The organism is Streptomyces antioxidans (assembly GCF_000968685.2).
Taxonomy (GTDB): domain Bacteria; phylum Actinomycetota; class Actinomycetes; order Streptomycetales; family Streptomycetaceae; genus Streptomyces; species Streptomyces antioxidans.
In genome coordinates this window covers 1-49,603 of sequence record NZ_LAKD02000051.1, presented here as the reverse complement: position 1 = coordinate 49,603, position 49,603 = coordinate 1, and the positions used below count along the sequence as shown (strand labels likewise).

Genomic DNA, 49,603 nt, shown 5'->3' with positions numbered 1-49,603 from the left:
TGACCTCCTTCGTGCCACCCGCCGGGCCCGGGGTGCGGCTGGACGCGGGCGTGGAGTCCGGCAGCGTCATCGGCCCCGCATGGGACTCACTGCTGGCCAAACTGATCGTCACCGGCGCCACCCGCACCCAGGCCCTCCAGCGGGCGGCGCGTGTGCTGGCCGAGTTCCAGGTCGAGGGCATGGCCACCGCGATCCCGTTCCACCAGGCGGTGGTGAAGGACCCGGCCTTCACCAGCGAACCGTTCACCATCCACACCCGCTGGATCGAAACCGAATTCCACAACACCATCCCCCCCTTCACCCCCGCCGGAGCCGACGACACCGAAGAGTCCACCGCCCGCGAGACCGTCGTCGTCGAGGTCGGCGGCAAACGACTCGAGATCTCCCTCCCGGCGGTGCTCGGCCTGGCGGTGTCGCCCGGGGAGGCCGCGGGCGCTGGGGGCGGCTCGAAGAAGCCGAAGCGCAAGGCGGTCAAGAAGTCCGGCTCCGGCGCCTCCGGCGACACCCTGGCCTCCCCGATGCAGGGCACGATCGTCAAGGTCGCCGTGGACGAGGGCGACACGGTGGCCGAGGGCGACCTCGTCGTGGTCCTGGAGGCCATGAAGATGGAACAGCCCATCAACGCCCACCGCGCGGGCACCGTCAAGAACCTGAACGCGAACGTCGGAGCCTCGGTCAGCGCGGGCGCGGTCATCTGCGAAATCAAGGACTGACCGGGCGCCATGGCGTCCTTACGGTGGGCATGGCTTGCCGGGGCCTGGGTGGGCTTGGCCGGGCCTGGCTGGTCTTGGCCCGGCCCACCGTAGGGGTCAGTCCTTGAGCGTGCGCTCCAGGAAGCCCAGGACGGTCTCCGCGTAGGTCTCCGGCTGGGTCTTGATGCCCTGCAGATGCTCGGTGTCCGGCAGGGTGTGCACCTCGGCCAGCGGATAGCGCTCGGCCAGCGCCCGTACCCCCGAGGCGGGGATCATGGTGTCGCGCTCACCGGCCAGGAAGAGCATCGGGGTGCGCTCGTACGCGCCCCCGAGCGGCGGCGGCCACTGCACCCGCAGCATCGCCACGGCCGCCGACGAGGCGACCGACTCCACGACCGGGCGGGAGGGTCCGGCGCCCAGCGGGCCGGGGATCGGCACCCCTCCGGCCGCGACGAAGTTCCGGAACAGCGGGGCCAGCTCGAGCGCCGGGCCGCTGTCGAAGACCACCGCGTCGACCGGGCAGTCCTCCCTCTTGAGCATGTAGAAGGAGGGGAAGGTCGAGATCGAGAAGCCGTAGATCGCGATGCGCGCCGTGGCGTACTCGTCCATCGACCGCATGTGCCGCACCACGGCGACCACATCGTCGGTGTGCCGTTCGCTCATGCCCCAGCCGGCCCGGTCCGCGACGCTCTTACCGTGGTTGCGGTGGTCGAACATGGCGACCGTATAGCCCGCCTCGCTGAGCAGCCGCGCGTGCGCCAGGCTCGCGGACTTGCTGAGCCCCAGGCCGTGTCCGAGCACCACGACCCGCTCGGCGTCGCCGGGGATGAGCCAGACATGCAGCCCGCGGCCCCGCTGCCCGTCCAGCGGAACGGTGACGTCGGTGCTGGTCAGCCCCAGGTCGGCGGGGGTCTTGTGATGCGGCCTGCGGGGCGGGTGGAAGATCATGTACGAGAGGAAGGCGCCGTACAGCGGTGCCACCGGGAGGGTCACCGCTGAGGCCGCCTTGGCCAGGAATCCCGTCGCCATGGTCGTCAAACCCCCATCACCGATCGTGCCCGGACGTGCGCGATCGTAGTGCGGACGGGCAGGTGACCGCGTCGGCGGGTACCTGAACGTGGCCTAAGTCACCGGGTGTCCGCGATCGGCAACGCCGCCTTGTGGCACGGGCATTGGGCGTGTGCGCAGCGGTCGTGGCGGCGCGTTCCGACGGCGGGGCGGCCACGGCGCGCCGCGCGCGCCGCTGTACCGTCAGTACGTCCACAGTGAGCGCATCATCAGCCGATATCGCCGTCAGCACGGGGGAAGCCGAACAGTGTCCTTCACCAGCCCGGTCCAGCCCGCACCCGAGCCCCGGCGGTGGGCCCCGGTCCGTGCCCTGCCCGGCCCCGGGGACCGGCCAGGGCACGGCGAGGTGGCCGTATGGCTGCTGCGGATCCCGCCGTACGCCGCCGCTGCCGCCGCCGTCGCGGACGGCATGCTGGACGAGCGGGAGCGCGAGCGGGCGGCGCGGCTGCGGTCGGACGTGGCGCGCGAGCGCTATGTGACCTCCCATGTGGGGCTGCGGACGCTGCTCGGCGGCTATCTCGGCGTCGGTCCGGCCGAGGTCGAGTTCACCCGGGAGACCTGCGGCATGCCGGACTGCGACAAGCCGCACGGCCGCCCGGCCCTGGCGGGTGGGGACGTGCCGCACTTCTCCCTCTCCCACTCCGGGGACGCGGCCCTGTGCGCCGTCGCCGGGGCGCCCGTCGGCGCCGACGTCGAGGAGCGGGACCCCCGGCGCGTCGGGGACCGGCTGACGGGGCTGGTGGGGCAGCTGCACCCCGGGGAGCGGGCGGCGATCGACGCGCTTCCGGAGGAGCTGCGGGAGGAGGCGTTCCTGGGCTGCTGGGTCCGTAAGGAGGCGTACCTCAAGGGCATCGGCACCGGGCTGCCGGGCGGGATCGGCGCCCATCACGTCGGGCTCGCCGAGGGCCTGGCCCCGGCCGGTGCCCCGCCCGGCCCGCGCGGCTGGGCCTTCGCCGACCTCGACGCCCCGCCCGGCTACTACGCGGCGGTCGCCGTAAGGGAAGCCGTAGGGGAAGTGGCTGCACGGGGCGACGCCGCGTCCGGTGGCGTGACGCGTCCGGTGGTGACGCTGGCCGGTCTGCCTCTGGGGTGATCACCCCTGGTACAGGCCGCCGACCTCCGCCGTGTCGTCCCCACCCCTTGTTTCGGGGAGGGGTCGGGGAGGGGAGGGGAGCAGCCCGCCGCAGGCGTCCCCGACAGCCTGTCGTACCCCCGGCGTACCGTCGTCAGTATGTGCAGATCCATCAAGACGCTCCGCCCCCCGTACGCCGACTCCGTCACCGAGACCGATATGCGCGCCGCGGCCCTCCAGTACGTCCGCAAGATCTCCGGCTTCCGCCAACCGGCCCCCCACAACGCGGAGGCGTTCGACAAGGCCGTCGAGGCCATCGCCGCCGCCACGGAGGAGCTGCTGGGCTCCCTCGAGGTGCGCGGCGGGGCAGGAAAAGGGGCGGGGGCAGGGGCAGCACGCTAAATGGCCCGGGGCTGTCAAGAGCACCCGGGCCATTCGCCTGATCAGTTGTGCGCCGCCAGGGACTCGAACCCCGGACCCGCTGATTAAGAGTCAGCTGCTCTAACCAACTGAGCTAGCGGCGCCTGCTGACAACGTAAATACTACCTGGTCCCAAGGGGTGGTTCTGACCACGCCCAGAGGGCTCAGATGGAGAGGGAGAGCAGCATCGGTGCCGCCTCGCGGTTGAGCGTGTCGGCGGCCTGGCGAAGGCGGTGGGCATGGGCCAGGGGGAGGGAGAGGGCCAGACAGCCCACCGAGCGCCCGGCACTGATCGGCACCGCCGCGCAGACCGTGCCGACCGCGTACTCCTGCAGGTCGAGGACGGGGACGGTGGCGGGCTGGCTGTCCAGCTTGCGGAACAGCACCTTCTCGTTGGTGGTGGTCCGGGAGGTGAGCCGCACCGTCTTGTGACGGGCCACATGATCGCGGCGGCTGTCGTGGTCGAGCTGGGTGAGCAGGCATTTGCCGAGCGCCATGGCGTGGGCGGCGGAGCGGAAGTCCACCCACTCGTTGACCTTGGGGGTGCGCGGCCCGTCCGCATACTGCGTGATCTTGATTTCGCCGTCCACATAGCGGCTGAGATAGACCGCCGCGCCCACCGAGTCACGCAGGGCGATGAGCGACCGCTGGAGCTTGTCCCGGACGGCGCGGTCGCGCTCGGGGGCGGCGGAGCCCAGCAGGGTCAGGGCGCTGCCACCGACGTAGGCGCCGTCGGCGATCTGCTCCACATAGCCCTCGCGGCGCAGCATCCGCAGCAGTTCGGTGAGCTGGTGGGCCGGTAGCCGGGTCTCCCTGGCGAGCATGATGTCGCTGACGCCGGACGAGTGTTTGGCGACGACCTCCAGGATGCGGAGGGCGTGCTGCACCGAGTGGAACGGCGCGGTCGGCTCGGGCCTGAGCGCCACGATTTCCCCCCTCGCAGGTTGGCGTGGCTTTGTATCACGATAACCGCCAAGGGGCTTATCCGGATCGGCTGTTGAGGATATTGCCGGGGCACATCGGCCCCGGTCAGCTGGGGCGTATGTCCTGGGCATATGACAATGGCGTGCCCCCGCGGGAGGGTCGCGGGGGCAGCGCCGGACCGGGCCCGCCAGTGGTCGGGCGGCCCGGCCGGAGGGTCAGAGAACCGCGCTCAGGAACTCCCTCGTCCGCTCGTGCTCCGGCTCGGTGAAGATCTTCTCCGGCGGGCCGGACTCGATCACCCGGCCCGAGTCGAACATCAGCACATCGTCGGAGATGTCCCGCGCGAAGTTCATCTCATGGGTGACACAGAGCATGGTGATGTCCGTGGTGTGAGCGATGTCACGCAGCACATCCAGCACCCCGGCCACCAGCTCCGGGTCCAGCGCGGATGTCACCTCGTCCAGCAGCATCACCTGCGGCCGCATCGCCAGGGCCCGTGCGATCGCCACCCGCTGCTGCTGCCCGCCGGACAGCTGCGTCGGATACGCGTCGCACTTGTCGCCGAGCCCGACCAGGTCGAGCAGCTCCCTGGCGCGGGTCTCGGCCTCGTCCTTGTCGAGGCCCAGCACGTTCACCGGGGCCTCGGTGATGTTCCGCAGCACCCGCATATTGGGGAAGAGGTTGAACTGCTGGAAGACCATTCCGATCTTCTTGCGCACCTCTCTGGTGTGCTTCTCGCCCGCCGGGACCAGCTTGCCGCCCCGGTCCTCATGGGTCAGGTAGTCGCCGTCGACCTTGATCGTGCCCTCGTCCGGCTTGATCAGCGTCATCAGCAGCCGCAGGATCGTGGTCTTGCCCGAGCCCGAGGGGCCGATCAGGGTGACATGCTTGCCGGAGGAGACCGAGAAGTCGAGGTTGTCCAGGACCGTATTGCTGCCGAAGCGCTTGGTCACCTGGTCGAAGCGGATCAGTTCACTGCCGTCCACGGCAGGATTCGTGTGGTCGGTTTCAGTGGCCAAGACGACGCTCCAGGGCTCGCATGAGAAGAGATGCCGGATAGGCGATGAGGATGAAGGCGATGCCGACCATCGTGAAGGGCTCGATGTAGTTGAAGGTGGTCGAGCCCACCGAGCGCGCGTTCTGCAACATGTCGACGACGCCGATCAGCGCGAGCATCGGGGAGTCCTTCAGCATCGCGATGACGTAGTTTCCCAGTGCCGGTACCACCCGGCGGATCGCCTGCGGCAGGATCACCGCTATCCAGGTACGGCCGCGCGGGAGGCTGAGCGCGGTGGCGGCCTCCCACTGGCCCTTGGGCACACCGTCGATACCGGCCCGGTAGACCTCGGCGGTGTACGTGGAGTAGTGCAGTCCGAGCGCGATCACACCGGTGGTGAGCGCGGAGAACTTGATGTCCCAGGTCGGCAGCACGTAGAAGAAGAAGAACAGCTGCACCAGCAGCGGGGTGTTGCGGATGAACTCCACGACCGCCGCCACCGGCCAGCGCACGAAGCGGGTCGGCGAGCGGAAGGCCATCGCCCACACCAGTCCGAGCGCGAACGCCAGGACCGAGCCCAGGGCGGTCGCCTCCAGCGTGATGACCAGCCCGTCGAGCAGATCCGGCAGGAAGTCCTTTGCTACGTCCCAGTTCCAGTTCACTGGGCACCTCCCGCCGTGATGATGTTGGACGACTGCTCGCTCTCCTCGCGGGCGGACAGCTTCCGTGTGATCAGCGGGCCCTTGCCGCGCTTGTCCGGAGCCTGGCCGATGCCCGCCTTGGCGCGCCGCTCCAGCAGCCGCATCAGCCGGGTGAGGATGAAGGCCAGGATGAAGTAGAGGACGAGGATGATCGAGTAGATCTGCGCGCTCTCACCGGTCGCCAGCCGCGAGAGCTGGGCGGCGAAGGTGATGTCGGCGACGTTCACCGCGGAGACCAGCGCGGTGGCCTTCAGCAGCTCGATCAGCAGGTTGTTGAACGGCGGGATCATCTCGGGGATCGCCTGCGGCAGGATCACCCGGCGCATTCGCTGCGCCGGGGTGAAGCTGAGCGCGATGGCCGCCTCACGCTGCGCCGGGGCCACGGACGCGATCGCGCCGCGCACGATCTCGGAGCCGTACGCACCGTAGGTGAGTCCGAGGGCCAGCACCGCCGCCCACATCGGGAACAGCTGCCACCCGAAGGCCAGCGGCATCACGAAGGCCAGCCAGAACATCAGCACCAGCGCCGAGGTCCCGCGGAAGATCTCGACGTAGACGCCCGTCAGGAAGCGGACGATCCACCGCGGCGAGGTGCGCGCTGTCCCGATGCCGAACGCGACGAGGGCGGCGAAGGCCGCGCTGTACAGGGTCAGCTGGATGGTGATCCAGACGCCCGGAAGAAGCCAGTTTTCCCACAGCCCGGCTGTCATTTGCACAGCTCCTCGGCGGTCAGATCGGTCATCTCTTCCTTGGTGAAGCCGAAGGGGCGCACGATGCGCAGCAGCTCGCCGCTCTTCTTCATCTTGTGCAGCTCCACATTGAAGGCGTCCCGGAGCTTGGTCTCCTCCGGCCGGAAGGCGAAGCCGCCGGCGCCGATGTCCGGTTTGCCGTCGACATACGCCTGGAACGGCTCGGTGGCCTCGGCCCGCTGGCTGTTCCGCTGCTTCACCACGTTGTGGACGGTCACGGTCGTGCCCGCGAAGACATCGGCCCGGCCCTGTTCCACGGCCAGCAGCCCGGCCAGCTGGTCGGGGAGGATCAGCATGTCGCTCTGCTTGATCCCGGCGTCCTCGGCGTAGCCGATCTCGGCGTAGGCGGTGCCGGTGGCCATTTTGGCCTTCTGCTTAAAGATATCTTCGTAATTATGCAGGTTTTTGGGGTTGCCCTTGCGCACGATGAACGCGTCACGCATGCGGTAGTCGGGGTCGGAGAAGATCACCTGGGCGCAGCGCTCGGCGTTGATGTACATCCCCGCCGAGACCACGTCGAACTGCTGCGAGCGAAGGCCCGGGATGAGCGAGCCGAACTCGGTCGGCACCGGCTGGACCTTGGGCACCCCCAGCCGCTTGAAGATGACTTTCGCGATCTCCGGCGCCTCGCCGGTGAAATCGCCGTTCTTGTCGATATAGCCGAATGGGATCTCCCCCGCGATTCCCAGCCGGACCGTACCTTGCGACCGCAGCCGCTCCAGCAGATTGCCCCCGTCCTTGGCGCCGGAGCCGGACACCCGGCTGCAGCCGGCGGCGCCCAGCAGACCCAGGGCCGCACCGCCAGCGAGGAGAGTGCGGCGACTTGGTCCTATTTTTGCCATTTCTCTGCTTTCGGAGTCTTTCCCACGTGGTGGAGCCATGGGCGCGCGGCTACCCGACTCCGCCAAATGTATGCAGGTCGTTTCCGGCCCTTGATACAGCCGATGTCTGGGTAGTCCCCTGGGACAGGACTGGTTCCGAAGTGACCTGGAGGAAAGTAGATGGTTGACCGAGCCGACCGGTTCATCGAGGTCTCGCTCGACAAGCGCGGGGTGAGCTGCACGGCCAAGCTCCTTGACGATCTCGCGCCGATCACCTGCGACGCGGTGTGGAACGCACTGCCCCTCGGGGGTGATGTGTATCACGCGAAGTACGCACGCAATGAGATCTACGCCCTGCTGCCCCCCTTCGCGCCCGAGGAGCCGCCCCTGGAGAACCCGACGATCACCCCGATCCCCGGGGACCTGTGTTACTTCACCTTCACCGACACCCAGCTCGGAACCAAGTCGTACGGCTACGAGACCGAGGCCAAGCACCAGGGGCGGCGGCAGGTGATCGACCTGGCGCTCTTCTACGAGCGGAACAACCTGCTGATCAACGGTGACGCGGGCTGGGTGCCCGGGATCGTCTGGGGCACGGTCGTGGACGGCCTCGACCGCATGGCCGACGCCTGCCAGGACCTGTGGCGCGCGGGGGCGCTCGGGGAGACCCTGAACTTCCGCCGGGTGTAGGCGTCGGCCGCGCCGGGCGCGGGGCCCCGGCTTGTGCGCGCGCCGCAGCGCATGGGCCGGGCCGGGCGCAGCGCATGGGCCGGGCCGGGGCCCGTTGCCCGGAGCCGTCACCGGCCCCGGGCGGTGGCCTCAGTTCCGGGCCCCGGGCGGCGTGCCTTACGTCGCCGGGGGCTACGCCCGTCGGGGCTACGCCGCCGGGAGCTGCGTCGTCTGGGGCTAGGCCGCCGGGGGCTACGTCGCCGGGGGGCGCACCCCGTCCGCCAGCCCCGCCTCGAACAGCGCGTGCGCCGCGCGCAGCACAAGCGCGTCCGCGTGGCGCGCGCCCACCAGCTGCACCCCGATCGGCAGACCGGCGCCGCTGAGTCCGCACGGCACCGAGGCCGCGGGCTGCTGGGTCAGGTTGAACGGGTAGGTGAACGGCGTCCAGCCGGTCCACCGGGTGTGCTCCGACCCCTTGGGCACCTCGACCCCCGCCTCGAACGCGGTGATCGGCAGCGTCGGGGTGACCAGCAGGTCGTACGCGGAGTGGAACCGTCCCATGGCGTGGCCGAGGGCCATCCGCACATCCACGGCCGCCAGATAGTCCAGCGCGCTGTACGACGCCCCCTGGGCGCAGATCTCGCGCAGCCCCGGGTCAAGCAGCTCCCAGTCCTCCTGCCCCAGCGGCTGCACCACCCGGGCCGCGCCGCTGAACCACAGCGTGTGGAACGCCTCCACCGGGTCCTCGAACCCCGGGTCGATCTCCTCGACCACCGCGCCCAGCTCCGCCAGCAGGTCCACCGACCGCCGCACCGCCGCGGCCACCTCCGGGTCGACCTCGGCCGGGCCGCCGAGCGCGGGGCTGTAGGCGATCCGCAGACCGTCCACCCCGCCCCCGCCGCCGGGGGTGAGCACCTCGCGGAAGCTGCTCCCGGCGGGGCCCAGCTGGGACCAGTCGCGCCAGTCCGGACCGGAGATCACATCCATCAGCAGCGCCGCGTCCGCCGCGTCCCGGGTCATCGGCCCCACATGGGCCAGGGTGCCGAACGCGCTCGCCGGATAGAGCGGAACCCTCCCATAGGTGGGTTTCATCGCGAAGATGCCGCAGAAGGCCGCCGGGATGCGGACCGAGCCCCCGCCGTCCGTCCCCAGGCTCAGCGGACCCGCGCCCAGCGCGACTGCGGCAGCGCTGCCGCCACTGGAGCCGCCCGCGGTCCGCCGTGGGTCGTACGGATTGCCGGTGACCCCGTGGAGCGGGCTGTCGGTGACGCCCTTCCAGCCGAACTCCGGGGTCGTGGTCTTCCCCACGAACACCGCTCCGTGCTCACGCAGCCGCGCCACCGAGGGCGCGTCCTCGTCCCACGCCGTGCCCTCGGGCCGTACGGTCCGCGAACCGCGCAGGGTGGGGGCGCCGCGCTGCAACAGGATGTCCTTCACCGACACCGGGACGCCGTCCACCAGGCCCACCGGGGCCCCGCGCCGCCACCGCTCGGCGGACTCCTCCGCCTGCCGCAGCGCGCCCTCGGCGTCCACCCGGGTGAAGGCGTTCACCTCCGGCTGAATCTGATCGATCCGATGGAGGACGGCACGGGTCGCCTCGACGGGGGAGAGCTCGCCGGAGGCATAGCGCTCGACGAGTTGAACCGCGGTCAGGTCGTGAATGTCGGTCATCCGGCTCTCCGTTCAGGTCCTGCGGTCAGTCCACCGGTACGTACCCGAGGCGTTTGTCGACGATGTTGAGCAGTGGCTCGCCCGAGCACCAGCGCTCGTAGTTGTCCTGGAACTGGTCGGCCAGGTGGTCGCGCCACCCGACCGTGTCGCCGCTCATATGGGGCGAGACAAACAGCCCGGGCACGTCCCACAGGGGATCGTCCGCGGCCAGCGGCTCGTGTTCGAAGACGTCAAGGGCCGCTCCGGCGATCCGCCGGGCGACCAGGGCCGCCGTAAGGTCCTTCTCGACGACCAGGGGGCCGCGGCCGACGTTGATGAAGCGGGCGGAGGACTTCATCCGGTCGAAGACGGTGCGGTCGAACATGCCGCGGTTGGCGTCGGTGAGCGGCGCCGCGCTCACCACCCAGTCGGCGGAAGGAAGCAGCCCGGGCAGTTCGTCGCCGCCGCGCACGCCCGGCCTGGCGGTGCGGCCCACCAGGTCGACCACCACGCCGAGGGCGGCCAGGGTGGAGCCGACCGCCCGGCCGATGGGGCCCGCGCCCACGACCACGGCGCGCGTTCCGGCCAGCCGCATCGTCTCGCGGTGCTGCCAGCGCCGCTGCCGCTGCAGCTCCCAGCTTCCGTGGAAGTCCTTGGCCATGGCGACCACCAGACCGGCCACGTACTCCGCGATCGGCTGCTCGAAGACTCCTCGGGCATTGGTCAATACCGTGTCGGACGCGATGAGTTCGGGACAGAGCAGCCGGTCGACGCCCGCGCTCGCGGTATGGACCCAGGCCGGCCGGGGGCCCTCGCCTGGCCAGGCGTCGCGGACCGCGTCGGAGGTGAAGTCCCAGACCAGGAGCACATCCGCGGCGGGAAGCGCCTGGGGCAGCGAATTCTCGTCACATACGAGTACCTTGGCCCGGTCGGCGACCCGGTCCAGGTGGACCGGCGGCTGATCGCCGAAGACCACAACTGTGCTTTCGGACATAGGCGGGAAACCGTTTCGAAACGTGGATGGGTTTGCCTGGAAAAGGAGCGGGCAGGCGCCTCTGTTTGAGGATTGACCACGCTAGGCAGCGGAAACTACCGTCGTCAACAACGGCATCTGTCCCGGCGTCCCCGGCCACAGGCCGGCTCTCTCCATCCCAATCTCTGGCCAATGGTCCAGTCCCTCCGTTCCGTATTGGGGCTCGCTTTGGACGTCTCTTTTCTGGGTGGCCCACTGCCGCAGCGCGGCGTGGGTGTGGTGGCACCGTTCGACTTCGCACTCGACCGTGAGCTGTGGCGCTGGGTGCCGGACGAGGTATCCCTCCATCTCACCCGTACCCCCTTCGTGCCCGTCGAGGTGAGCCTCGACCTGGCACGGCTAGTGAGTGAGCACGAGACCCTGCACGACGCGGTGCAGGCGCTGGCGGCCGTCGCACCGGAAGTGGTGGCGTACGCATGCACATCGGGCAGTTTCGTCGGCGGTGTGGCCGGAGAGCGCGCGATGTGCGCGGCCATGTCCCAGGCGGGTGAGATCCCCTCGCTGACCACCTCGGGCGCTCTGCTGGAGGCGCTGCGGGAGATCGGCGCGCGGCGGATCGCGGTCGTGACGCCGTACACCCGGTCGGTCACCGACTCGCTGGAGGAGTACCTGGCCGAGGGCGGGATGAACGTCACCGGACGGGCCTACCTCGGGCTGACCCGGCACATCTGGAAGGTGCCGTACCGCGATGTGGTCGACATGGCACGGCAAGCGGTGGTCGGTGCCACCGACGCGCTCTTCATCAGCTGCACCAATCTGCCAACCTACGACGTGATCCCGCAGCTGGAGGCGGAGCTGCGGATGCCCGTGCTGTCCGCGAACCAGGTCACCATGTGGGCGGCGCTGCGGGCGATCGGCGCCCAGGCCGTCGGGCCGTACCAGGCGCTGCTGGACCCGGCGGCCAGGTCCGGTCCGGCGGGGATGTCGGTGTCGCCGAGTCGGCTGACGGTGACGGACCCGGTCGTCGAGTCGGTGCTCGAGGCCGTGGAGGCGGTCGAGTCCGTCGTGGACGAGCCGGAGGCGGCGCTGGCCGGGGCGGCCTCGCCGAGTTCGGACGGTGACCCGGGCGACGGACTCGACCCGGGTTTCGGCGCCGGTTTCGGCGAGGGCCCTTACCTGGACGATTCCGGGGGCCCGGCCATGGGATGAGACGGCGGCCCGGCGCGATGTGACATGACGGCGTGCAGGGCGGCCCGCACCGGTGTGAGGGTGCGGGCGCCCTGGCGTGGCCGGGCCCGCCCCGGCGCTCGGAGTGGACGCATCGGGGCCCGGGCTTGGTGCCCCGGCGTTTGGGGCGGGTGCCTTGGCGTTCGGGGACGGGCGCCGCGGCGTGGACGGGAAGCCCGCCCGGACGGGACGGGCGGGTCCGTCGCTTACGCGAGGGGGCCGTCCGGCGGGCGGGAAGCCGCCGGGCTTCCGCGGTGGCGGGTGGGAACCCGCCGGGCTTCCGTGGTGGCGGGTGGGAACCCGCCGGGCTTCCGTGGTGGCGGGTGGGAACCCGCCGGGCTTCCGCGGTGTAGGAGAAGTAGCAGCAGTGCAGGGGCGGCGCTCGCGGGGGCCGCCAGTCTAAGGAGGCAGTCATGGTGGACTCGACGCACCCGGCCCCGGACACGGTCGGCTTTCTCTACCCCGGATATTCCGCCGAGGACGAATACCCGCGCCTGCAAGGCATGCTCGGCGGCGACAGCGGCGACATCCGGCTTCCGCTGGTCCACACCGACATCGGTGAGGACGCCCATCGGGTGGACGCCCTGCTGGAGATGGGGTCGGCGGCCCGCCTCGCGGCCGGGGTCGCCGAGCTCGCCGAGCGCGGCGCCCGGGCCGTTGTCTGGGCCTGCACCAGCGCCAGCTTCGTCTTCGGCTGGGAGGGTGCCAAGGAGCAGGTGCGCGAGCTGGGCGAGACGGCCGGGATGCCCGCATCCAGTACCTCCTTCGCCTTCGCCCACGCGGTGCAGGCGCTCGGCGCCGACCGGGTGGCCATCGCCGCCACCTATCCGGAGGATGTCGCCGACCTCTTCCGGGCGTTCTTGAAGGCGGCCGGTGCCGAGGTGGTCGCGATGCGCGGCAGCGGGATCATCACGGCGGCGGAGGTGGGCACCTGGGGCCGGGAGGAGGTGCTGGAGCTGGGCCGCGCCGGGGACCACCCCGAGGCCCAGGCGGTGCTTCTGCCGGACACCGCCCTGCACACCGCCGCCTGGATTCCGGACCTGGAGGCGGAGCTGGGCAAGCCGGTGCTCACGGCCAACCAGGTCACGGTCTGGGAGGGGCTGCGGCTGCTGGGCCGCGATCCGGTCCATGACCGGCTGGGCACGCTCTTCGCCCGGAGCGGCGGATAGCGGCGGCCCGCGGTGGCGGCGGTGGGCGGCGGGGGCGTGTGGCCGCGGACCGCGGTGGGTCGCGATGGGCGGCGTGGCCGCGACGGGTGCCGTGGCCACGGTCGGGCACGCCGAAGGGCCCGAGGCGCCGGTGACGGGGGGCTGAATCCCGGCAGAATTCCCCGGCGCTTTCGCCATCGGGGCATGCCGCTTATCTGACTGCCCCTAGCATGCAGCCGTGCGTCGCCAACATCTCTCCCCGGTCCCGCCGGCACGTCATCTGCTGGTCGCCGGTGCGGTGACGGTGGCCACGGCCGTCGGAATCGCCGCGCTGGCGGTCGTCGGAGGCTCCTCGGACGGTCCTCGTGCGCACCCCTCCGCGAGCGGAGGCGCGCTCACGAAGGCGTCGGACGGGCTCCGGCACACCTCCGTCGAGGTGTCCGAGGGCGGCTGCGGCCGTGGCTGGACCCACGCCACCCGTGGCAAGCAGGTCTTCGATCTGCGGAACACCTCCAGCAGACCGGCCGAGGTCCAGCTCACCGATCCGGCGAACGGCGCCGTCTACGGAGAGGTGGAGGACCTGGGCCCCGGCACCAGCAGACCGCTGGGCGTCACGCTCGGCGGGGGCTCCTACGCCTTCGTCTGCCTGCCCGAGGACACGGCCGCGGTCACCGGGCCCACCGTCCGCGTGCCCGGACCGGCGCGGGGCGGTGGCCCGGCCGCTGTCCCGGTCAGCCAGCAGGATCTGATCCCGCCGACCATCGCCTACCAGAAGTGGGTGGCGGGCCGGATGGACGAGCTGGTGCGCCGTACGGACGCGCTGCGCTCGGCCATCCACTGCGGTGACCTGGCCACGGCCCGTACGGTCTGGCTGCCCGCCCATCTGGTGTACGAGCGGATGGGCGCCGCCTATGGCACCTTCGGCGACGCCGACGGAGCGATCAACGGCACCACGGCGGGGCTGTCCGACGGGGTCCATGACCCGGACTTCACCGGATTCCACCGCCTCGAGTACGGCCTGTGGCACGGCGAGTCCGCGAGCTCACTGCGCCCGGTCGCCGACCGGCTCGTCGGGGCCGTCCGAGAGCTGCGGGACGATTGGCCGCAGGAGCGGATGGACCCGGCCGACCTGGGCCTGCGGGCGCACGAGATCATGGAGAACACCGTGCAGTTCGAGTTGACCGGCCGCACCGACTACGGCAGCGGCACCAATCTGGCCACCGCGCGGGCCAACCTGGACGGCACCCGTGCCGTGCTGAGCCGACTGCGGCCGCTGCTGAAGCCCCGTGCCTCCTGGCTGCCGGAGCTGGAGAGCGACCTGGACCGCACTCAGCGGACCCTGGAGCGCTCGCACCACGGCGACCGCTGGACCCCGCTGGACCGGCTGGGCCGCACCGGGCGCCAGCGGCTCAACGCGGACACGGGCGCGCTGGTGGAGCGGCTGGCCCGGGTGGCGGCGCTGATGGATGTGCGGAGGACCCGGTGAGCGAGGTGCTGCGCAGGGGCTTTCTGCTGGGCGCCGCCGCGGGCACGGTCGGCGCGGTGGCGGGCGCGGCCCAGGGCACGGCCGCCGCCAAGGAGGACGGGCCGGAGAAGAAGCCCACCCGCGTCCCGTTCCACGGCACCCATCAGGCGGGCGTCCTCACCCCGCCCCAGCGGGCCGGAGCGTTCATCGCCTTCGACACCACGGCCGACGGCCGCGAGGAGCTGGCCGACGCCTTCCGTACGCTCACCGAGCGGTGCCGCTTCCTCACCACCGGAGGCACCCCCGACCCGGTGGGCATCACCGCGCCGCCCGCCGACTCCGGCACCCTCGGCCCCCAGGTGACGGCCGACCGGCTGACCGCCACCGTCGGCGTGGGCGCCTCGCTCTTCGACGAGCGCTACGGGCTGCGGGACCGCAAGCCCCGGCGGCTGCGCCCGATGCGCTCCTTCCCCGACGACGACCTCGACCCCGGCTGGTGCCATGGCGATCTGAGTCTCCAACTGTGCGCCGACAGCACGGACACGGTGCTGCACGCGCTGCGCGACATCGCCCGGCACACCCGGGGGGCGCTGCAGATCCGCTGGCGCGTCGACGGTTTCGTCAGCCCGCCGCGCCCCTCCGGCACCCCGCGCAACCACATGGGGTTCAAGGACGGCACCGTCAACCCGGACACCGGGGACGCCCGGGCGATGGACCGTCTGGTGTGGGCGGGCGCCCACTCCGGGGAGCCCGCCTGGGCGACCGGCGGAAGCTATCAGGTGATCCGGCTGATCCGGATGCTGGTGGAGTTCTGGGACCGGGTGTCGATCAGCGAGCAGGAGCGCATGTTCGGCCGCAGCCGGGACTCCGGCGCCCCGCTGGACGGTCAGCACGAGTTCGACGCCCCGCGCTTCGCACAGGACCCCAAGGGCGATGTCATCCCGCTGGACAGCCATATACGGATGGCCAATCCGCGCACCGCCAGCACCGAGGACCAGCGCATACTCCGCCGCACCTACAACTACGACCGGGGTCTGGACGGCAATGGCAACTTGGACATGGGGCTGCTGTTCTGCTGCTACCAGCAGGACCTCGAGCGCCAGTTCGAGACCGTACAGAAGCGGCTGGCGGGGGAGCCGCTGGTGGACTACATCACCCCCTTCGGCGGCGGCTACTTCTTCGCGCTCCCCGGGGTTCGGGACCGCTCCGACTGGCTGGGACGCGCCCTTCTGTCCTGATCGTCGCCCCACCATCCGGTCAAGAACACCTCAAGAGTTCCTTGGATTCTTCTGACCCTCTGTTCACTCGGCCGCCTCCATGGATTCCATCGGAGAGTCCTGCCCGCGGCACAGCATCAGGCGCAGGCGTGAAACGCGAATCGTGTGGAGGCATGGCATGGGCGGCACGGCAGGATCCGAAGGCGGCCGACGTGGCCGGGTCGCGCGCTGGGGCGCCCTGGCCGGGGCCGCGGCCCTGGCGACCGTGGGCGGGATGGCCCCCGCATCGGCCGCGCCCGCGAAGGGCGGCCACACCGCGACCCCGGTGAAGCATGTGGTGGTGATCTTCGACGAGAACAACTCGTTCGACCACTACTTCGGCACCTACCCCAAGGCGGCGAACACGGACGGCACCAGGTTCACGCCGGCCAAGGACACCCCCAAGGACATCGACACCCTGGCGCACGCCGGGCTGCTGGAGAAGAACCCCAATCTCTACAAGCCCAAGCGGCTGCGCAGCGACCAGGCCATGACCTGCGACCAGAACCACTCCTACGGCCCCGAGCAGTACGCCGCCCATGGCGGCAAGGCCGATAAGTTCGTGGAGAACACCGAGGTCAGCAAGTGCACCGGGCTGTTCGGCGAGCCCGGTCTGGTGATGGACTACTACGACGGAAACACCGTCACCGGCCTGTGGAACTACGCCCAGCACTACGCGATGAGCGACCGCTCCTTCAGCTCGGCCTACGGTCCCTCCACCCCCGGAGCGCTGGAGCTGGTCTCGGGCCAGACCCACGGCGTGATCTCCACCGACCCCAAGTCCTCCACCGAGGACCCGGTCCAGACCGACAAGCCGGACGCGTACACGGTGGCCTCACCGGACGCCAAGGGCGTCGGCACGATGATCAACGACCCGGACCCGGCCTTCGACGACTGCTCCAACAAGGACCACACCAGCGGCAACGCCCTGGCCCGGATGAAGGGCCGGAACGTCGGCGATCTGCTCAGCGCCAAGCGGGTGAGCTGGGGCTGGTTCCAGGGCGGCTTCCGCCCCAGCACCGCCTGGGACGGTGAGCAGGACCACTACGCCAAGTGCTCCGGCACCACCCACAAGAACGTCGGCGGCGCCGCCTCGGTGGACTACAGCCCGCACCATGCGCCGTTCCAGTACTACAAGTCCACGGCCAACCCGCACCACCTGCCGCCGAAGAACGTCCAGGAGATCGGCCACAGCGGCCGGGCCAACCACAACTACGACCTCACCGACTTCGACGCGGCGCTCAAGACGGGCCATCTGCCGTCCGTGAGCTTTCTGAAGGCCGCCCAGTACCAGGACGGCCACGCCGGCTACTCCGACCCGGTCGACGAGCAGCACTTCCTGGTCAAGCAGATCAACGCGATCCAGAAGTCGCCGCAGTGGAAGGACACCGCGATCGTCGTCGCGTACGACGACAGCGACGGCTGGTACGACCACGCGTACACCAAGCCGCAGAACGGGTCGTCCGACAAGACCCCGGGCTCGGACGGCAAGGCCACCGACAGCCCCGCCTGCCAGTCCGCTCCGCGCCCCGCGGGCGGCTACCAGGACCGCTGTGGCCCCGGCCCCCGCCAGCCGCTGCTGGTGATCTCGCCCTTCAGCAAGTCCAACGAGGTCGACCACACCCAGACCGAGCAGACCTCGGTCACCCGCTTCATCGAGGACAACTGGCACACCGGCCGGATCGGTGACGCCTCCTTCGACCGCCGGGCGAACACCCTCTCCGGGCTCTTCGACTTCCGTCACCCCAACAACACCCAGGTGCTGCTGAAGTCCGACGGCTCGGTCGCCGCGGTCCACAAGGCCGGTCACTACACGACCTCCGCCCTGGCCACCCACGCCCCGATCGTGAACGCCGGGGCCCCCGGCGCCCCGGCCACCCGGCGTCTCGCCGACGACGAGGGCATCTCCGCCGCCCTGCCCATCGGCCTCACGGCGGGTGTGCTGGTGCTCGGCGGCGCCGGTGCGGCACTGGTCCTCCACCGCCGCCGCACCGCGCGGACCGCGGGCTAGGCCCGTTCCGCGCGAGCGCGCGGCACACCGCCGTCGGGTCCGCCGCCACACCTCCTCCCCAGGTGGCGGCGGATCCGGCCGTTCTTCGGAAACCAGGGCCGGGGCCGGAAAACAAGGGCCGGGGGACGGGAATAAAGCGGAGCCTTTCTCCGGTTGAAAATCGCCGGTAGACGTAGGGGCGTGGGCGGCGCAGCGCCGCATACGCACACGACATCCGCGCACCGCAGCGCGACCAGGGAGGCGGGCCACCGTGGCCGATGAGCAGGACCGGCGAGACGACCAGCGCGACCCCATCCGGGCCCGGCCCCTCGGCAGCGCACCGGTGCCCCTGTCGGTGCTGGACCTCGCGACCGTCGGCAGCGGGGTGACGGCCGCCGATGCGCTGCGGACCACCACCGAGCTCGCCCGGCTCGCCGAGCGCCGGGGCTTCCAGCGCCTCTGGGTCGCCGAGCACCACTCCATGCCCGGGGTCGCCAGCTCCTCCCCGGCGGTGATCCTCGCCCATCTCGCCGCGCACACCGAGCGGATCCGGCTGGGCTCCGGCGGGGTGATGCTCCCCAACCACGCCCCGTTGGTCATCGCCGAGCAGTTCGGCACCCTGCAGGCGCTCGCCCCCGGCCGGGTCGACCTCGGCCTCGGCCGCGCGCCCGGCACCGACGGGGCCACGGCCGCCGCGCTGCGCCGCACCGAGCGGCTGCGCGAGGGCGCCGACGACTTTCCCCAGCAGCTCGCCGAGCTGACCCGCTTCCTCGACGACGACTTCCCCGACGGCCACCGCTACGCCCGTATCCACGCGGTGCCGGGGCCGGTGCAGGGCACCGTGCCCGGCGGGGTCCAGTCCGCCGACCGGCCGTCGATCTGGCTGCTGGGCTCGAGCGGGTTCAGCGCCCGGCTCGCCGGGATGCTCGGCCTGCCGTTCTCCTTCGCCCACCACTTCTCCGCGGCCAACACCGTCCCCGCGCTCGACCTCTACCGCGAGACCTTCCGGCCGTCCGCCGTGCTGGACGAGCCGTACGCCTCGATCGGCGTCTCGGCCTTCGCCGCCGAGGACGAGAAGGAGGCCCACCGCCAGGTGCTCCCCGGCGCCCTGGCCATGATCCGGCTGCGCACCGGACGCCCCGGCCTGGTGCCGACGCCCGAGGAGGCCGAGCGGCACGAGTTCAACGAGATCGAGCGCGACTTCATCAACAGCTGGCTGGCCAATGTCGAGTACGGCAGCCCGGACCAGGTCCGCGAGGGGCTCGACGGGCTGATCAAGCGCACCGGGGCGGACGAAGTCAAGATCACGGCCAATGTCCACGGCGGTGACGCCCGTCTGCGCTCGTACGAGCTGATCGCCGACGCCTACGGTCTGCCGACGGCGCGGACGGAGGCGTAGGGCCCTGCTGACGGAGATCTGCCAGCAGGACCCTACGCGCTAGCCCGGCGCCGGGCGGGTGACCATCGCCTGGATGCGGTCCGGCGGCACCGGACGGGAGTAGAACCACCCCTGTCCGGTATCGCAGCCGATCCGCCGCAGCCGCTCCGCCTGCTCGGCGCTCTCCACGCATTCGGCCGTCACCGTGATGCCCAGCCGGTGCGCGAGCTGCACCAGCGCCTCGACGATGGTCTCGTCGGCCGGATTCGGATGCTCTTCCGCCCGGAACCCCTGGACGAACGAGCCGTCCAGCTTGAGCGTGGAGACCGGCAGCCGGCTGAGATAGGCGAGATTGGAGTAGCCCGTCCCGAAGTCGTCGATCGCGATGGCCACCCCCATGTCGCTGAGCGCCTGCAGCGCCTGGAGCGGCCGCCCCGTGGACCCCATCACCGCCGACTCGGTCAGCTCCAGCTGGAGCAGTTGGGGCGGCAGCCCGGTCTCCGCCAGGATCGCGCCGACATCGGCCACCAGATCGGAGTCCCACACCTGGCGGACCGCCACGTTCACGCTGACCACCAGCGGATGCGGCGGTTCGGCCAGCTGCCAGGCACGGGCCTGGCGGCAGGCGGTGCGCAGCACCCACCGGCCCAGCGGCACGATCGCGCCGTTCTCCTCGGCCAGCGGGATGAACCGGTTCGGCGACAGCCGCCCGAACTGCGGATGGTCCCAGCGCACCAGCGCCTCCACCCCCCGGACCACCCCGTCGCCCAGCCCCACCAGCGGCTGGTAGTCGAGCACGAACTCATCCCGCTCGACCGCCGGGCGCAGGGTGCTGGACAGCGCCTGGCGGGTCATCCGATGGGCGTTGCGCTCCGGGTCGAAGAGGGTCCAGCGTGCCTTGCCGTCCTCCTTCGCCCAGTACAGCGTGGTGTCCGCGGCCTGCATCAGCCAGGTGGTGTGGGTGCCGGCCGCTGGCCGCTCCACCACGCCGATGCTCGCCGACACCGACAGCCGCTGTCCGCCCACGTCGAACGGCTCCTGCAGGGCGGCCAGCACCGTCCTGGCGAGGTCGCACAGCTGCTCGGTGCCGGTGGAGTTGCGGACCAACAGGGCGAACTCGTCCCCCCCGAGCCGCGCCACCAGATGGCCGCCCGGCGCCGCGCAGTCGGTGAGCCGCTGGGCCACCGCGCCGAGCAGCCGGTCGCCGACCCGGTGGCCGAGGGTGTCATTGACCGCCTTGAAGCCGTCCAGGTCGAGATAGCAGAGCCCGATCCGGCCGGTGCCCCCGTGGTCGTAGGTGGCCGCCTCCAGCGCCCGGGTCATCCGCTCGAAGAAGAGGCTGCGGTTGGGCAGCCGGGTCACCGGGTCGTGCATCTGCAGATGGCGCAGCCGCCCCTGGAGGTCCCGCTGGTCGCTGATGTCGGCCATGGACAGCAGCAGACTGCAGCTGTCCGGCGCGGGCTCGATGGTGATCTCGGCCCACAGGGCATGGCCGTCGGCGCGCCGCAGCCGCCGGGTGTGGCGCAGCCGCGCGGCACGGCCGCTGAGGACGTCCCGGAACTCCCGCCAGGTGCGCGGATCCTCGCGCAGATCGGCCAGGTCCGCCGCGCTGCGGGTGACCAGCAGGGCCGGATCGGTGCCGAGCAGGGCGCCGAGCGAGGTGTTGGCGTCCAGCACCCTGCCCTCGCGGTCGACGACGGCCATGGCGAGGCGCGCCACGTTGAAGGCGGCGCGGTAGTCGCCGGGCGCGGGGCCGGTGGTCTGCCCGGTCGGGGGCCCGGCGGTCTGCCCGGTCGTGGGCCCGGCGCTCTGCCCCGTTGGCTGCCCCGCCCCCGGGGGCGTACCGGGGGCCGGGGGCGCGTCCAGGACCGACGGCGCGCCGGGGGCCGGACGGGGTGCGCCGGGGTCCTCCGCGACCGGAAGGACGCTCGGCATGGCCTCACGCTCTGTGATCGTCGGCAGTGTCGCGCCCGGGGCGCGTCCCTGCCCGTCGGGGGTTCCGCTCACCGCTCGCTCCCGCGTGGCGTTTGTTGTAACCAGATTGTTCGTACACATCTTGTGCATGTCTCATACCGGCTGCCCGGCCGACCGTAAGTGCCTGTCTGACGGGGGATTCCCCGCTGGAAATGTGCCGATCATAGGGGCTCGTACTCCGGGCGTTCCATCGATGTCATCGCGCTCACCGCCGCCTTGACAATGTGTTTGGTCGTATCTGTTCGACTCTGCGCGGGCCAACAGCCGCTCTGACCGAATGTGACCGTCTGTTACGTACCCGGATCGCGGCCTCTTCACTCGACCAGCCCAGCCCAACAGGGCGTACCCCGTCAATTCACCTCAGGGTGGAGTGGGTGTTCCGACTACGCCCGGGAGGTCGACATGGTGCGTCCTCAGGTACCCGAGGGGGTGCATCAGGTACCCGACGGGGGGCACCGGCAGCCTCGGCTGCGTCGGACCGGAGCCCTGCTCACCTCGCTGAGCGCGCTCATCGCGACCACCGTGGTGGCGGGCCCCGCCATCGCGGCCGGCCCTGGTGGACCCTGCGACCTGGAACGCACCGGCGCCCACCACTCGGAGGGCGTGGACACCTGGAACTCCGGCTATCCGCGCCCGGTGCACCGCCTGGACGCGGCGATGGTCTTCCTGTCCTTCCCGGACGCCCGGCCCCGGGTGACCCCCGGTCAGCTGGCCGCCGACCACATCCCCACGACCCCCAATTTCTTCAGACGGGCCTCTTACGGGAAGTTCGGCTTACGTGTCCATCCACTGCGGCGCTGGATCACCATGCCCCAGCGCTCCACCGCGTACGCCATACAGCGCGACTGGAACGCCCAGCGCCGCTCCGCCTATCTGCGCGACGCCATCGCGGCCGCCGATCCGCACCTCGACTTCGCCCGCTATGACCTCGTCTATCTGGTCGCCGACCCGGACGCCCCCGGTGTCGACGCCGACGCGACGAAAGTGGTCAACTTCGAAAAGCCACTGCGCGCGGACGGTGTCGATCTACGTCGCCTGGTTACCGTTTTCGAGCACCATCCGCCGGATCGCAATGTGCTGGCCCATGAGACCGGGCATGTCTTCGACCTGCCCGACCTCTACCACCGGCCGAAGGACACCGACGGCAATGCCGAGTGGGACACCTATGTCGGCGACTGGGACCTGATGGGAAGCCAGTTCGGCATGGCACCCGAACCGTTCGGCTGGCACAAGTGGAAGCTCGGCTGGCTCGGCGCGCGCCAGGTGGTCTGCGACCGCGCCACCGGACCGCGCCGGTACACCCTCCAGCCGCTCGCCGCCCCCATGGCGCGCGGCCGGTCCGGCACCGACACCCGCACCCGGCTGGTCGTGATCCGCACCGGGCCCACCACCGCGCTGGCCATCGAGGCGCGCGGCGGCCAGGGCAACGACGCGGGCACCTGCACCGAGGGCGTGCTGGTCTACCGCGTCCACAACGACAAGGCGTCGGGCGACGGCCCCGTCCAGGTGCTGGACGGCCACCCCGCCACCTCCGCCTGCTGGAACGAGTCGGTCTACCCCGAACTCGCCGACGCCCCGCTCGGCGTCGGGGACAGCATGTCGGTCAAGGAGGACTCCGTACGGATCACGGTGGCGGGCCGCACCAGGGACGGGGGCTGGACCGTCCGGGTCAACCGCCGGGCGCACTGATGACGGCTTCGAGACGGTGGGCACCTATGTGACGCCGGGCGGGGCCGGTGAGCCCTGTTGGGGTGGTGCGGGGTGAAAAGGGGGCGCACGTTCGCGTTCGCACTACGAAATAGGCGTTCGACGGGCGTATTTCCCCGCGAATCGATGGAATGGCCGAGAGTGCGGGGGAATAATCGACGTGCGGGATGAGGACGGGCGGGGAAGCAGGGGGCGGGATGGTCAGGGTGCTGATCGCGGAAGACATGCATATGTTGCGTAAGGCGCTGGTCGCCCTGCTGGAATTCGAACCGGATATCGATGTGGTGGCCGAATTCTCCGACGGCGCCGAGATCCTGCCCCGCGCCCGTGAACTCCGCCCGGACGTCGCCGTGCTCGACATCGATCTGCCGGGCGTGGACGGGCTCACCGCCGCGGCCGAGTTGAGCACCGCGGTCCCCGAATGCCGCACCATGATGCTCACCAGCCTCGGCCGCCCCGGAAATCTGCGCCGGGCGCTGGCCGCCCATGTCTCCGGCTTTCTGCTGAAGGACAGCAGCCCGGACAAGCTGAGCGACGCCATCCGCGCCATCGCCAAGGGCGAGCGGGTGATCGATCCCCAGCTCGCGCTGGCGGCCCTGGACGACGGTCCACAGCCGCTGACCCCACGGGAGCTTGAGGTCCTGCGGTTCGCCGCGAAGGGCGAGGACTCCGGGCAGATCGCGGCCAAGCTGTTTCTGTCGGTGGGCACGGTGCGCAACTATCTGACGTCCGCCGTGACCAAGTTGGACGCCCGCAACCGGGTGGACGCCATCCGGATCGCCCGCGAGGCGGGCTGGCTGTGAGGCGGCGTGCGGCGCGTCCGCATGGTGTTGGCGTACCCATACGCCGGTCGGCCCGTCAGGGGCCCGGTCCGTGACGCCGTCAGGGGGTTCGGCGCGTGACGCCGTCAGGTGCCCAGCACGCCATCAGGCCCCGTTACGCGGTCACCGTCGGCCCCGGGCCGTACTCCCGGCCGCTCCGCGGCGGCGCGTCCACGGACACATCCAGCTCCGCCCGCAACTCGAACCAGCCGTCCGGCCGTATGCCCGCGCGCAGCCGCCCACCGAGGTTCTCCACCCGCACCCGGAGGTTGCCGATGCCGCTGCCACCGTCCGAACTGTCGGCGCGCAGGATCGTGGACGGCCGGCCCACCCCGTCGTTGACGAGGGTCAGCGACACCCGGTGCCCGCTGCGCCACGCCTCGACCGCGCAGTGGTCGGCCTTGCTGTGGCGCAGCACATTGGTCAGCCCCTCGCGCAACACGCTCGCCAGCACCGTGTCCACCAGATCCGGCAGCGGCCCGCAGCCGATCTCGGCCGTGGCGCTGATGCCCGCCGCGGCCAGCATCGAACGGGCCGTCGCGGCCTCCGCAGACAGCGACATCTTGCGATAGCCGCTGGCCACGGCCCGTACGTCGGCGAGGGCCTGACGTGAGGTCTGCAGGATCTCCGAAAGCTCCTGCTGGGCGCGGGAGTTCTGCCGGGGCACCAGCCGGTGCACCAGCTCGCATTTGAGGGTGATCGTGGACAGGCTGTAGCCCAGCAGGTCGTGCACGTCCCGGGAGAACCGCAGCCGCTCCTGGGCGACCGCCAGCCGGGCCAGCTCCGCCCGCGATCGGGACACCTCGGCGACCAGCCCGGACAGCCGCGAGAGTCCGAAGACCACAAGGCCGGTCAGCGCGGTGGAGACGGTGGTGTACGCGACCTGGCCCCAGCCGAACCCCACTTGGAACAGCAGCACGTCCGTGCAGAGCAGGATGGCCGCGAACGCGGGCCAGGCCAGCGCCGGGACCAGCACCAGCAGCGAGGACCCGGCCAGGAAGCCCGGCATGCCCAGCCAGGCGTGCTTGAAGACGGCGAACGGGGCGAAGGTCAGCACCGCCTGGAGCGCCAGCGTCCAGCGCCGAGCACCGCTGAGCCGGGGCGCGAGCCCGGGGAAGGAGTGCATCAGCTGGAGGCAGAGCAGCACGGTCATCGGCAGCAGCGCGAGAGCGAGCATCGCCGCGTCGACCGACCTGCCCGAACGATTGCCGTCGACCACATAGGTGACGGCCACGGCGAAGTACCCCACCAGCACCAGGACCGTGATGACCACGGCCAGACGCGGCGCCAGACCGTCCTGGTGGCGCGGTGGATGGTTCCCGGCATCGTCGGGCAAGAGGCTCCCCTGCACTCGTCCTCCGGATGGTCGGGCCGGATTGGGTGGCTTGCCCGAGAGTATCCGATCTTCGGCGGAGGTGGAGGGGCCTGTGGAAGGCTGATGGTGTACGTAGAGTTACCGGATATCACGCGGGATCACAGGAAAAACGGAATCGGGTTGAGATCCGCGTAGGGAGTGGGCCCCGGCAGCCGGCCGAGCGCCACGGGGACGTCGAAGAGCCGGCCGGGCGCGAACCGGGCCCAGTGCGGGCGCATTCCGGGCACCAGCACCTTGGCCACCGGCAGCCCCACATCCGGCCGGGTCTGGTCCAGCACCAGCAGTTCCATCCCGCGCCCGCGCGCCAACTCCCGTACGGCGGCCAGCGCACCGGCCTCCGTGGGCTCCGGGGGGCCGGATATCCCCGGGGGCGGCGGGGCGGCCGGATAGGGGGCCAGATACGGGTGGCCGGCGAGGGTCGCGGTACGGAACCAGCGCAGCGCCTCGGGCTCGGCGGCGCCGTAACCCCCGCCGTCGGCACGGGCCTCGACCACCGCCGGAAGCATCTGGTTGAGCTCGGCGAAGGCGTGGCAGAGCGCGGTGTGCCGGTCGAAGTGGGCGCCGAAGCCGAGGGTGATGTCCTCGGCGGGCTTGTCGAGGCGCCGGGAGAGCGCGGCGACCACCGGGATGCCGAAGTCCGCGGTGAGGTCCAGGGCCCACACCTCGCGCCGTACGCCCCTATGGGCGGCGCGCACTTCGGCCAGCCACGGGTCGTCGAAGGCGTCCAGGGCCACGGCGGGCTGCCGGGTGCGGTTGTACCACCACAGGGCGACCGCGTCCCGCTCCACGAGTTCCAGGAAGCCCCGTACGACGGCGTCGGCCAGGGTGCCGCCCGCCGCGGCGCCGTTGGAGTCCGCCCGGCAGCAGTGGCGGTCCGGGGGCTGCGGGGCGCCGTAGTACAACAGCGCGGTGGGCAGCAGCCGGTGGCGCTCGGCGGTGAGCGACCACACCGGGGTCCAGTCCAGCTCCGCGCCCTCGTCGAACGGTTTCTGGACGCGGTGGCGCACGGGGAGTGCGGGGTCCCGGAACTGGCGCGGGTCGAAGAGCTGGACGGTGTCCGGGTGCACCACGTCGTCCGGGCACAGATCGCGGTAGCGGGCGCGCTGACGCGGCTCGTCGCCCTGGAAGTGGCCGCTGTAGTGCTCCAGAGCCTCGCACAGCGCGCTCGCCCGCGCCTGTTCGGCGGTGCGGCCCTTACCGTGGGCGGCGGCCCGCAGCCCCGCCCTTACGGCGTCCAGCCCGCTGTGGGGGCCCGCTCCGGCGTACGAAGGGTGGCGGGCGTGGAAGCAGTTGAGGACGGCGGGGCCGCGCGGATCGCGCCGGATCTCGGTGACCAGCCCGGTGACGGGGTCCACCAGATGTCCGTAGCGCTCCATGATCCCGCGCGGGGAGGTGTCGCCAGCGGTATCGGTCCCGGTCAGCGGCGCCCGTGGCGACGGCAGCGACAGGGGCGCCCGTATCCGGGCCGCGACCAGTGCCGGATCGCCGCAACCGGGGCACTGCGGGCGGCGGGAGAGCGGATGGCGGTCCACGGTGGCGGTGAGGCTGTCCAGGGTGCGCAGTTCCCGCTGGCCCGGATGCCGGTGCCCGGCCAGCCACTTGGCGGCCTCCAGGGCGGCGAGCTGGAGCGCGGCGGCGCGGCTCGCGGGCAGGGAGGCGGGCGGCCGGGGCACCGGTCCCAGGCGCCCGAGCCGGTGCTGGAGATACGCCTCGGCCTGCCGCCCGCGCCACAGCCGGTCGGCCAGACAGACCCAGCACGGATCGTCGGGGCCACCGAGGAACGGGCCCAGCCACGCCTGGGTGTCCACCGGTTTGACGGGCAGCCAGCGACGGCCTGCGGCGCGGTGTGCGGCGTCCACGGCGGCGAGCCGGGGATCGAGGTAGTCATCGCACACCACAAGGGTGAGTTCTGCGGAGTCATGTTGACGGAGGGCGATTTGACATATCTCTCGCCGAGGGCTATTGGCCGCGTCGACCGCCGGATCGCCGTACGCCGCCTCGGCGTTCAGGGACCCGGGGTCCGCCCTCTGCGCGTTCAGGGACCTGGGGTCCACCGCTTCGGCGTTCAGGGGTCTTGGGTCGGCCGTCTGCGCCTTCAGGGACCTCGGGTGCGCCGTCGCGCCGTCCACGGTCCTCAGCCCCGCGACGCGCAGCGCCCGGACCACCTCGTCCGGGTCGGTCGAGCCGAGGACCAGCGCGGCCACGGAGGGGCGGGCGGACGCGGATACGGACGCGGGGGCCGGGGCGGAGCCGCCCGTGCCCAGCCCGGCCAGCTCCCAGTACGCCTCCTCGGGGGTCCAGGTGTGCCCACGCTCGGAGACCAGCCCGGCCGCGCGGAGACGGGCGATGACGCGCTCGGCCTGCCCGGCCGGGACGGCGCCAGGCTGGACCGCGCCGGGCGGCCCCGCGGCGCGGCCGGGCGCGGCGGCCTCGGTGAGGATGTGGGCCAGGTCCCGCGAGCCGTCGAGCAGCGGTGCCAGCGCGGCGATCGCCCGCCCGTGCAGCGCGGTGACCCCGTGCTCGGAGACGAGATAGACGGCCTCGCCCGGCACCGGCTCGACCCGCAGATGTGGTGTGAAGCCCAGTTCGCCGGTCATCCCAATTCTCCGGTCATCGCCCGGTCATTCGGCGGCGACGGTGCAGATGCAGATGCCGGGCGCGGGGAGGGACCAGGCGGTGTCGGAGAGGTCCTCGATGACCAGGTCGTCGTCCTCGACGGGCGGACGAGCGGCCTCGATGGCCCCGACGGTCTTGGCGGCGCCGGCGGTCTTGGCGCGCTCGGCGGTCCGGAGGGCCCCGGTGGCCCGGGCAAGCCCGGCAACCCCGGTGACCTCGGTGTTCTCGGCGGGATGAGCCGGGGCGGCGGGGCTCGGGAACTCATATGGGACGGGCGTATCGGTCATCGCGGACTCTCTCATCGCCAGGGGTGTGAATTTGTCATGGTGCGGGGCTCTGGAACTCATATCGAGCTCGTTACTCCGGCACTGGCCGCACAGGCCGCCCACAAGCGAGGCTCTTAGATGCCTCGGTGGCAGGCCGCGCGGCCAGGAGGCACTTGACGGACCGTTGACGGAGGTACACGACCATGGACATCAAGGTGTTGGGGCCGCTGAGCGTCGAGGCGTGCGGTCAGTCGATCGTGCCCAGCGCGGGCAAGCCGCGCCAGATCCTTGCATTGCTTTCCGTCTACGCCAACCAGATGCTCCCGGTGCCCACTCTTATGGAGGAAATCTGGGGCACGCAGATGCCGCGCAGCGCGCTCACCACTTTGCAGACCTACATCCTGCAGCTGCGCCGCAGGCTGGCCGCGGCCTATGGCCCGCAGGCCCCACAGGCTTCCAAGGACGTGCTGGCCACGCGGTACGGCGGATATGTGCTGGAGGCCCAGCCGGGCGCGGTGGACATCCATGAGTACGACCGGCTGGTGGCCGCGGGGCGGGAAGCGCTGGACGCCGGGGACGATGTCCAGGCGTCCCTGGTGCTGCGCGAGGCGCTGGCCGTCTGGCGCGGTCCCGCACTGGTGGATGTGAAGGTCGGGCCGGTCCTGGAGATCGAGCTGGCCCGTCTGGAGGAGAGCCGGCTCGGCGTCCTGGAGCGCCGTATCGAGGCCGATCTGCGGCTGGGCCGCCATGCCGAGCTGCTTACGGAGCTCACCGAGCTGACCGCTCGTCATCCGCTGCACGAGGGGCTGCATGCGCAGTGCATGGCCGCGCTCTACCGCGCGGGCCGCCCCTGGCAGGCGCTGGAGGTCTATCAGGGGCTGCGCGCCAGACTGGTCGAGGACCTTGGGCTGGAGCCGTCGCCGCGGTTGCAGAAGCTCCAGCAGGCGGTGCTGGCCTCCGACCCGGCGCTCGATCTGGACCTGGAGGGCCACTGGCGCCGCCCGGTGCTCGATCTATTCGCCGCATAGCCCCCACGCCGTCTCCGTCCGGCGAACCATCCCCCCCAAGACGCCCGGCGCCGCCCTTCAGCCGGGCCTGCTACGGCTCCGCTGCCCGATCCCCCCGCGCGGGCAAGCGGAGCCGTAGCGCGTCCAGAGGCCCTCACAGGCGCCCGATGCCCCATGCCCCTCTCCCAACGCCTATGGCTCAACGTCCATGACCCGCTGCCCATGACTGACGTTCATGGCCCCAAGACCCGGACCCCGAGCCCGAGCCCGACCAGCAGGAGGCGCGATGACGCGCGAGATCGACACCGATGTGTGCGTGGTCGGGGGCGGCCCGGCCGGTCTGGTGCTGGCGCTGCTGATGCTGCGGTCGGGGGCTCGGGTGACCGTCGTGGAGTGCGCCCGCGCGGATCAGCGCGTGGTCCGCGGCGAAATACTCCAGCCCGGCGCGATGGAGCTGTTGGACGCTCTCGATGTGCTCGACGGCGCCCGCGCCCGCGGCGCCCATGAGCACCACCGCTTCCTGGTGATCGAGGGCGAGCGGATGCTGTTGGAGGCCGACTACCGGCTCCTTCCGGCCCCGTACGACCACCTGTTGAGCGTGGTGCGCCCCCATCTGCTGGATGAGCTCCTCGCCCACTGCCGCCGCTCGTCCGGCTTCCGCTATCTGTCCGGGCGGCGGGCCGGGGCGCTGCTGCGGCGGGAGGGGCGGATCGCCGGGGTCATCGCCGAAGGCCCGCCGGGCCACTGTGCCGTAAGGGCCCGGGTCGTGGTCGGTGCCGACGGCCGGTTCTCGCGGATCCGGCGGCTCGCGGGCATCGGGGCGGGCCGGGCCGACGCGTTCGCCCAGGACGTGCTGTGGTGCACCCTCATCGCACCCCCCGAAGAGCCGCCGGTCCGCGATGTGCGGGTGTACCGCACCGGTGGCGGCCCGGTGCTGGTCTACGGGTCCTGGCCGAACCGGATCCAGATCGGCTGGACCCTGCCGCACCGGCGCTACGGCCATATCGCCGCCCTCGGCCTCGACCATGTCAAGCAGCGGCTGGTGCGTGCCGTGCCGCGGTACGCCACGCTGATCCGCGATCAGATCCGCACCCCTGCCGACCTCGGTGTGCTCGATGTCTTCTCCGCGCGCGCCGAGCGCTGGGTGGCCGACGGGCTGGTGCTGATCGGCGACGCCGCCCACACCCACAGCCCCATCGGCGCCCAGGGCATCAACCTCGCGGTGCAGGACGCGGTGGTGCTGCACCCCCTGCTGGCCCGTGCCCTGGCCGAGGGCGACACCAGCGCCGAGCGGCTGGCGGAGTTCGAGCGTCGGCGCGGGCCCGATATCGCGGCCGTGACGCGGATGCAGACCCTGCAGAGCCGGGCGATCCTCTCGCAGGGCGCGTTCACCACCCGGGTGCGCCCCCGCCTCGCGCGGGCGCTGCGTCATACGCCGCTCTATCGCAAGACCCTCCAGCGCATGGCCTATGGCAACCCCTCGATCCGCATCGCCGACGCCGGGGTGTGCGGCCGCGTATGACGCCCCCGAGCGCGATGGCTGGAACCTCTTTCCTCACCGGCTTCTCGCCACCCCAACATGGGCGCCATGCCCCGTACGGCCTAGGTTGAGGCCATGCACACTGTCGTGATCCTGGCGCTGGACCAGGTCATCGCCTTCGATCTGGCCACCCCGATCGAGGTGTTCACCCGCACCCGGCTGCCGGACGGCCGGGAGCCCTACCGCGTCCGGGTCTGTGCCCCCGCCCCCGCCGTCGACGCCGGGGCGTTCGTCCTCCAGGCGCCGTACGGGCTCGAGGCGCTAGCCGAGGCCGACACCATCGTCGTACCGGGCCGCGGCGACCCCCTGCTCCCGGTCCCCGACGAGGTGATCGGGGCGCTGCGGGACGCGGCCGGGCGGGGCACCCGTATCGCCTCGATCTGCTCCGGCGCCTTCGTCCTCGCCGCCACCGGGCTGCTCGACGGACTCCGCGCCACCACGCACTGGCTCGGCGGCGCGCTGCTGGCCGAGCTCCATCCGAAGATCCAGGTCGACCCGGATGTGCTCTATGTGGACAATGGCCAGTTCCTCACCTCGGCGGGCGCCGCGGCCGGGCTCGATCTGTGTCTGCACATCATCCGGCGCGACCATGGCTCCGCCGTGGCCGCCGACGCCGCCCGGCTGTCCGTGATGCCCCTGGAACGGGAGGGCGGACAGGCCCAGTTCATCGTCCACGACCAGCCTCCCGTGCCGCGCGGATCGCTGTTCGAACCCCTGCTGCGGTGGATGGAGGACAACGCCGGACGGGACCTCACCCTCAATGAGATCGCCGCTCACGTCGGCATGAGCACCCGCACCCTCAACCGCCGCTTCCGTGAGCACACCGGCACCACCCCGCTGCAGTGGCTGCACCGCGCGCGGATCCGCCAGGCGCAGTATCTGCTGGAGGCCACCACCCACCCCGTCGAGCGCATCGCCGCCCAGGTCGGATTCGGCTCGCCCACCTCCTTCCGGGACCGCTTCAAGCGCGTCGTCGGCACCAGCCCGTACGGCTATCGCTCCGCCTTCCGGCGAAACGCGGGATAGCCGCTGGGCGATCCACCGGATGGGCTCGGGCGCGGGTCGAGGCGGGCTCGAGTCACGGCGGCGACCATGGCCTTCTCAGTGGGAACGACCGCGAGGAGCGCCCATGTTGGACCTCGGCCTTGAGGGGCGCACGGTCCTGGTCACCGGGGCCACCGGAGCCCTCGGCAGCGCCGCCGCACGCGCCTTCGCGGAGCAGGGCGCCAGGGTCGCGCTCGCCTTCCGGCACCGCCGCGAGGCCGCGGAGGCGCTGGCCGCCGAGCTGTCCGGACCGGAGCGGGGCAGGGCCTTCGCCGTGCCGTACGCCCTGGACGACGCCGCGTCGCCGCGCTGGGTCGTGGCCGCCGTCGAGCAGCACTGGGGCGGGCTGGACGTGCTGGTGGCGGCCGCCCGGCGAAGGGGAGCGCGGCGCGAGCCGCACGCCCGGTTCGAGGACGTCCCGGAGGAGCACTGGCGGCCGCTCGTCGCCGACTCCTTCGCGCCCGCGATCCGCACCGCCCAGTGGGCCGTCGCCGGGATGCGCAAGCGCGGCTGGGGCCGGATCGCGCTGATGGCCCCGCCGTACGCACCGGAGGGCGACCCGGGTGGGGAGTTCCACGCGGTGGCGCGGGCCGGGCTGCGGGGTCTGGTCCGCGGTCTGGTGGACGAGCTGGGCGGGGATGGAGTGCTGATCAACGCCGTGTGCCCTGGGCCGACTTCGCCTGACCGGTCGCCGACCACGCCTTATCGACCCCCGACTTCGCCTGACCGGTCGCCGACCACGCCTTATCGACCCCCGATGTCGTCCGATCGGCCACCAGCCATGGCTGATCGACCACCGACCTCGCCCGATCGGCCACCGGCCGCGTCTGATCGACCATCGACCTCGGCCGATCGGCCGCCCACCGCTGCCGAGGGCCCCATGACCACCCCCGAGGACATCGCCCGCGCTCTCGTCTTCCTGTGCTCGGCGGCCAACGGCGCGATCACCGGCGAGACGCTGACGCTCGCGGGGCGCCGCTGAGCCCGCCGGGGGCGGGAGGAGGCGGCTCGGTGTCATGTCCATCGGCCGGACGGGTCGGTCCGGCCGCCTTGACCTCTGCGGGAGGTGACCGTGCGCGTCCTGTTCACGACCTGGGCCTCGGGGGCCCATCTCGTCCCCATGGTGCCGCTGGCCCGCGCCCTGCTCGAGGCCGGGCACCAGGTGCGGGTCGCGGTGCCGTCCGAGTGCGCCGCGGCAGTCGCCCGCACCGGCCTGGTGCCGGTGCAGACCGGCGCCCTGCCCCTGGCGGTGGTCAGAGCGCCGGACGCGGTCCACCGCCCGCGCGGCAGCTGGCCCACGGACTGGCCGGTGCGGCCCGCCGCGCTCACCCCGGAGCAGCACGGCGCGCTGCGCGCGTGCGGCGACCGGCAGGTGCGGATCGCCGAGGCGATGGCCCAGGGCCTGGTGGCGTTCGCCCGCTGCTGGCAGCCGGAGTTGGTGGTGCACGACGCGGGCGCGTACGCGGGCACGGTGGCCGCGGGGGCGCTGGGTGTGCCCGCGGTGGGCCAGCTGTGGGGGAGCGCGGCCGTCCTGCGGCTGGACCGGCAGCGGCTGGAAGGCCCGCCGCTGCCCGGTTACGCGCGGCTGATGCGGCGTTACGGCGCCGACCCGGCCCGCGAGCCCGACCTGTGGCTCGACCCCTGCCCGCCGAGCCTCGCGCTGCCCTCGCGGGCGCGGCGGCTGCCGGTGCGCCTCGTGCCGTACGACGGGACGTCGCCGGATGAGGCGCCGTCGCCGTACGAGGCCCGCCGCGCCCGGGCCCGCCCCGGGCGCCCCACGGCCGCGTCCAGCGGGCGGCGCGGGCCGGGTGGCGGCCCCGGGCGCTCAGGGCCGGTGCGGGTGTGCGCGGCGTGGGACGACGCCGGTGGCCCGCCCGACGCCGTACGGGCCGCACTGGGCGCCGCCGAGGCGCGGGGCGTGGAGGTCGTCCGGGTCGGAAGCGCCGCCGAGGGGCGGCCGCCCGCCGGGCCGCTGCACCGGGTGCTGCCGGGCTGCCGGGCGCTGCTCCACCAGGGCGGGGGTGCGGCGGTGCTGGCCGCCGCCATGGCCGGGGTGCCGCAGCTGATCGTCGCACCCCGCCTGGAGCACCAGCTGAACGGGGCGCGGCTGGCCCGGGCGGGCGCCGGGATGTATCTGCCCGCCGATGGCCTCGACACCACACGGCCCGGGGCGCGGGCGGCGGGCGCCCGGCTGGCCCTGGATCTGTTCGCCCTGCTGGAGCAGCCCTCGTACGCCGCGGCGGCGCATGCCCTGCGCCGGGAGGCGCTTGCGATGCCCGGCCCGGACAAGGCGGTGCAGGCGGTCACCCGGCTCACGGGCCCTGCGGTCTGAGTCCGCCGTCCCGCGCCGCCCGTATCGTCGGGCCACGTGAAAGGCCCCCCACCGGAGTGGGGGGCCTTTCACTGTCTGTGCGCCGCCAGGGACTCGAACCCCGGACCCGCTGATTAAGAGTCAGCTGCTCTAACCAACTGAGCTAGCGGCGCCTGCTGACGTAGGAGACCTTAGCACCCGGACGCCACGGAGTGAAAATCGATAAGTTTCAGCCCGGAAAGGCGGCGGATGCGCTGGTCACAGCCGTGCCGACAAGATCGCCACCGACGGTGCGCGCCGCTCTCACACAGGCCCACAGCAGCACCTCGGGGCCGGGCAGCCAGGGGCCGCGCACATCGGGCGCGACCAGCCAGCGCGGCGGCGACGGCATCGGGGCGGACTCCCGGTCGGCGGGCTCCCCGGCGCCGGATTCCGGGCCGTCGTGCTCCAGGGGCGCCGCCTCCTGCGGACCGGGGTCCGGAGGGAACAGCGGTGGCACGGTCACCGCGTCGCCCCGGCCGTAGCAGAGCAGCGGGGGAGCCGCCGCGCCCCACTCCTCCCAGCCGAGCAGCGCGGGCAGCCGCTGGGCGGTCCCCGGGGTGGCGAAGAGCATGACCCGGCCGCCCTGGGCCGCGACCGGTCCGGTGCCGGGGCCGTCGGTCCATAACCGCCCCACTACCCGGCGGCCGAAGAGCGCGTCCATGCTGATCACGTCGAACGCCGTGCCGCACGGCAGCGTCACCGGGGCGGCCGGGGCAGCGGCCCACAGGGCCTGCACACGACGCGGGGAGGCGCTGGCCGAGGCGAGCCAGTCCGCGCCCGCCGGGGTGACGAAGGCGGCGGTGTGCAGTGAGTCCTGCGGCGATCTGCTCATGTTTCCACCTTTACCGTCGGCGATGACGGTGTAGAGAGATGAGAGGAAACCGGGACATCGGACGGCGATATCGGGTACCTTCCGCCCGCATATGCCCCGGGCTCACGCCCGCGGTCAGTCCAGCACCTCGCCGCCCCGCATCAGCTCACGCCCGAACTCGACCATCTTCTTGGCGTAGTCCTCGGTCCACTCGGCACGCTCGGCGATCACGGCGGGGGTCAGCCGGTCGAACCGTCTCGGGTCGGCGAGCTGCGCCGCCGCCATCGCCTGAAACTCCATGGCCCGGTCCGTCGCCGCGCGGAACGCCAGCACCAGCTCCGTCGAGCGGGACAGCAGCTCACGCGGGTCTTCGATCGACTCCAGGTCGAAGAAGTGTGCCTCGTCCGACGCGGCGGCGGCCGGTTCGAAGAGCAGGGGCGCGGGCTTCAGCCGCCGGGGCGCGGAGCCGTGCCGGCCGTGAGCCGAATCCGGCTCGGGCATGTGATCTCTCCTCCTGGCTCGTGAGACACGTACGGTTCGCGGGTCTTGTCGTCTCCATTGTCGCGCGTACGGCAAGGGTGCCCCCGCCGTACGCCGCCGACCTGGGGTCTCTCCCCACCCGACCGCCCCCTGAACCATGACCGCACCTCTCGCCCCGGTGGCGCGCCACCGTACGGCCACCGGGAGCGTGCCGTCCTTACGGCCGCCAGAAGGCCCCTTCACCGGCACCGGAAGCCGCCCGCACGCCCTTTGTGGGCACCGCCCTCACGCCCTCACGGTTTACGGCCCCACGCCCTTACGGCTGCCATGACACCCGGTGCTCGGACAGGTGCGCCAGCACCGCGTGGTTGGCCTCCCAGCCGTCCGGGAACTTCACCGTGACGCCGAGCTGCACCGGCTCCGTGGACGGATGCTCGTCCAGCAGCTCGGCCACGCCCGCCCGGCACACCACCACACACGCCTGCCGGTGCCGCGACGCCAGCACGCACAGCCGCCCCGTCTCCAGATGGAAGGCCGTGGCGTCCGGCCGCCCCGACAGCGGGTGCAGCACGACCGTGACATCGAACTCACGCCCTTGGAGGCGATTGGCGGTGTCGACGGTGACGCCGGAGACTCCGAGCCCCGCCAGCGCCGCCCGGACCGCCGCCGCCTGGTCCCGGTGCGCCGTGCCCACCGCGATCCGGTCCGCGGCGACCGGCTGCGGCTCGTCGGACCGCTCGCTGACCGCCACCGCGCCCCGGTCCAGCAGCCGCCGCACCACCTGGGCCACGGCCGCTACCGCCTCCGGGTCGGTGCGCGGGGTCCGCCGGGCGGGCAGCTCCAGCAGCCCCCAGCCGGACGCCGCGGCCTCGTCCAGCACCCGGTCGGGGCCCGAGCCGTCGGAGGCCACCCCGAAGCTCAGCTGCCGCTCGCGGTGGCCGGTGCCGCTGCGGAAGGGCGTGTACGGGTAGAACGCGTGCGAGACCAGCGGCGCGGCCGAGGCCGGGAGCCGCCAGGAGACCGGCAGCCGGTGCTGCGGGAGCCGCGGATTGTGGGCGAGCAGGGTGGTGACCGCGCTCGCCGACGGGTCGTACGAGAGCCCCGCCCACTGGTCGGCGCCCACCACGCTGAACGGGTCAAGCTGCCCCGGGTCGCCCACGAACAGCGCCCGCTCGAACAGCCCGGCGACCGCCAGCAGCGCGTCGGAGCGCATCTGGTACGCCTCGTCCACGATCGCGTGCCGCCACGGCTCGACGTGTTTGATGTGCGCCCACTTCGCGGCCGTGGAGACCACGATGTCGAGCCCGGCGAGGTCGGCGATCTTCGCGGAGGTGCGGACCGACTCATGGCCGTCGAGTACCGGGTCGTACGGATGCGGATCGCTGCTGTGCAGCCGCCCCACCGGGAGGTCGGGATCCGCCGTGGCCAGCCGGTCCACCAGGTCGTCCACCTGCGCGTTGGTCTGCGCGACCACCATAAGAGGCCGTCCGGCGGCGGCCAGCTCCCGCGCCGCCCGCACCACCAGCGTCGACTTGCCCGCGCCGGGCGGGGAGTCCACGACGACGCCGCGGTCCGCTCCGTGCAGCGTGTCGTGCAGGATCGCCGCGGTGGCGCGTGCCGCGGCGGCCGACGGGTCGAACGGCTCGTCCGCGCGGGCACGGCCCGGGTGGGCCGCGGCGGCGGCCGGGTCCGCGCCGATCACAGATGGTCCTCCTCGGTCATCGGGTCGGGCTGGGGGCCCTGGGCCGGGGCGGCGGCGTCCGGCGGGCCGCCATGGGTCCATGGGGTGCTCTCCACGTCGGGCAGCTCCGGACCGCCGCGCGGGGCGTGCTCGAACAGCGTCCAGCACACCAGGTCGCCCTTCTCGGGCACCGTGCCCGGCTCGGGCTCCTTGCCCCGGCCCATCCCGCCAGTGAGCCGCACCACCAGCGCACGGCCCGGGCCGTGGGCATGGCTCAGGGCGTCCGTATCGCCCAGACCGTCCGTATCGCCCGGGCCCTCCACGACATCGGCCCCGTGGTCCCCGTCAGCCTCGTCGGCGCCGTCAGCCCCGTCCAGGTCCGCGAGACCGGCGAACTCCCCGCTCTGCGCCCTGCCGTCGGCCGTCACCCGGTGCAGCTTGACCCGCTCGGCCAGGTGCGGACGGTCCTCGGTGCGGATCGTGACCAGCGGGCGCGGGCGCGGCACCTTCGCGTCCGACCAGGCCATCTCCACATCGGTCACCTCGCCCGCGAACGCCTCACCGGCCAGCCGCCGCCCCGCCATGACCAGCGGATCGTCCAGCGCCTCATGGGCGTCCAGCTGGGCCTGCGCGGTCTCGCGCGCGGCGAGCTTCTGCGCCGCCGTCACCGCGTCGTCCAGCTTGGGCTGCGGCGGCTCCCCGGCCCGGACCCGGTCCCGGTGGCCGGTGTAGGACCAGCGGTCCCGCTTCCAGCGGTCGGCCACCCGCGCGCCCTCCGGGAGGGAGCGCAGCAGATCCACTCCGTGCCACAGCGCGTCCCAGGTGGGCCGCAGCTGCGACGCGATCAGCCCGCGCAGCTCCGTCTCGGCGAGCCGCAGCCGCGCCGCACCCCCGGCCACGCCCTGGGACGCCTCCGTACGGGCGGCGTCGTAGCGGGACATCGCCGGGGCCAGCAGCTTGTTGTCGAAGGCGGGGTCGGTGGACGGGCCCGCGGGCGGGCAGCGCAGCAGGCCGTCCCCGTCCCGCTCCGACTCCGCCCGTAGCGCCGCCTCCGCGCCCGGTGCGCCCTCCGGGGGGTCGATCCAGGCCAGCAGTGAGCCCAGGTGCTGATCCTCCAGGTTGCTCTGGCCGGTCGCCCAGTGACGGCTCAGCAGCTCGGTGAGCGACAGCAGCAGACAGGAGCCGGGCACCCGCGACCGCTCCCCGTAGTGGGTCAGCCACCGCCCCAGCAGCGGCACCCGCGCGGGCGCCGGGAAGGGCGTCTCCGGGTCCTGTTCGGCGGTCCGCCGGAACCGCATCGACCGGCCAAGCAGCCGGACGAACGCCACACCCGCGGTGCTGGGCACCAGCAGCTGCGGCGCGTCCGCACAGAGCTCGACCTGGACCGGCACCTTCTTACCGGTCTCGGGATCGGTCTCCTTGCGCTCCTCCAGGTCGACCTCGTCCGCGTACGAGTCCAGATACGGCTGGATCTCCTCGGCGAGCTCGGCCAGGAACGCGAACCGCAGATCGCGGTCGCGCGGCTGGGCCACGATCAGCAGCCGCGGTGCGTCCCGGTCGGTGCCCACCAGCGCCCCGAGCGGCGCCCCCGCCTCACCGGCGGTGGTGAGCGGGACGAACGCCAGCGGGCGCGGCGACAGATGGCGGTGGCGCACGGTGGTCAGCGGCTGGGCCCGACCCTCCCGGACCGCCTCCATCCGGGCCAGGGTGGTGATCAGCGACATGCCACCGCCTCGGGGCGGGCCGCGAGCGCCTCGGCGCGCAGGGCCGCCGCGCGGCGCAGGGCGTCCACGGCGGGGTCACCGGTGGGGGCCCCGTCGGCGGGGCCGTTCATGGCGGCCGTAAGGACGGCGTCCACGGTGGTGAGCCCGCCCAGCTCGCCCCGGACGCCACGGCCCAGCGCCTCGACCCGCCCCGCCGCGCGGGACCGGATCCGGCAGTGGGCGGCCAGTTCGCAGGTGGACAGGCACTCCGGGGCGTACGCCGCGTCCACGGCGTCCACGGCGGCCGTGAGCTCCCCGACCGGCCGGGTCGGGATCCGGCCGTCGTCGGTGAGCCTGAGGTCGAAGGTGGTGCCCTCGGGGAGGGCGGCGGCGATCTCCTCGATCCGGGTCAGCCGGTCCAGCTGCCGCCGGGTGACCGCCAGCTGCTTGCGCACATCGACCAGTTCGGCGGTCGGCAGGTTGGAGAAGTCCTTGGGGCAGACGAGCAGCACCTGATGCCGCACCCGGGCCCGCACGGGACCGCGGGCCGCCTTGCCCGCCGTCTCAGCCGCGCCCGCCGGATCCGTGGTGCCGCCGCCGTCCTCGTCCGGCTCGCCGATCATCGATGCCACCCGCTCCAGCGCCAGCGTGTAGACCGCCGACTGCCGGGCGGCCGCGCCCACCTTGGCCGGGTCGGCGGAGCCGTCCACCATGGGGAAGGACTTGATCTCGATGACCGTCCACGACCCGTCGGGGTGCACCACGACCGCGTCCGGCTCCAGGAAGGCGGACGAGCCCGCGACGTCCAGGCTCACCATCGGATGGTCCAGCAGCGCCCAGCGCCCCGCCTCCGTGGCCTCCCGCAGCGCGAGCGCCGTACGGGCCGTGCGGCCCTGTGGCCCGGACGCGGTCAGATCGGGGGTCGCGACGGCGCCGGGGCCGGACGGCTCGGAGCCGTCGCGCAGCCGCTCGTGCAGCAGCCGCACCAGGTCCGCGCCGCCGTCGGCCTTGACCCGGGCCTCGAAGGAGTTACCGCGCTGATGTGCGAACTGCGACTGCCCGAAGTTCGCGGGAGCCCCCAGGGCCTGCGCCAGCGCGCCCTTGTCGACCCCGGCCCCGTCCAGCAGCGCACGGCGGCGGCAGCCCGGGTTGGCGGCCAGCGCCGCCAGCGCCCGGGCGTCCATCGGACGGGGAGCGGTGGTCGGGCCGCGCAGCTCAGCGAGCCGCTGCCGGAGCCCCGTCGTCCGCCGTGGGGGCCGCGTCGCCCGTGGCCGTGGCGTCGCCGCCCCGGCCGCCGGTACCGGCACCGGCTCCCCGGCCGCCGTCGTCCTCGGCACCGTCGGTGCGTTGCCTGTCCGCGCCCCTGCCCTGCTGTCGGGGGATCCGTTCCCGTTCACGCGCCGCAGTCTCGCACTTGTCACCGACATTCGCGGGCACACCCGCGTTTCGGGAGGCGACGGTGGCCTCCCGGGCCGGGCGCAGGCGGGTGCGCAGGGCACCCGAGAGCCGCAGCGCGGGACGCGCCAGCAGCGCCCCGAGGCCCATGGTGGCGACGCCGGCGGCGGCGTCCAGGAAGTAGTGGTTGGCGGTGCCCATCACCACGAGCGTGATCGCCAGCGGATAGCCGACCGCGCCGACCTTGGCCCACACCGAGCGTCCGTGCCGCCACAGGGCGACGCCGCACCACAGCGCCCATCCCACATGGAGGCTGGGCATCGCCGCGTACTGGTTGGTCAGCCCGCCGAGCCCGCGCGGTGCGCTGGCGTCGCTGCCCCACCAGCCGTACGAGCCGTACTGCGCCATGGTGTCCACGAAGCCGTGGCCCGCGTCCAGGAGCCGCGGCGGGCACGTCGGCAGCAGCGTGAAGCCGATGAGCCCGATGACCGTGGAGACCAGCAGCCAGGTGCGCAGAAAGCGGTAGTCCGACGCCTTACGGCGCTTCCACAGCCATATCAGGATGGCCGGGGTGAAGACGTAGTGCAGCGAGGCGTAGGCGAAGTCCGCCGGTATCCCTACGAGCGCGTGGGCCGTGAAGAGGTCGTTCAGCGGTGACTCGAAGTCGATGTTCAGACGCTGTTCGAAGTGGAGGATCGCCAGACCGTGATCGACGGCGGTGGACACATCGCCGCGGGCCAGGAGCCGACCGGCCGAGTACGCGGCGTACACCACCGCTATGAGCGGCAGTTCGGTCCACCATCGGGGCCGACCGCCCTGTGCTGCTCCGGCACGGGGCACGGTGTGGGGCATTCGGACGCTCTCCAAAGTTCAGACGGCCAGAAAAAGGCGCGCGGTCAACCGTACGGTGTAGGCGAGGCGACCTACGCACCACCCCCATCCGCGAGTGCGTCCACTGTCGGAGTCCCGGTCGGACCCCTGGTGGACTCGCACGCAGCCTGGAAGACGCCAGGAGCGCCCCACAGGTTGCCCGCCGATCACGTGGGCGATGATGGAGGGATGGCGATCGGCCATGTGCCGGTCCCGTGATGTGCATGAAACCGCAGGCGGCGACGTGTAATGGCGCACGGCGGCGCGGCGGCGCGAAACCGGTGAAAGAAGGCACTGCCCATGGCCCCACGCATCCTCCTGGCCCGGCACGGACAGACGCGGTGGTCGCTGGCCGGAAAGCACACCGGCCGTACGGACATCCCGCTGCTGGACGAGGGGCGGCGCGGCGCCAAACTGCTCGGCGAGCGGCTGCACCAGAGCCCCTGGGCGGGCCTCCCGGACGCCGAGGTGCGCACCAGCCCGCTGGCGCGGGCGAAGGAGACCTGCGCGCTGGCGGGCTTCGGCGACCGGGCCCGGGAGTGGGACGCGCTCCTGGAGTGGGACTACGGCGCCTACGAGGGGATGACCCCCGCCGAGATCAAGGCCATCCGGCCGGACTGGCTCATCTGGCGCGACGGGGTGCCCGAGGGCGAGTCGATCGCCTCGATCGCGGCGCGGGCCGACGAGGTCGTGGCGTGGGCGCGCTCGGCCGACCGCGATGTGCTGGTCTTCGCGCACGGCCACGTCCTGCGGACGCTGGGCGCCCGTTGGCTCGGCCATGACGCCTCCTTCGCCGCTCGTATCCGGCTCGATCCCACGTCGCTGTCGGTGCTCGGCTGGGCGTACGGCGAGCCCGCAATCGAGCGCTGGAACGACACCGGTCATCTCGACTGATCGGGCCATCCCGGCTGAACCGGTCATTTCCCGATCGAGGGGCCGAACCGGCGACCGGCGTCAGACCGGGCTGGTGCGGCCGGTCGCCTCGAACCGGCCGGTCGGCTCGGGGCGGGCGGTGGTCGCCTCATAGCGGGCGAGGAAGTCCGCGACCGCCTCATCGCGACCGTAAGGACGCAATATCCGGGCCGTGTCATCGAGCATCCGGCGGATCCGCGACGACTTCACCTGGTCCAGCAGGCCGAGCGCCCGCCCGGCAGAGGCGGCGGCCGCGTCCGGCGCGCCGCCCGCCACCAGATCGCTCGCCAGCTCCGTGGTGAACAGCGCGATATTGCGGGTGAAGTGGGGGTTCTGGAGGGCCACCGCGCGCCGCGCGTGCTCAATGGCGCGCTTCCAGTCGCCGAGCGCCGACCAGCACTGCGCCTCCAGCCCCTCCAGTTCGGCCTCCCCGAAGAAGCTCATCCACTCGGGGTCGGCGTCGCAGGGCCCGCGCCCGAACAGCGTCCCGGCGCGGAGCAGCGCCCGCTCACAGCCGCCCCGGTCGGTCAGCCAGGCGAGCCCCCCGGCCTCGCGCAGCGCGAGCAGCGAGAGCAGCCGTGGCGAGGCGAGCCGCTCGGCGACCCGCTGGGCCGCCTGTGCCGCCCTTACGGCCTCGCGGGGGTGGCCCGCGTCGCGGGCGAGGAACGCGGTGTTGCAGAACGCGTGCGCCTCCAGGGCGGCGTCGCCGGAGACCCGCGCGGTGGCCAGGGCCTCGGCGTAGTGGGACCGCGCGTCGGACAGCCGCCCGGAGTCATGGGCCAGCCAGCCCACGGAGATGGCCAGTTCGCCCGCGCCCGCGAACAGCCGCTCGGCGATCGAGCGGCTGTAGCCGCCCGCGTCGAGCAGCGCGTAGGCGGCGCTCAGCGGTTTGGCGGTGTGGGCGTAGAGGGGGTCGGCGCCGTGCCGGTCGTCCAGCACCCGGATCCGCCGTACGGCCTCTTCCACGGCGGCGGCCTCGGCCTCGCCCACCCGCCGACCCGCCCGCCGGGGCGGCGTCCCGGCCCGGGGCGCGGCGGCCACGGCGGCGGCCGCCGCCCCACCGGCCATGAATGAGCGGCGCAGCAGTTCGCTCTCCTCGAAGACGTCGACGGAGCCCCTGTCCTGGGGCTCGCGGGGCCCGGGGCGCGGGCCGGGCACGGGCACGGGGACGGGAGGGCCCGCGGGGCCGCGCGCCTGGTGGCCGCGCACCGATTCACGGGAGGCGAAGCCGAGATCCGTAAGGGCGCGGTCGGGGAACATATGGCGGAAGACCCGCTCGTACGCGTAGTTGGGGCAGCGGATCGCTCCCGACTCGACGCGGCCGATATAGCGGGCGTCGCAGGAGACCTGCTCGCCGATCTCACGGGCGGCGCGGCGCACGGACGCCGCGAACTCGGCGGGCGAGAGCTGTCCGCGCAGTCGGCGGAACGCGGTGTTCGGCCGGGGTGGCGGCGGCTCTGGAAGCGGCATCATCTGAGCCTCTCCCTTGGTGATGCCAGGTGGGCGGGGGAGAACCGTACCGGCTGTGAAATCCACGACACTCGGAGATTTCCGGCAAAGGTGATATCTCGCCCATGATCTGCCATGAACTGCCATCCTTTACGGCGGCATTCGGCCGTAGCCGTTGACACCGCCGCGCGTTGAACCAGGTGCTACCCGATGAAGAGGGAGGCCGGAGTGGATACCAGCCGCTCACGGACGACTGGCCAGCACCCCCAGCGCCAGGACTGCGATCTCGTCACCGTGCCAGCCCGCCAGGGGCTGGAGGCGGTGGACATCCTGCGTCGTGCGTGCGACGGCCTCGGCCCCGTCCTGCATGACAACGCCTGCGACACCCTCGGCTTCCTGGTCCCGCCCGGTACGGCGGACGGCTGGGACCTGCCGGGGTCGGCGTGTACCCAGACATCCGGGCGCGGGATCCGGATAAACATCGGCTCCGGGACTGGCGCCGAGACCGGCACTGACACCGGCGACTCCGCCGAGGCGGGAGACTCCCGAAGTGGAGGCTCCGCATTCGGAGATTCCGCTTCCGCATTCGGAGCGAGCGCATTCGGAGCCAGCGGATCGGGAGTCAGCGAGTCGGGTGCCAGTGGATCCGGAGCCACCTCCGCCTCTGCGGACGCCCCGTCCGGAGTCACCGCCTCTGGAGGCGGTGACTCCGGAAACGCTGGCCCCGGAGACGGTGAATCCGGTGTGGCCGGGATCGAGGCCCCGCCGGGCGTCGGCACCGGTTGGCTGGTGCCGCCCGACGCGGCGTACACGGTCGCCACCGACCCCGCCGAGCTCCGGGCCGCGCTCGGTGAGGCGGCCCGCACGATCGAGGCCGTCGACCGCTGCCAGTGAGCCCCGGGGACTGTCAGTGGTCGGCCCCATACTGGGACACATGGCGAAAGGCACGAACAAGCGAGCCGCGCGCGGGCGCGGAGCGGCGCGGGGACGCAGCCCCGAGCCGGTCACCGCATCCGTCGACGGGGGGCTCGCCGAGCTCGTGCCGGACCGGGACCGGCCGCGCGGTTGGACGCTGCTGCTCGACGGCAAGCCACAGTCGCATGTGGACCTCGACGACCCGGCCCATCTCGACTTCGAGTACCAGCGCAGGTTCGGCCATGCCGCCGATCTCGCCGCCCCTCCCGGCCGCCCGCTGCACGCGGTCCATCTGGGCGGCGGCGCCTTCACCCTCGCCCGCTATATAGCGGCCACCCGCCCCCGCTCCACCCAGCAGATCATCGAGATCGACGCCCCGCTCGTCCAGTTCGTCCGGCGTGAGCTGCCGCTGGACCCCGGTGACCGGATACGGGTGCGCGGTGCGGATGCCCGGGCCGGGCTCGCCAAGGTGCCCGACGGCTGGGCGGATCTGATCATCGCGGATGTCTTCGGTGGGGCGCGCACGCCCGCCCATCTCACCAGCGCGGAGTTCCTCGCCGAGGTGCGGCGCGCCCTGCGCCCGGACGGGTGGTACGCCGCGAATCTCGCCGACGGTCCGCCGCTGGCCCATCTGAAGGCCCAGATCGCCACCGCGCGGGCCGCGTTCGCCGAGGTGTGTCTCACGGCGGACCCCGCCCTGCTGCGCGGTCGCCGCTTTGGCAACGCCGTGCTGCTGGCCGCCGACCGTGAGCTGCCGCTGGCCGAGCTCACGCGCCGTGTCGCGGGCGATCCGCATCCGGCCCGGGTCGAACACGGGCGTGCGCTCGCGGACTTCACGGGTGGCGCGGCCCCGGTCACCGATGCGACGGCCGCCCCCTCTCCGGCCCCGCCGCCCGCCGTCTTCACGTGACCGCCCCGGCGGTGACTTTCCCCTCCCCGCCCCTTCCCGTAACCAGGGGCTCCGCCCCTGGACCCCGAGCCCGGGGCGAAGCTGCCACGGAGAGGGCCCGAACCAACCGGCAGACCCTCACGACGCGGTCGGGGCAGACGCGGACGGGGCGGGGCGGGGCCGGACCACGCGCCGGGGTCGGACCGGGCGGTGAAGTCCCATCATGCGGGCGGGGTCGGTGCCCGGGGGCTGGGGCGAGCCGGATCATGCGGCGGGATCCCACCACGCGGCGGGCCGCCGTGCGGCGGGGCCGCAGGGCGAGGTGGTGCGGCGGGGGTGGGGGGGCTCCCGGGGAAATCCCTAGTGTTCGTCGATGCGGACCTGGGGTGGGCCGTCGTGCCAGGTGCAGAAGATCGTCGTGGTGTCGGCGCCGGAGACGAAGTCCACCCGGATCCACTCGCTCTGCTTCCACACCTGCATCTGCCAGCCGCCGTCCGGGGTCGCCGAGACCAGATCCGCCGACGCCGCCCGGATGTCGAAGACCGCCCGGCCGCCCTTGGCCGGATAGCTGCGGACCTCCCCGCTCTCCTCCGGCCTCGGCGAATCCCGCCGGGACGGCGGCTGCGTCGGCTTGCGGGTGCGCCCGGCCGCATCGGACCCCTTGTCCTTGCCGCCGCCGGACCCCGCGTCCGCCCCAGGAGGCGATGGCGAAGACGGCGAGGGCGGTGGGGACGGTGAAGTGGCCGAGGACGAGGGCGGCTTGGGCCGATGCGTGGAGGAGGACCAGGCCCCGTTCGCCGACCCGGAGCCGTCCGTGATGGGCAGCGCGCGCGGCGGATCGTAGGCCGTCCCGGTCAGCACCGTCCGCACGCCGTACCACGACAGCGTGACCGCGGCGCCGGTCGCCAGCACCCAGGCCAGACATTGGACCAGACCTCTTTGCATCTTCCTCATCTTGCCTCACCCGAATGGCGTACGGTGCCGCTCATGGCAAGTGTGCTCGTGGTCGAGGACGACCAGTTCGTGCGCTCAGCCCTCATACGGCAGTTGACCGAGGCGTCCCACACCGTGCGCAGTGTCGGCACCGCTCTGGAGGCGTTGCGCGAGGTGGCGCAGATCGGATTCGACGTCGTCATCCTGGACCTCGGACTGCCCGATCTGGACGGGGCGGAGGTGCTCAAGATGCTGCGCGGCATCACCGATGTGCCGGTCATCGTGGCCACCGCCCGTGACGACGAGGCCGAGATCGTCCGGCTGCTCAACGACGGCGCCGATGACTACCTGGTCAAACCGTTCTCCGTGGCCCATCTCTCCGCCCGGATGACCGCCGTACTGCGCCGCGTCCGCGGGGGTGGGGCGGGGGAGCCGGGCGGCGCGGCGGCGCCCCCGGCGGTGCTCCGGGTCGGCGGGCTGGCCGTCGATCCGCTGCGCCGCCAGGCCCAGTTGGACGGGATGACGCTCGATCTGACCCGGCGGGAGTTCGACCTGCTGGCCTATCTCGCCGGGCGGCCGGGCGTCGTGGTGCCGCGCCGGGAACTCCTCGCCGAGGTCTGGCGGCAGGCGTACGGGGACGACCAGACCATAGATGTCCATCTGTCCTGGCTGCGCCGCAAGCTGGGCGAGACGGCAGCCCGGCCGCGCTATCTCCATACGCTGCGCGGGGTCGGCGTCAAGCTGGAGCCCCCGGTGGAGCGCGCGTGAGATGGGCCCTGGTCAAGGTCTGTCTGGCGGTCACGGCGATGGTCGTGGTCGCCTTCGCCGTACCGCTCGGACTCGTCGTCAAGGAGCTGGCCAGGGACCGGGCGTTCGCCGACGCCGAGCGGCAGGCCGCCACCATCGGCCCGGCGCTCGCCATCACCACCGAGCGGCCGCGGCTCCAGCGCGCGGTCGCCAGCACCCAGGCGGGCGGGGACGGCCGGATGGCGGTGCACGTCCCCGATGAGCCGGGGGACCGGGGGAGCGGCTACGACCTGGGCAAGAGCCGTGCGCCCAAGGGTGAGCTGGCCACCGCGCGGCGGCTCGGCCGCGCCTCGGTCTCCGACACCCCCGGGGGTTACGCACTGCTCCAGCCGACCGCGCTGAGCGGCGGTCAGGTCGCGGTCGTGGAGGTGTACGTCCCGCGCGGCGTGGTCACCAGCGGGGTGACCACGTCCTGGCTGGTGCTCGCGGGCGTCGGCCTGGCGCTGATCGTGGGCGCGGTGGCCATCGCGGACCGGCTCGGCACCCGGCTGGTGCGCCCCGCGGGACGGCTCGCCGAGGCCGCCCACGAGCTGGGCCGGGGCGAGCTCGGGGTGCGCGTCCCGGAGGACGGACCGGCCGAACTCCGGGCGGCCGCCGCCGCGTTCAACTCCATGGCCGACCAGGTGGTCCAGCTCCTGGCCGGTGAGCGCGAGCTGGCCGCCGACCTCTCCCACCGGCTCCGCACCCCGCTCACCGTGCTGCGCCTCAACGCCGCCTCGCTGGGCGAGGGACCGGCGGCCGACCACACCCGCGCCGCCGTCGCCCAGCTGGAGGGTGAGGTCGACCAGATCATCCGTACCGCGCGCCAGCAGAAGACCCCCACCCCCTCCGGCTGTGACGCCTCCGAGGTGATCCGGGACCGGATGGAGTTCTGGTCCGCGCTGGCCGAGGACGAGGACCGTACGGTGCGACTGGCCGGGGTCGACCGCACCGTAAGGGTGCCGGTCGCCCGCCCCGAACTCGGCGCCGCGCTGGACGCCCTGCTCGGCAACGTCTTCCGGCACACGCCCGAGGGCACGGCGCTCGCGGTGGACGTCCACAACGGCGAGGACAGCGTGATCATCCTGGTCTCCGACGCGGGCCCCGGCATCGCCGACCCCGACGCGGCGCTCCGCCGTGGCCACGGCGACGGGGGCCCCGGCTCGACCGGTCTGGGCCTGGACATCGTGCGCCGGGTCGCGGAGTCCACGGGCGGCGATCTGCGGATCGGGCGGTCCGTGCTGGGCGGCACCGAGGTACGGATGTGGCTCTCGCTGAACGGCGCCGGCTCCCCCGACCCGGGGCAACGGCGGCGCGGCCGTAAGAAGCGGACCCGGGGCCGCGGTCGGCCCAAGGAGCCCGCGGAGCATGAGAGGGCGCGCGGATAGGTGGGGCGGTGTCGCGGGGCGATGGGCGGCGCCTGGCGGCGTTGTCGTCGGTCGACGACGCTCCGCGTCGCCTCCCTCCTCCGCCCCACCTATCCGCGCGCCCTCTTAATCCCCGCCGATGGGTTCCTTAAGGCAGCCATAAGATCCGTGGCCGGTGCACGGATCCTGCCGTTTGTCCGACTTCCCCTCGCTAGCGTGTCGCCCGCACCATCACCCCCCACATCCGTACAGCGAAGGCAGGCACCTGATGAGCAGTACGCACCGTCGCAAGGCGAGCCGGACCACCAAGGTGATCGGCGCGACCGCCGCCGCCCTCGTGGCCGGCGGCACGGCGTTCGCGCTCAGCGGGGCGGCGAACGCGGGAACCGTCTCCGAGAAGCCCTCCGCCTCCGAGAAGCCCGCCGCGGCGGCGGGCGGCTTCGCCCCGTACATCGACACCTCGCTCTACCCTGCCTACGACATGGTGGGCACCGCCGACAAGACCGGCGTCAAGGAGTTCAACCTCGCCTTCATCACCTCCGGTGGCGGCTGTACCCCCAAGTGGGGCGGCGTCACCGAGGTCGGCGACAACGAGGTGGCCAAGCAGACCGAGGCGTTGCGCGCCAAGGGCGGTGACGTCCGGGTCTCCTTCGGCGGCGCCTCCGGATCCGAGCTGGGCCTGGCCTGCACCTCGGCGGACGAGCTCGCCGCGGCCTACGGCAAGGTCGTGGACGCGCTCGAGCTCACCAAGGTCGACTTCGACATCGAGGGCAGCGCGCTCCCGAACAAGGAGGCCAACACCCGCCGCGCCCAGGCGATAGCCAAGCTTCAGCAGGAACACTCCGACCTGGACGTCTCCTTCACCCTGCCGGTGCTCCCGACCGGCCTCACCCAGGACGGTGTCGACCTCGTCGCCAACGCCAAGGAGAACGGCGTGAAGGTCTCCGCCGTCAACATCATGGCGATGGACTACGGCGCGTCCTTCGACGACGACATGGGCCAGTACGCCATCGACGCCGCCACCGCGACCCAGGGCCAGATCAAGGACGCGCTCGGGCTGAGCGACGACGAGGCGTGGAAGACCGTCGCGGTCACCCCGATGATCGGCGTCAATGACGTCAAGAACGAGATATTCAAGGTCGACGACGCCTCCCAGTTGGTGGAGTTCGCCAAGTCCAAGGGGCTGGCCTGGCTGTCGATGTGGTCCGCGACCCGCGACAAGCAGTGCCCGAGCCCGCAGGACACCGCGTCGCCGACCTGCAGCTCGATCGACCAGGAAGAGCTCGCGTTCACCAAGGCGTTCGGCGCCTTCAACGGCTGACACCTGACGGGCCCCACATCACCACCCCCCACGGAAACCCCCCACACGGCGGGGCGCGGAAGGAATCCCCCACCCACCGCGCTCCGCCGTTTCCGTCGGTTCTTTCCCCTGCCCGCCTCTGCCCGCCGCGGGCGCCAGGACCCGCCGGACACCCCCTAGTGAGCTGGTCTTGAGTTGGGTCGTCGCCA

At 72.5% G+C, this 49,603-nt stretch carries 43 protein-coding genes, 2 tRNA genes and 1 pseudogene; 24 read left to right on the top strand and 22 right to left on the bottom strand.

Translation table 11 applies throughout. The features are described 5' to 3' along the window. A partial coding sequence (locus VT50_RS21220) for a biotin/lipoyl-containing protein (RefSeq protein WP_143645244.1) occupies positions 1–713 on the top strand: 713 nt, incomplete at its 5' end. 96 nt (positions 714–809) lie between these two features. On the opposite strand, the gene VT50_RS21215 is transcribed toward VT50_RS21220, so the two are convergent. After that, complete coding sequence (locus tag VT50_RS21215; protein ID WP_046088131.1) at positions 810–1,721, bottom strand: alpha/beta hydrolase; 912 nt, start codon at positions 1,719–1,721, stop codon at positions 810–812. Between the two features lie 286 nt (positions 1,722–2,007). Between VT50_RS21215 and VT50_RS21210 the strand changes: the two genes are divergently transcribed. Both VT50_RS21210 and VT50_RS21205 read left to right on the top strand, forming a co-directional pair. Then, entirely contained in the window at positions 2,008–2,853 is an 846-nt protein-coding gene (locus VT50_RS21210) for a 4'-phosphopantetheinyl transferase family protein (protein WP_053048679.1), read from the top strand. 138 nt (positions 2,854–2,991) lie between these two features. After that, positions 2,992–3,234, top strand: a complete 243-nt coding sequence (locus tag VT50_RS21205; RefSeq protein WP_046088132.1) for a DUF2277 domain-containing protein — start codon at positions 2,992–2,994, stop codon at positions 3,232–3,234. 48 nt (positions 3,235–3,282) lie between these two features. Here the strand turns inward: VT50_RS21205 and VT50_RS21200 are convergent. The 6 genes from VT50_RS21200 to ehuB form a co-directional block, all read right to left on the bottom strand. Next, positions 3,283–3,356 (bottom strand) — tRNA-Lys (locus tag VT50_RS21200). Between the two features lie 60 nt (positions 3,357–3,416). Beyond that, positions 3,417–4,178 (bottom strand): IclR family transcriptional regulator, encoded by a 762-nt coding sequence (locus VT50_RS21195; RefSeq protein ID WP_046088133.1) that lies wholly within the window; start codon positions 4,176–4,178, stop codon positions 3,417–3,419. Between the two features lie 213 nt (positions 4,179–4,391). Further along, complete coding sequence (gene ehuA / locus VT50_RS21190; RefSeq protein ID WP_046088134.1) at positions 4,392–5,162, bottom strand: ectoine/hydroxyectoine ABC transporter ATP-binding protein EhuA; 771 nt, start codon at positions 5,160–5,162, stop codon at positions 4,392–4,394. 22 nt (positions 5,163–5,184) lie between these two features. Beyond that, entirely contained in the window at positions 5,185–5,835 is a 651-nt protein-coding gene (gene ehuD / locus VT50_RS21185) for an ectoine/hydroxyectoine ABC transporter permease subunit EhuD (protein ID WP_046088135.1), read from the bottom strand. Continuing rightward, positions 5,832–6,584 carry an ectoine/hydroxyectoine ABC transporter permease subunit EhuC gene (ehuC, locus tag VT50_RS21180; RefSeq protein WP_046088136.1) on the bottom strand — a complete coding sequence of 251 codons (753 nt, stop codon included), beginning with the start codon at positions 6,582–6,584 and terminating at the stop codon, positions 5,832–5,834. Before ehuC ends, ehuD begins: the two co-directional genes overlap by 4 nt. Further along, complete coding sequence (ehuB, locus tag VT50_RS21175) at positions 6,581–7,504, bottom strand: ectoine/hydroxyectoine ABC transporter substrate-binding protein EhuB (RefSeq protein WP_075200443.1); 924 nt, start codon at positions 7,502–7,504, stop codon at positions 6,581–6,583. Before ehuB ends, ehuC begins: the two co-directional genes overlap by 4 nt. Positions 7,505–7,624: 120 nt before the next feature. Here ehuB and VT50_RS21170 point away from each other — a divergent pair, with 120 nt between their 5' ends. Further along, positions 7,625–8,134, top strand: coding sequence for a DUF3830 family protein (locus tag VT50_RS21170; RefSeq protein WP_046088138.1), 510 nt, complete (start codon positions 7,625–7,627; stop codon positions 8,132–8,134). Between the two features lie 231 nt (positions 8,135–8,365). Here VT50_RS21170 and VT50_RS21165 read toward each other — a convergent pair whose 3' ends face one another. Next, positions 8,366–9,784, bottom strand: coding sequence for an amidase (locus tag VT50_RS21165; RefSeq protein ID WP_046088139.1), 1,419 nt, complete (start codon positions 9,782–9,784; stop codon positions 8,366–8,368). Positions 9,785–9,809: 25 nt separating this feature from the next. Further along, positions 9,810–10,757: a D-2-hydroxyacid dehydrogenase gene (locus VT50_RS21160; protein ID WP_046088140.1), complete on the bottom strand. Its 948-nt coding sequence runs from the start codon at positions 10,755–10,757 to the stop codon at positions 9,810–9,812. A gap of 207 nt (positions 10,758–10,964) precedes the next feature. Between VT50_RS21160 and VT50_RS21155 the strand changes: the two genes are divergently transcribed. The 6 genes from VT50_RS21155 to VT50_RS21130 all read left to right on the top strand — a co-directional run bounded on the left by VT50_RS21155 (position 10,965) and on the right by VT50_RS21130 (position 19,221). Continuing rightward, a complete protein-coding gene (locus VT50_RS21155) occupies positions 10,965–11,945 on the top strand; it encodes a maleate cis-trans isomerase family protein (protein WP_046088141.1) in 981 nt (326 codons plus the stop codon). 431 nt (positions 11,946–12,376) lie between these two features. Continuing rightward, positions 12,377–13,132, top strand: a complete 756-nt coding sequence (locus tag VT50_RS21150) for a maleate cis-trans isomerase family protein (protein ID WP_046088142.1) — start codon at positions 12,377–12,379, stop codon at positions 13,130–13,132. 217 nt (positions 13,133–13,349) lie between these two features. Beyond that, a complete protein-coding gene (locus VT50_RS21145; protein ID WP_046088143.1) occupies positions 13,350–14,597 on the top strand; it encodes an EfeM/EfeO family lipoprotein in 1,248 nt (415 codons plus the stop codon). Beyond that, entirely contained in the window at positions 14,594–15,814 is a 1,221-nt protein-coding gene (gene efeB, locus VT50_RS21140) for an iron uptake transporter deferrochelatase/peroxidase subunit (RefSeq protein WP_046088144.1), read from the top strand. The genes VT50_RS21145 and efeB overlap by 4 nt, the downstream gene beginning before the upstream one ends. Positions 15,815–15,971: 157 nt before the next feature. Beyond that, positions 15,972–17,843 carry a phospholipase C gene (locus VT50_RS21135; RefSeq protein ID WP_046088145.1) on the top strand — a complete coding sequence of 624 codons (1,872 nt, stop codon included), beginning with the start codon at positions 15,972–15,974 and terminating at the stop codon, positions 17,841–17,843. A 250-nt stretch (positions 17,844–18,093) separates the two neighbouring features. Then, positions 18,094–19,221 carry an LLM class flavin-dependent oxidoreductase gene (locus VT50_RS21130; RefSeq protein WP_206269450.1) on the top strand — a complete coding sequence of 376 codons (1,128 nt, stop codon included), beginning with the start codon at positions 18,094–18,096 and terminating at the stop codon, positions 19,219–19,221. A gap of 39 nt (positions 19,222–19,260) precedes the next feature. Here the strand turns inward: VT50_RS21130 and VT50_RS21125 are convergent, their stop codons facing one another. Continuing rightward, on the bottom strand, positions 19,261–21,255 hold the full coding sequence (locus tag VT50_RS21125) for a putative bifunctional diguanylate cyclase/phosphodiesterase (protein WP_046088168.1): 1,995 nt from the start codon (positions 21,253–21,255) through the stop codon (positions 19,261–19,263). A 321-nt stretch (positions 21,256–21,576) separates the two neighbouring features. Here VT50_RS21125 and VT50_RS21120 point away from each other — a divergent pair, with 321 nt between their 5' ends. Together VT50_RS21120 and VT50_RS21115 are read left to right on the top strand one after the other, a co-directional pair. Continuing rightward, complete coding sequence (locus tag VT50_RS21120; protein ID WP_046088146.1) at positions 21,577–22,863, top strand: M6 family metalloprotease domain-containing protein; 1,287 nt, start codon at positions 21,577–21,579, stop codon at positions 22,861–22,863. Between the two features lie 215 nt (positions 22,864–23,078). Next, positions 23,079–23,684 (top strand): response regulator transcription factor, encoded by a 606-nt coding sequence (locus VT50_RS21115; RefSeq protein ID WP_046088147.1) that lies wholly within the window; start codon positions 23,079–23,081, stop codon positions 23,682–23,684. A 133-nt stretch (positions 23,685–23,817) separates the two neighbouring features. On the opposite strand, the gene VT50_RS21110 is transcribed toward VT50_RS21115, so the two are convergent. From VT50_RS21110 to VT50_RS21100, 3 genes are all read right to left on the bottom strand, one after another. Continuing rightward, complete coding sequence (locus VT50_RS21110) at positions 23,818–25,038, bottom strand: sensor histidine kinase (protein ID WP_240529242.1); 1,221 nt, start codon at positions 25,036–25,038, stop codon at positions 23,818–23,820. Positions 25,039–25,175: 137 nt separating this feature from the next. Next, positions 25,176–27,674 carry a TOMM precursor leader peptide-binding protein gene (locus tag VT50_RS21105; RefSeq protein WP_046088149.1) on the bottom strand — a complete coding sequence of 833 codons (2,499 nt, stop codon included), beginning with the start codon at positions 27,672–27,674 and terminating at the stop codon, positions 25,176–25,178. A gap of 24 nt (positions 27,675–27,698) precedes the next feature. Beyond that, on the bottom strand, positions 27,699–27,980 hold the full coding sequence (locus VT50_RS21100; RefSeq protein ID WP_046088150.1) for a hypothetical protein: 282 nt from the start codon (positions 27,978–27,980) through the stop codon (positions 27,699–27,701). Positions 27,981–28,162: 182 nt separating this feature from the next. Between VT50_RS21100 and VT50_RS21095 the strand changes: the two genes are divergently transcribed. The 5 genes from VT50_RS21095 to VT50_RS21075 all read left to right on the top strand — a co-directional run bounded on the left by VT50_RS21095 (position 28,163) and on the right by VT50_RS21075 (position 33,882). Further along, entirely contained in the window at positions 28,163–28,987 is an 825-nt protein-coding gene (locus VT50_RS21095; RefSeq protein WP_046088151.1) for an AfsR/SARP family transcriptional regulator, read from the top strand. A gap of 265 nt (positions 28,988–29,252) precedes the next feature. Beyond that, positions 29,253–30,488 carry an FAD-dependent monooxygenase gene (locus VT50_RS21090; RefSeq protein ID WP_046088152.1) on the top strand — a complete coding sequence of 412 codons (1,236 nt, stop codon included), beginning with the start codon at positions 29,253–29,255 and terminating at the stop codon, positions 30,486–30,488. Between the two features lie 93 nt (positions 30,489–30,581). Continuing rightward, positions 30,582–31,532 carry a GlxA family transcriptional regulator gene (locus VT50_RS21085; protein WP_046088153.1) on the top strand — a complete coding sequence of 317 codons (951 nt, stop codon included), beginning with the start codon at positions 30,582–30,584 and terminating at the stop codon, positions 31,530–31,532. A 103-nt stretch (positions 31,533–31,635) separates the two neighbouring features. After that, positions 31,636–32,532 (top strand): SDR family NAD(P)-dependent oxidoreductase, encoded by an 897-nt coding sequence (locus tag VT50_RS21080; RefSeq protein ID WP_046088154.1) that lies wholly within the window; start codon positions 31,636–31,638, stop codon positions 32,530–32,532. 90 nt (positions 32,533–32,622) lie between these two features. After that, the gene (locus VT50_RS21075) at positions 32,623–33,882 is read left to right on the top strand and encodes a nucleotide disphospho-sugar-binding domain-containing protein (RefSeq protein ID WP_046088169.1); all 1,260 of its coding nucleotides are present in this window, start codon (positions 32,623–32,625) and stop codon (positions 33,880–33,882) included. A 78-nt stretch (positions 33,883–33,960) separates the two neighbouring features. On the opposite strand, the gene VT50_RS21070 is transcribed toward VT50_RS21075, so the two are convergent. From VT50_RS21070 to VT50_RS21040, 7 genes are all read right to left on the bottom strand, one after another. Beyond that, positions 33,961–34,034, bottom strand: a tRNA-Lys gene (locus VT50_RS21070). Positions 34,035–34,090: 56 nt separating this feature from the next. Then, positions 34,091–34,735 (bottom strand): bifunctional DNA primase/polymerase, encoded by a 645-nt coding sequence (locus tag VT50_RS21065; protein ID WP_046088155.1) that lies wholly within the window; start codon positions 34,733–34,735, stop codon positions 34,091–34,093. A 114-nt stretch (positions 34,736–34,849) separates the two neighbouring features. After that, entirely contained in the window at positions 34,850–35,215 is a 366-nt protein-coding gene (locus VT50_RS21060) for a hypothetical protein (RefSeq protein WP_020871076.1), read from the bottom strand. A gap of 295 nt (positions 35,216–35,510) precedes the next feature. Next, positions 35,511–36,893 (bottom strand): AAA family ATPase, encoded by a 1,383-nt coding sequence (locus VT50_RS21055; protein ID WP_206269451.1) that lies wholly within the window; start codon positions 36,891–36,893, stop codon positions 35,511–35,513. Next, a complete protein-coding gene (locus VT50_RS21050) occupies positions 36,893–38,599 on the bottom strand; it encodes a hypothetical protein (RefSeq protein WP_046088156.1) in 1,707 nt (568 codons plus the stop codon). The genes VT50_RS21055 and VT50_RS21050 overlap by 1 nt, the downstream gene beginning before the upstream one ends. Then, positions 38,590–39,762: a hypothetical protein gene (locus tag VT50_RS21045; RefSeq protein ID WP_053048680.1), complete on the bottom strand. Its 1,173-nt coding sequence runs from the start codon at positions 39,760–39,762 to the stop codon at positions 38,590–38,592. The genes VT50_RS21050 and VT50_RS21045 overlap by 10 nt, the downstream gene beginning before the upstream one ends. A gap of 31 nt (positions 39,763–39,793) precedes the next feature. Continuing rightward, positions 39,794–40,825, bottom strand: coding sequence for a phosphatase PAP2 family protein (locus VT50_RS21040; RefSeq protein WP_046088158.1), 1,032 nt, complete (start codon positions 40,823–40,825; stop codon positions 39,794–39,796). A gap of 318 nt (positions 40,826–41,143) precedes the next feature. Here VT50_RS21040 and VT50_RS21035 point away from each other — a divergent pair, with 318 nt between their 5' ends. After that, positions 41,144–41,737, top strand: a complete 594-nt coding sequence (locus VT50_RS21035; RefSeq protein ID WP_046088159.1) for a histidine phosphatase family protein — start codon at positions 41,144–41,146, stop codon at positions 41,735–41,737. 60 nt (positions 41,738–41,797) lie between these two features. Here the strand turns inward: VT50_RS21035 and VT50_RS21030 are convergent, their stop codons facing one another. Next, positions 41,798–43,228 (bottom strand): NsdA family TPR-like regulatory protein, encoded by a 1,431-nt coding sequence (locus VT50_RS21030; RefSeq protein WP_046088160.1) that lies wholly within the window; start codon positions 43,226–43,228, stop codon positions 41,798–41,800. 186 nt (positions 43,229–43,414) lie between these two features. Here VT50_RS21030 and VT50_RS40505 point away from each other — a divergent pair. The 3 genes and pseudogenes from VT50_RS40505 to VT50_RS21020 form a co-directional block, all read left to right on the top strand. Then, a pseudogene (locus VT50_RS40505) lies at positions 43,415–43,681 on the top strand (hypothetical protein); the annotation flags it as partial. A 267-nt stretch (positions 43,682–43,948) separates the two neighbouring features. Further along, positions 43,949–44,098 (top strand): hypothetical protein, encoded by a 150-nt coding sequence (locus tag VT50_RS39660; RefSeq protein ID WP_167396618.1) that lies wholly within the window; start codon positions 43,949–43,951, stop codon positions 44,096–44,098. 40 nt (positions 44,099–44,138) lie between these two features. Further along, the gene (locus tag VT50_RS21020) at positions 44,139–45,029 is read left to right on the top strand and encodes a spermidine synthase (protein ID WP_046088161.1); all 891 of its coding nucleotides are present in this window, start codon (positions 44,139–44,141) and stop codon (positions 45,027–45,029) included. Between the two features lie 339 nt (positions 45,030–45,368). Here VT50_RS21020 and VT50_RS21015 read toward each other — a convergent pair whose 3' ends face one another. Then, complete coding sequence (locus VT50_RS21015; protein WP_046088162.1) at positions 45,369–45,953, bottom strand: hypothetical protein; 585 nt, start codon at positions 45,951–45,953, stop codon at positions 45,369–45,371. Positions 45,954–45,995: 42 nt separating this feature from the next. Between VT50_RS21015 and VT50_RS21010 the strand changes: the two genes are divergently transcribed. The 3 genes from VT50_RS21010 to VT50_RS21000 all read left to right on the top strand — a co-directional run bounded on the left by VT50_RS21010 (position 45,996) and on the right by VT50_RS21000 (position 49,415). Next, complete coding sequence (locus VT50_RS21010; protein ID WP_206269449.1) at positions 45,996–46,709, top strand: response regulator transcription factor; 714 nt, start codon at positions 45,996–45,998, stop codon at positions 46,707–46,709. Next, positions 46,706–48,115, top strand: a complete 1,410-nt coding sequence (locus tag VT50_RS21005) for a HAMP domain-containing sensor histidine kinase (RefSeq protein WP_046088164.1) — start codon at positions 46,706–46,708, stop codon at positions 48,113–48,115. Before VT50_RS21010 ends, VT50_RS21005 begins: the two co-directional genes overlap by 4 nt. Before the next feature lie 247 nt (positions 48,116–48,362). Next, entirely contained in the window at positions 48,363–49,415 is a 1,053-nt protein-coding gene (locus VT50_RS21000; protein ID WP_046088165.1) for a chitinase, read from the top strand. The last annotated feature ends 188 nt before the right edge of the window (positions 49,416–49,603 follow it).

What these genes read in the sequence shown, in the direction of transcription:
- VT50_RS21215 (WP_046088131.1), bottom strand. Translation starts at nt 1,721, where the DNA reads ATGGCGACGGGATTCCTGGCCAAGGCGGCCTCAGCGGTGACCCTCCCG.
- VT50_RS21205 (WP_046088132.1), top strand. Translation starts at nt 2,992, where the DNA reads ATGTGCAGATCCATCAAGACGCTCCGCCCCCCGTACGCCGACTCCGTC.
- ehuC (WP_046088136.1), bottom strand. Translation starts at nt 6,584, where the DNA reads ATGACAGCCGGGCTGTGGGAAAACTGGCTTCTTCCGGGCGTCTGGATC.
- ehuB (WP_075200443.1), bottom strand. Translation starts at nt 7,504, where the DNA reads ATGGCTCCACCACGTGGGAAAGACTCCGAAAGCAGAGAAATGGCAAAA.
- VT50_RS21170 (WP_046088138.1), top strand. Translation starts at nt 7,625, where the DNA reads ATGGTTGACCGAGCCGACCGGTTCATCGAGGTCTCGCTCGACAAGCGC.
- VT50_RS21165 (WP_046088139.1), bottom strand. Translation starts at nt 9,784, where the DNA reads ATGACCGACATTCACGACCTGACCGCGGTTCAACTCGTCGAGCGCTAT.
- VT50_RS21160 (WP_046088140.1), bottom strand. Translation starts at nt 10,757, where the DNA reads ATGTCCGAAAGCACAGTTGTGGTCTTCGGCGATCAGCCGCCGGTCCAC.
- VT50_RS21150 (WP_046088142.1), top strand. Translation starts at nt 12,377, where the DNA reads ATGGTGGACTCGACGCACCCGGCCCCGGACACGGTCGGCTTTCTCTAC.
- VT50_RS21135 (WP_046088145.1), top strand. Translation starts at nt 15,972, where the DNA reads ATGGGCGGCACGGCAGGATCCGAAGGCGGCCGACGTGGCCGGGTCGCG.
- VT50_RS21125 (WP_046088168.1), bottom strand. Translation starts at nt 21,255, where the DNA reads ATGTGTACGAACAATCTGGTTACAACAAACGCCACGCGGGAGCGAGCG.
- VT50_RS21120 (WP_046088146.1), top strand. Translation starts at nt 21,577, where the DNA reads ATGGTGCGTCCTCAGGTACCCGAGGGGGTGCATCAGGTACCCGACGGG.
- VT50_RS21115 (WP_046088147.1), top strand. Translation starts at nt 23,079, where the DNA reads ATGGTCAGGGTGCTGATCGCGGAAGACATGCATATGTTGCGTAAGGCG.
- VT50_RS21105 (WP_046088149.1), bottom strand. Translation starts at nt 27,674, where the DNA reads ATGACCGGCGAACTGGGCTTCACACCACATCTGCGGGTCGAGCCGGTG.
- VT50_RS21100 (WP_046088150.1), bottom strand. Translation starts at nt 27,980, where the DNA reads ATGACCGATACGCCCGTCCCATATGAGTTCCCGAGCCCCGCCGCCCCG.
- VT50_RS21095 (WP_046088151.1), top strand. Translation starts at nt 28,163, where the DNA reads ATGGACATCAAGGTGTTGGGGCCGCTGAGCGTCGAGGCGTGCGGTCAG.
- VT50_RS21090 (WP_046088152.1), top strand. Translation starts at nt 29,253, where the DNA reads ATGACGCGCGAGATCGACACCGATGTGTGCGTGGTCGGGGGCGGCCCG.
- VT50_RS21085 (WP_046088153.1), top strand. Translation starts at nt 30,582, where the DNA reads ATGCACACTGTCGTGATCCTGGCGCTGGACCAGGTCATCGCCTTCGAT.
- VT50_RS21080 (WP_046088154.1), top strand. Translation starts at nt 31,636, where the DNA reads ATGTTGGACCTCGGCCTTGAGGGGCGCACGGTCCTGGTCACCGGGGCC.
- VT50_RS21065 (WP_046088155.1), bottom strand. Translation starts at nt 34,735, where the DNA reads ATGAGCAGATCGCCGCAGGACTCACTGCACACCGCCGCCTTCGTCACC.
- VT50_RS21060 (WP_020871076.1), bottom strand. Translation starts at nt 35,215, where the DNA reads ATGCCCGAGCCGGATTCGGCTCACGGCCGGCACGGCTCCGCGCCCCGG.
- VT50_RS21050 (WP_046088156.1), bottom strand. Translation starts at nt 38,599, where the DNA reads ATGTCGCTGATCACCACCCTGGCCCGGATGGAGGCGGTCCGGGAGGGT.
- VT50_RS21045 (WP_053048680.1), bottom strand. Translation starts at nt 39,762, where the DNA reads ATGGACGCCCGGGCGCTGGCGGCGCTGGCCGCCAACCCGGGCTGCCGC.
- VT50_RS21040 (WP_046088158.1), bottom strand. Translation starts at nt 40,825, where the DNA reads ATGCCCCACACCGTGCCCCGTGCCGGAGCAGCACAGGGCGGTCGGCCC.
- VT50_RS21035 (WP_046088159.1), top strand. Translation starts at nt 41,144, where the DNA reads ATGGCCCCACGCATCCTCCTGGCCCGGCACGGACAGACGCGGTGGTCG.
- VT50_RS21030 (WP_046088160.1), bottom strand. Translation starts at nt 43,228, where the DNA reads ATGATGCCGCTTCCAGAGCCGCCGCCACCCCGGCCGAACACCGCGTTC.
- VT50_RS21020 (WP_046088161.1), top strand. Translation starts at nt 44,139, where the DNA reads ATGGCGAAAGGCACGAACAAGCGAGCCGCGCGCGGGCGCGGAGCGGCG.
- VT50_RS21015 (WP_046088162.1), bottom strand. Translation starts at nt 45,953, where the DNA reads ATGCAAAGAGGTCTGGTCCAATGTCTGGCCTGGGTGCTGGCGACCGGC.
- VT50_RS21010 (WP_206269449.1), top strand. Translation starts at nt 45,996, where the DNA reads ATGGCAAGTGTGCTCGTGGTCGAGGACGACCAGTTCGTGCGCTCAGCC.
- VT50_RS21000 (WP_046088165.1), top strand. Translation starts at nt 48,363, where the DNA reads ATGAGCAGTACGCACCGTCGCAAGGCGAGCCGGACCACCAAGGTGATC.